Source organism: Paraburkholderia saeva, from assembly GCF_907164555.1.
GTDB classification, from domain to species: domain Bacteria; phylum Pseudomonadota; class Gammaproteobacteria; order Burkholderiales; family Burkholderiaceae; genus Paraburkholderia; species Paraburkholderia saeva.
This window is the reverse complement of the sequence record NZ_CAJQZC010000001.1, coordinates 169,097-226,767: the sequence shown is the minus strand read 5'-3', so window position 1 is coordinate 226,767 and position 57,671 is coordinate 169,097. Positions and strand designations below refer to the sequence as shown.

Annotated in this window: 48 protein-coding genes (2 of these 48 running past the window's edge); 28 read left to right on the top strand and 20 right to left on the bottom strand. The window is 64.0% G+C overall.

All coding sequences use genetic code 11. The annotated features are described in order from the left end of the window. Positions 1 to 8: the end of a DnaA regulatory inactivator Hda gene (gene hda / locus LPA36_RS01040; RefSeq protein ID WP_228874283.1), read on the top strand. It extends 745 nt beyond the left edge of the window; 8 of the gene's 753 nt are visible here — the last part of the coding sequence; its start codon lies beyond the left edge, outside the window; the stop codon is at positions 6 to 8. Next, positions 1 to 687 carry a histidinol-phosphatase gene (locus LPA36_RS01035; protein ID WP_228874282.1) on the top strand — a complete coding sequence of 229 codons (687 nt, stop codon included), beginning with the start codon at positions 1 to 3 and terminating at the stop codon, positions 685 to 687. Before hda ends, LPA36_RS01035 begins: the two co-directional genes overlap by 8 nt. Further along, a complete protein-coding gene (gene pcnB, locus LPA36_RS01030; protein WP_228874281.1) occupies positions 684 to 2,279 on the top strand; it encodes a polynucleotide adenylyltransferase PcnB in 1,596 nt (531 codons plus the stop codon). Before LPA36_RS01035 ends, pcnB begins: the two co-directional genes overlap by 4 nt. Before the next feature lie 47 nt (positions 2,280 to 2,326). Continuing rightward, positions 2,327 to 2,875: a 2-amino-4-hydroxy-6-hydroxymethyldihydropteridine diphosphokinase gene (gene folK / locus LPA36_RS01025; RefSeq protein ID WP_228874280.1), complete on the top strand. Its 549-nt coding sequence runs from the start codon at positions 2,327 to 2,329 to the stop codon at positions 2,873 to 2,875. Then, entirely contained in the window at positions 2,872 to 3,552 is a 681-nt protein-coding gene (locus tag LPA36_RS01020; RefSeq protein WP_228874278.1) for a deoxynucleoside kinase, read from the top strand. Before folK ends, LPA36_RS01020 begins: the two co-directional genes overlap by 4 nt. A 34-nt stretch (positions 3,553 to 3,586) precedes the next feature. Next, entirely contained in the window at positions 3,587 to 4,402 is an 816-nt protein-coding gene (gene panB / locus LPA36_RS01015; protein WP_228874277.1) for a 3-methyl-2-oxobutanoate hydroxymethyltransferase, read from the top strand. A 97-nt stretch (positions 4,403 to 4,499) separates the two neighbouring features. Beyond that, complete coding sequence (locus LPA36_RS29405; protein WP_267478889.1) at positions 4,500 to 4,634, top strand: hypothetical protein; 135 nt, start codon at positions 4,500 to 4,502, stop codon at positions 4,632 to 4,634. A 65-nt stretch (positions 4,635 to 4,699) separates the two neighbouring features. On the opposite strand, the gene LPA36_RS01010 is transcribed toward LPA36_RS29405, so the two are convergent. From LPA36_RS01010 to hrcA, 8 genes are all read right to left on the bottom strand, one after another. Further along, entirely contained in the window at positions 4,700 to 6,658 is a 1,959-nt protein-coding gene (locus tag LPA36_RS01010; RefSeq protein WP_228874276.1) for a chorismate-binding protein, read from the bottom strand. Between the two features lie 25 nt (positions 6,659 to 6,683). Continuing rightward, entirely contained in the window at positions 6,684 to 7,820 is a 1,137-nt protein-coding gene (gene dnaJ / locus LPA36_RS01005) for a molecular chaperone DnaJ (RefSeq protein WP_228874274.1), read from the bottom strand. Between the two features lie 267 nt (positions 7,821 to 8,087). Then, the gene (gene dnaK, locus LPA36_RS01000; RefSeq protein ID WP_228874273.1) at positions 8,088 to 10,043 is read right to left on the bottom strand and encodes a molecular chaperone DnaK; all 1,956 of its coding nucleotides are present in this window, start codon (positions 10,041 to 10,043) and stop codon (positions 8,088 to 8,090) included. A 153-nt stretch (positions 10,044 to 10,196) separates the two neighbouring features. Beyond that, positions 10,197 to 10,613, bottom strand: coding sequence for a thioredoxin family protein (locus LPA36_RS00995; RefSeq protein ID WP_228874272.1), 417 nt, complete (start codon positions 10,611 to 10,613; stop codon positions 10,197 to 10,199). Positions 10,614 to 10,650: 37 nt separating this feature from the next. Continuing rightward, positions 10,651 to 11,223: a nucleotide exchange factor GrpE gene (grpE, locus tag LPA36_RS00990; RefSeq protein ID WP_228874270.1), complete on the bottom strand. Its 573-nt coding sequence runs from the start codon at positions 11,221 to 11,223 to the stop codon at positions 10,651 to 10,653. Between the two features lie 527 nt (positions 11,224 to 11,750). Further along, positions 11,751 to 12,158 (bottom strand): RNA-binding S4 domain-containing protein, encoded by a 408-nt coding sequence (locus tag LPA36_RS00985; protein WP_228874269.1) that lies wholly within the window; start codon positions 12,156 to 12,158, stop codon positions 11,751 to 11,753. Between the two features lie 62 nt (positions 12,159 to 12,220). Beyond that, a complete protein-coding gene (hemH, locus tag LPA36_RS00980; RefSeq protein WP_228874267.1) occupies positions 12,221 to 13,300 on the bottom strand; it encodes a ferrochelatase in 1,080 nt (359 codons plus the stop codon). A gap of 164 nt (positions 13,301 to 13,464) precedes the next feature. After that, positions 13,465 to 14,484: a heat-inducible transcriptional repressor HrcA gene (gene hrcA / locus LPA36_RS00975; RefSeq protein WP_228874266.1), complete on the bottom strand. Its 1,020-nt coding sequence runs from the start codon at positions 14,482 to 14,484 to the stop codon at positions 13,465 to 13,467. Positions 14,485 to 14,788: 304 nt separating this feature from the next. Between hrcA and LPA36_RS00970 the strand changes: the two genes are divergently transcribed. Both LPA36_RS00970 and recN read left to right on the top strand, forming a co-directional pair. After that, complete coding sequence (locus tag LPA36_RS00970) at positions 14,789 to 15,691, top strand: NAD kinase (protein ID WP_228874264.1); 903 nt, start codon at positions 14,789 to 14,791, stop codon at positions 15,689 to 15,691. 185 nt (positions 15,692 to 15,876) lie between these two features. After that, complete coding sequence (gene recN / locus LPA36_RS00965; protein WP_228874262.1) at positions 15,877 to 17,550, top strand: DNA repair protein RecN; 1,674 nt, start codon at positions 15,877 to 15,879, stop codon at positions 17,548 to 17,550. 53 nt (positions 17,551 to 17,603) lie between these two features. Here recN and glnE read toward each other — a convergent pair whose 3' ends face one another. Further along, complete coding sequence (gene glnE / locus LPA36_RS00960) at positions 17,604 to 20,396, bottom strand: bifunctional [glutamate--ammonia ligase]-adenylyl-L-tyrosine phosphorylase/[glutamate--ammonia-ligase] adenylyltransferase (RefSeq protein WP_228874261.1); 2,793 nt, start codon at positions 20,394 to 20,396, stop codon at positions 17,604 to 17,606. Between the two features lie 244 nt (positions 20,397 to 20,640). Here glnE and LPA36_RS00955 point away from each other — a divergent pair, with 244 nt between their 5' ends. The 6 genes from LPA36_RS00955 (at position 20,641) to LPA36_RS00930 (ending at position 31,443) form a co-directional block, all read left to right on the top strand. Continuing rightward, positions 20,641 to 24,909 (top strand): YhdP family phospholipid transporter, encoded by a 4,269-nt coding sequence (locus LPA36_RS00955; protein ID WP_228874260.1) that lies wholly within the window; start codon positions 20,641 to 20,643, stop codon positions 24,907 to 24,909. A gap of 146 nt (positions 24,910 to 25,055) precedes the next feature. Continuing rightward, positions 25,056 to 25,931, top strand: coding sequence for a carbon-nitrogen hydrolase family protein (locus tag LPA36_RS00950; protein ID WP_228874258.1), 876 nt, complete (start codon positions 25,056 to 25,058; stop codon positions 25,929 to 25,931). Positions 25,932 to 26,072: 141 nt separating this feature from the next. Beyond that, positions 26,073 to 27,539: a metalloprotease TldD gene (gene tldD, locus LPA36_RS00945; protein WP_228874257.1), complete on the top strand. Its 1,467-nt coding sequence runs from the start codon at positions 26,073 to 26,075 to the stop codon at positions 27,537 to 27,539. Between the two features lie 380 nt (positions 27,540 to 27,919). After that, a complete protein-coding gene (aroG, locus tag LPA36_RS00940) occupies positions 27,920 to 28,993 on the top strand; it encodes a 3-deoxy-7-phosphoheptulonate synthase AroG (RefSeq protein WP_228874256.1) in 1,074 nt (357 codons plus the stop codon). Positions 28,994 to 29,369: 376 nt separating this feature from the next. Beyond that, the gene (locus LPA36_RS00935; RefSeq protein WP_228874255.1) at positions 29,370 to 30,125 is read left to right on the top strand and encodes an acetoacetate decarboxylase; all 756 of its coding nucleotides are present in this window, start codon (positions 29,370 to 29,372) and stop codon (positions 30,123 to 30,125) included. 79 nt (positions 30,126 to 30,204) lie between these two features. Continuing rightward, a complete protein-coding gene (locus LPA36_RS00930) occupies positions 30,205 to 31,443 on the top strand; it encodes a DUF3734 domain-containing protein (RefSeq protein WP_228874254.1) in 1,239 nt (412 codons plus the stop codon). Positions 31,444 to 31,447: 4 nt separating this feature from the next. On the opposite strand, the gene LPA36_RS00925 is transcribed toward LPA36_RS00930, so the two are convergent. After that, positions 31,448 to 31,993 (bottom strand): cob(I)yrinic acid a,c-diamide adenosyltransferase, encoded by a 546-nt coding sequence (locus LPA36_RS00925; RefSeq protein ID WP_228874253.1) that lies wholly within the window; start codon positions 31,991 to 31,993, stop codon positions 31,448 to 31,450. A 271-nt stretch (positions 31,994 to 32,264) separates the two neighbouring features. Between LPA36_RS00925 and LPA36_RS00920 the strand changes: the two genes are divergently transcribed. The 6 genes from LPA36_RS00920 to proC all read left to right on the top strand — a co-directional run bounded on the left by LPA36_RS00920 (position 32,265) and on the right by proC (position 39,338). Then, on the top strand, positions 32,265 to 33,680 hold the full coding sequence (locus tag LPA36_RS00920; protein WP_228874252.1) for an FAD-binding oxidoreductase: 1,416 nt from the start codon (positions 32,265 to 32,267) through the stop codon (positions 33,678 to 33,680). 52 nt (positions 33,681 to 33,732) lie between these two features. Next, positions 33,733 to 35,226 carry an FAD-linked oxidase C-terminal domain-containing protein gene (locus LPA36_RS00915; protein ID WP_228874251.1) on the top strand — a complete coding sequence of 498 codons (1,494 nt, stop codon included), beginning with the start codon at positions 33,733 to 33,735 and terminating at the stop codon, positions 35,224 to 35,226. Positions 35,227 to 35,387: 161 nt separating this feature from the next. Beyond that, complete coding sequence (gene glcE / locus LPA36_RS00910) at positions 35,388 to 36,476, top strand: glycolate oxidase subunit GlcE (protein WP_228874250.1); 1,089 nt, start codon at positions 35,388 to 35,390, stop codon at positions 36,474 to 36,476. Between the two features lie 7 nt (positions 36,477 to 36,483). Then, positions 36,484 to 37,710 (top strand): glycolate oxidase subunit GlcF, encoded by a 1,227-nt coding sequence (glcF, locus tag LPA36_RS00905; protein WP_228874249.1) that lies wholly within the window; start codon positions 36,484 to 36,486, stop codon positions 37,708 to 37,710. A 91-nt stretch (positions 37,711 to 37,801) separates the two neighbouring features. Beyond that, on the top strand, positions 37,802 to 38,500 hold the full coding sequence (locus tag LPA36_RS00900; RefSeq protein ID WP_228874248.1) for a YggS family pyridoxal phosphate-dependent enzyme: 699 nt from the start codon (positions 37,802 to 37,804) through the stop codon (positions 38,498 to 38,500). Between the two features lie 22 nt (positions 38,501 to 38,522). Then, positions 38,523 to 39,338, top strand: coding sequence for a pyrroline-5-carboxylate reductase (gene proC, locus LPA36_RS00895; protein ID WP_228874247.1), 816 nt, complete (start codon positions 38,523 to 38,525; stop codon positions 39,336 to 39,338). Positions 39,339 to 39,458: 120 nt separating this feature from the next. On the opposite strand, the gene ubiA is transcribed toward proC, so the two are convergent. The 6 genes from ubiA to recG all read right to left on the bottom strand — a co-directional run bounded on the left by ubiA (position 39,459) and on the right by recG (position 46,579). Continuing rightward, entirely contained in the window at positions 39,459 to 40,322 is an 864-nt protein-coding gene (gene ubiA / locus LPA36_RS00890) for a 4-hydroxybenzoate octaprenyltransferase (protein ID WP_228874246.1), read from the bottom strand. Between the two features lie 229 nt (positions 40,323 to 40,551). Continuing rightward, on the bottom strand, positions 40,552 to 41,040 hold the full coding sequence (locus LPA36_RS00885) for a Dps family protein (RefSeq protein ID WP_228874245.1): 489 nt from the start codon (positions 41,038 to 41,040) through the stop codon (positions 40,552 to 40,554). Positions 41,041 to 41,177: 137 nt separating this feature from the next. After that, positions 41,178 to 41,360: a hypothetical protein gene (locus LPA36_RS00880; protein ID WP_228874244.1), complete on the bottom strand. Its 183-nt coding sequence runs from the start codon at positions 41,358 to 41,360 to the stop codon at positions 41,178 to 41,180. A 63-nt stretch (positions 41,361 to 41,423) separates the two neighbouring features. After that, a complete protein-coding gene (locus LPA36_RS00875) occupies positions 41,424 to 42,884 on the bottom strand; it encodes a catalase (RefSeq protein WP_228874243.1) in 1,461 nt (486 codons plus the stop codon). A gap of 367 nt (positions 42,885 to 43,251) precedes the next feature. Further along, positions 43,252 to 44,211, bottom strand: a complete 960-nt coding sequence (locus tag LPA36_RS00870; RefSeq protein WP_228874242.1) for a hydrogen peroxide-inducible genes activator — start codon at positions 44,209 to 44,211, stop codon at positions 43,252 to 43,254. 157 nt (positions 44,212 to 44,368) lie between these two features. Next, positions 44,369 to 46,579 carry an ATP-dependent DNA helicase RecG gene (recG, locus tag LPA36_RS00865; RefSeq protein WP_228874241.1) on the bottom strand — a complete coding sequence of 737 codons (2,211 nt, stop codon included), beginning with the start codon at positions 46,577 to 46,579 and terminating at the stop codon, positions 44,369 to 44,371. A gap of 190 nt (positions 46,580 to 46,769) precedes the next feature. Here recG and queA point away from each other — a divergent pair, with 190 nt between their 5' ends. From queA to secF, 5 genes are all read left to right on the top strand, one after another. Then, positions 46,770 to 47,819, top strand: a complete 1,050-nt coding sequence (gene queA / locus LPA36_RS00860; RefSeq protein WP_228874240.1) for a tRNA preQ1(34) S-adenosylmethionine ribosyltransferase-isomerase QueA — start codon at positions 46,770 to 46,772, stop codon at positions 47,817 to 47,819. A 114-nt stretch (positions 47,820 to 47,933) separates the two neighbouring features. Then, positions 47,934 to 49,121 (top strand): tRNA guanosine(34) transglycosylase Tgt, encoded by a 1,188-nt coding sequence (tgt, locus tag LPA36_RS00855; RefSeq protein WP_228874239.1) that lies wholly within the window; start codon positions 47,934 to 47,936, stop codon positions 49,119 to 49,121. A 264-nt stretch (positions 49,122 to 49,385) separates the two neighbouring features. Beyond that, a complete protein-coding gene (gene yajC, locus LPA36_RS00850) occupies positions 49,386 to 49,709 on the top strand; it encodes a preprotein translocase subunit YajC (protein WP_228874238.1) in 324 nt (107 codons plus the stop codon). A 145-nt stretch (positions 49,710 to 49,854) separates the two neighbouring features. Continuing rightward, a complete protein-coding gene (gene secD, locus LPA36_RS00845) occupies positions 49,855 to 51,900 on the top strand; it encodes a protein translocase subunit SecD (RefSeq protein WP_228874237.1) in 2,046 nt (681 codons plus the stop codon). 18 nt (positions 51,901 to 51,918) lie between these two features. Further along, the gene (gene secF, locus LPA36_RS00840; RefSeq protein ID WP_228874236.1) at positions 51,919 to 52,869 is read left to right on the top strand and encodes a protein translocase subunit SecF; all 951 of its coding nucleotides are present in this window, start codon (positions 51,919 to 51,921) and stop codon (positions 52,867 to 52,869) included. 107 nt (positions 52,870 to 52,976) lie between these two features. Here the strand turns inward: secF and LPA36_RS00835 are convergent, their stop codons facing one another. The 4 genes from LPA36_RS00835 to LPA36_RS00820 all read right to left on the bottom strand — a co-directional run bounded on the left by LPA36_RS00835 (position 52,977) and on the right by LPA36_RS00820 (position 56,295). Beyond that, positions 52,977 to 54,254 (bottom strand): MFS transporter, encoded by a 1,278-nt coding sequence (locus LPA36_RS00835; RefSeq protein ID WP_228874235.1) that lies wholly within the window; start codon positions 54,252 to 54,254, stop codon positions 52,977 to 52,979. Positions 54,255 to 54,507: 253 nt separating this feature from the next. After that, complete coding sequence (locus LPA36_RS00830; RefSeq protein ID WP_228874863.1) at positions 54,508 to 55,068, bottom strand: YceI family protein; 561 nt, start codon at positions 55,066 to 55,068, stop codon at positions 54,508 to 54,510. Between the two features lie 86 nt (positions 55,069 to 55,154). After that, the gene (locus tag LPA36_RS00825) at positions 55,155 to 55,718 is read right to left on the bottom strand and encodes a YceI family protein (protein ID WP_228874234.1); all 564 of its coding nucleotides are present in this window, start codon (positions 55,716 to 55,718) and stop codon (positions 55,155 to 55,157) included. A 7-nt stretch (positions 55,719 to 55,725) separates the two neighbouring features. Next, positions 55,726 to 56,295, bottom strand: a complete 570-nt coding sequence (locus LPA36_RS00820) for a cytochrome b (RefSeq protein WP_228874233.1) — start codon at positions 56,293 to 56,295, stop codon at positions 55,726 to 55,728. A 436-nt stretch (positions 56,296 to 56,731) separates the two neighbouring features. On the opposite strand from LPA36_RS00820, the gene LPA36_RS00815 reads away from it, so the two are divergent. Beyond that, positions 56,732 to 57,412: a paraquat-inducible protein A gene (locus LPA36_RS00815; RefSeq protein WP_228874232.1), complete on the top strand. Its 681-nt coding sequence runs from the start codon at positions 56,732 to 56,734 to the stop codon at positions 57,410 to 57,412. Between the two features lie 7 nt (positions 57,413 to 57,419). Next, on the top strand, positions 57,420 to 57,671 hold the 5' portion of the coding sequence (locus LPA36_RS00810) for a paraquat-inducible protein A (protein WP_228874231.1). 399 nt of this gene lie beyond the right edge of the window; the window shows 252 of its 651 coding nt (coding positions 1–252); the start codon lies at positions 57,420 to 57,422; its stop codon lies off the right edge, out of view.

Below are 57,671 nucleotides of genomic sequence, written 5' to 3'. Positions count from 1 at the left end.
ATGACTAACCTCGCACTCTTTGATCTCGATCACACGCTCATTCCCACTGACAGCGACCACGAATGGGGGCGCTTCATGGTGAAGCACGGCATGGTCGATGCTGAAAACTTCGCGCGTGAAAACGACCGCTTTTTTGCCGACTACAAGACCGGCCGGCTCGACATCCACGCGTATCTGATCGCGATGCTCACGCCGCTGTCGAAATACTCGCGCGCGCAGCTGGCCGCGTTTCACCAGCAGTACATGCACGAAGTGATCAAGCCCGCGATCGTGCCGGCCGCGCTCGAACTCGTGCGCGTGCATCGCGACGCAGGCGACCTGTGCTGCATGGTCACTGCGACGAACGAATTCATCACCGCGCCGATCGCCGAAGTCTTTGGCGTGGACAAGCTGATCGCGTGCGAAGCGGAAACCGTCGACGGTCATCCGCATTCGGACTACACCGGACGGCCGACTGGCACGCCCAGCTACAAGGAAGGCAAGATTGTCCGTACCGAAGCGTGGCTGACTTCGCTCGGCAAGACATGGTCGGATTTTGAGCGCAGCTATTTCTACAGCGATTCGCACAACGATATCCCGCTGCTCGAAAAAGTCACCGACCCGATCGCGACCAATCCCGACGACACCTTGCGCGCCCATGCGCAGGCCAAAGGCTGGCGCATCCTCGAACTCTTTCAACCCACGTGATCAAAAAATTCATTCGCAAGCTGTTCGGACAGGATCCGGCACCCGCTGACGCTGCTACCGAGCCGCCAGAGGCAGACGAACCCGCTGGCACCCGCGCGGGCCGCGGCACGGCGGCCGGTCCGGCCACGAAAACCCGCCGCAAGCCGGCGCGGGCCGCGGGCGCAAAGGCGGTGTCCGACCCGGACGTGCCTGTCATCATCTCGTCCGACATTCACGGCATCGATCCGTCGTTGATCTCGAAGAACGCGATCCGCGTGACCGAAGGGTTGCAGCAGGCGGGCCACCGTGCGTTTATCGTCGGCGGCGCGGTACGTGACCTGCTGCTCGGCATTGCGCCGAAAGACTTCGACGTCGCGACCGATGCCACGCCCGATCAGGTGCAGAAGCTCTTTCGCCGTGCGCGCATCATCGGCCGGCGTTTCCAGATCGTGCACGTGCAGTTCGGCCAGGAAATCATCGAAACCTCGACGTTCCGCGCCCTGGTCGATCCGCCCGCGGCGGATGCCGCACCGCCGCGCCGCCTGAAGCGCGACGAGCTCGACCGCCGCACCCACGCGGTCGACGCGAGCGGGCGCGTGCTGCGCGACAACGTCTGGGGCGAGCAGCACGAAGACGCCACGCGCCGCGATTTCACGATCAACGCGATGTACTACGACCCGGCTACGCAGACGGTGCTCGATTATCACAACGGCATGGCCGACATGCGCGCGCGGTTGCTGCGCATGATCGGCGATCCGGCCACCCGGTACCGCGAAGATCCGGTGCGTATGCTGCGCGTGGTGCGTTTCGCCGCGAAGCTCGGCTTCGAGATCGAAGACAACACGCGTGCGCCGATCGCCGAAATGGCCGATCTGATCAACAACGTACCGGCGGCCCGCCTCTTCGACGAAATGCTGAAGCTGCTGCTGTCCGGTCACGCGCTCGCATGCCTGACGCGTCTGCGCAAGGAAGGCCTGCATCACGGGCTGCTGCCGCTGCTGGACGTCGTGCTCGAACAGCCGCAGGGCGAGAAATTCATCACGCTCGCGCTCACCAATACCGACGACCGCGTACGCGCCGGCAAGCCGGTTTCACCGGGCTTCCTGTTCGCCACGCTGCTGTGGCACGACATGCAGCAACGCTGGCAGCAATTCGAGGCAAAGGGCGAATATCCGGTGCCCGCGCTGCACCGCGCGATGGACGACGTGCTCGACATGCAGACCGAGAAACTCGCGATCCACAAGCGCTTCTCGTCGGATATGCGCGAGATCTGGGGTCTGCAGCTGCGCCTCGAAAAACGCTCGGGCCGCGGGGCGCTGAAGCTGCTGGAACACCAAAGATTTAGAGCAGGGTATGATTTCCTCCTGTTACGCTGCGAATCGGGCGAACTCGATGAGTCGGTCGGTCAGTGGTGGACGGAGTTCATCGATGGAGACATCGCCGCGCGTGAGGCATTGCTTTCGCAAGGCGGGAAGGACCGGGCACCCAGAAAACGACGGCGGCGCAGCAGTGGCGCCAGAAGCCGCAAACCGGGTGACGGAATGGAGGGCGGCACGACCGCAGGAACGCAAGAAGCCAGCGATGCGAGCCATCACGGCCCGCACGAAGACTGACCGCTTCCGGCACACGCCGTCGAACATAAGTCGCAGGAAGTTATGCCATGACGGTTGCCTATCTCGGCCTCGGCGCGAATCTCGGGGACGCGCGCCAGACCCTGAAAGACGCTGTTGTGTGTCTCGCACAACAGCACACCATTGCCGTGCTCGCCAAGTCGAGCATGTATCGCACCGCCCCGATCGACGCGGGTGGCGACGACTATTTCAACTGCGTCGTGAAGATCGATACGACGCTCCCCGTGCGCCATCTGCTCGCGCTGTGTCACACGATCGAGCATCACTTCGGCCGGGAGCGTCCCTTTCGTAACGCCCCGCGCACACTCGATCTCGACATCCTGCTTTTCGGCGACCACTGCATCGACGAGCCGGATCTGATCGTGCCGCATCCCCGTCTCACGGAGCGTGCGTTCGTGCTCGTCCCGCTCGTCGAAATCGACCCGACGCTGATCATTCCGCAGCATGGCCGCGCCGACGCATTTCTTGAAGCGGTCGCGTCACAGCGCATCGAAAAGATGAAGTCACCGTGTCAGTGCCCGGTGCTCGGTGCGCTGACGGGGAACAAGGCAGAATCGTCCAAAGGCGGTTGCCGATGAATTCCACGCCGCTCACCGTCGTCGCGCCGGATCTGAGATCGCCGTTCCGCTATCTTGCGATCGAAGGCCCGATTGGCGTCGGCAAGACGTCGCTCGTGAACCGGCTCGCGGAGCGCTGGTCGATGCACGCGATCTACGAACGGCCGCAGGAAAACCCGTTTCTCGAACGTTTTTATCGCGACACGTCGCGCTTTGCGCTGCAGACACAGCTTCATTTCGCGTTGCAGCGGGCGCAGCAGGTGCGCGACATCGCGGCGGCCTGGTCCGCCGGTACGCCGCTCATCGCCGATTTCATGACGCAGAAGAACGACGTGTTCGCGCGTCTCACGCTGCCGGACGACGAATGGCAACTGTACCGTTCGCTCGCGGCGCGCGTCGACGCATCGGGGCCTGCGCCGGATATGGTCGTGTATCTGCAGGCGAGCCCGGAGGTGCTGTTTTCGCGCATCCAGAAGCGCGCGGTACCGATGGAACTGCAGATTTCCGATGCCTATCTGCGCGCGCTGTGCGACGCATACAATGAATTTTTCTATCACTATGACGGCGCACCTGTGCTGACGGTGAACGCTGAACATCTGAATCCGCTCGAGTCGGACGCGGACCTTGCACTTCTGATCGAACGCATGGAATCGATGCGCGGTCGCAAGGAATTCTTTGTCAAAGGCACGTCGCTGTAAGCGGCGTCGCTCTCCTTTTTTTCCACGGACTGTCATGACTTATTTGCAGGAAACGAGCCGCAGTGCCGTTACCGTGCCGAAACTGCAGGCCATGCGCGAAGCCGGCGACCGAATCGCCATGCTCACCTGCTACGACGCGAGCTTCGCGTCACTGCTAGATCGCGCGGGCGTCGACGTGCTGCTGATCGGCGATTCGCTCGGCAACGTGCTGCAGGGTCACTCGACGACGCTGCCTGTCACGCTCGAAGACATCGCCTACCACACGGCCTGCGTTGCGCGGGCCAAGCCTTCCGCACTGATCGTCGCCGATCTGCCGTTTGGCACCTACGGCACACCGGCCGAAGCGTTCGAGAGTTCCGTCAAGCTGATGCGCGATGGCGCGCAGATGGTGAAGCTCGAAGGCGGCGAATGGCTGGCGGACACCATACGCTTTCTCGTCGATCGTTCGATTCCAGTGTGCGCGCACGTCGGGCTCACCCCGCAATCGGTGCACGCGTTCGGCGGCTTCAAGGTGCAGGGCAAGACGGACGCAGGCGCGAGCCAGTTGCTTCGCGATTCGCGTGCCGTTCAGGATGCCGGCGCGCAACTGATCGTGATCGAAGCGGTGCCAGCGCTGCTCGGATCGGAAGTCACCCAGCAGCTGAAAATCCCGACGATCGGTATCGGTGCGGGGCTCGACTGCTCGGGGCAGGTGCTGGTGCTGCATGACATGCTCGGCATTTTCCCCGGCAAGCGGCCGCGTTTCGTGAAAGACTTCATGCAGGGCCAGACGGGGATTTTTGCTGCGGTCGAGGCGTATGTGCGGGCCGTGAAAGACAGCTCGTTCCCGGGACCCGAGCATACGTTTTAAAGGCGGCGGCAGGCGTTTGCATCACGTGTTGCAAATGCCGGGTCGAGTCTTCGTCCTGTCCTTAACGCGACGCTGTCGCGGGATGACGGAGACCATCATGAGCCCCTTCTGCCTGATCGACATTGCCGGAATTCGCGAACATTCGACCGTGCCGCACGACGTGCCGGCGCCGGCGCCTCACTGGCGCTTCACCAGCTGGGTTCTGAGGCTCTTTCATCACGATCACGTCTGAGCCGGCTGCGCGCAGCGCGCCCGCAGCGTATTGCGCGAGGCCCCGCCAGTTGCCGGTTGGGTTGCTCAGACGACGAGCTTCGCCGCTACCGCTCCGCGCAACGCGTTGCAGAGCATCAACGCTTCGGCATTCTCGACGTCGGAGCGTACAAGAACGCGCTCGGCGGGCTGCATGACGGTGTCCTCGAGCAGCACGCCACGCATCACCCCCGGCAGCACACCCGACGACAGCGGCGGCGTCCACCACCGCCCGTCCAGCTTGACGAAGACCGTCGTGCGGCCACCTTCCGTCAGTTCGCCGCGCTCGTTGAAAAACAGCATGTCGAAGGCGCCCTTCGACTCCGCTTCGTGCCACGCACGGTCATATTCCGCGCGGCGCGTCGTCTTGTGGTGCAGCAGCGCGTCGCCCGACTCCATTGCGGTGTAACCGTAATCGAGCGCAAACAGCACCCCCACGACGTCGCCTTTCAGAGGCGCCAGCAACGCGGCGGTGAGTTGCGTCGCGCCCCGCTTGTCGACTGCCAGTCGCATGCGATGTGGCGTTTCTGCCGTTAGTTGCGAACTCTCCGCAGCTATCTGTTCACGCGCGGCTGCTTCATCGAAAGCGAAGCCGAGATACCGCGCGCTTGCACCGATGCGCGCCAGATGGCGATCGAGATGTCGCACGCCGCTCTCGCGTGTCGCATACATCGTTTCGAATAACTGGACGCCCGGGTCGGACTCCGTCAAAAACCGTGCTTTCAACCGGCACTCCACGTATTCGTCGGCGGCGACACTGTCGAGCACGATGCCCGCGCCAATGCCCAGTTTGCCGTGGCGCTCGCCGGCTTGTGCGGACGCGTCGAGCGTCAACGTGCGGATCGCGACCGAAAGGCAAAAGTTGCCGCAGATGTCTTCTGCGTCTGGAGCTGGCGCAGCGGCTTCGCCCGTCACCGGCGCGGCGACATTCGCTGGATCTGTCACGCCAGCCGCCTGCGAAGACGAAGAAGCACGCGCATCGAGCCAGCCGATCGCGCCGGTGTAAAGACCGCGTGGCGTGCTTTCGAGTGCGTCGATCAACTGCATGGTCTGATGCTTCGGCGCGCCGGTAATCGAGCCGCACGGAAAGAGCGCGCGGATGATATCGGCAAACGACGTATGCGCACGCAAACGCGCCTCGACGGTCGACGTCATCTGCCACACCGACGCATAAGGCTCGACGGTGAAGAGTGCCGGCACCTTCACCGAGCCGGTCTCGGCGACCCGCGACAGATCGTTTCGCAGCAGGTCGACGATCATCACGTTTTCGGCACGGTTCTTGGGGTCGTTCGCGAGGAATTCGGCGAGATGCCGATCGGCCAGCGGATCGGGCGAGCGCGGCGCCGTGCCTTTCATCGGCCGCGCGTGCAGCGTGCGCCCTTCCTTTTCGACGAAGAGCTCCGGCGAGCACGACAGCACCCACCGGTCGCCCGGCAACGCGATCAGCGCGCCATAGCGCACCGGTTGCCGCGCCCGCAACCGTCGATACAGCGCGAATGGCGAACCGAACACGTCAAAATCGAGCCGGTACGTGTAGTTGACCTGATACGAATCGCCGGCACGCAACGCTTCGTGGATGCTGGCTATGGCCTGGTCGAATTCGACTTCGTCGACGCTTTCACGCATGCCGCCAACGCCCGCCATCGATGGCTCCTTCGCGCCGCCGTCTCGCGCGACAAGCCACGCATCGACTTCGTCGTGCGAATGCTTTTCGCATCGTTCGAACAATAAAAAACGCAGCGTGGCATCGCCACACTGCGTTTTTTTCAACCGGACGGAATCCTGAAGCACCAGATTCCGGCCGAATTCGTAGTCGCCGAGTACCACAGCGTGCAAACCGTCGCGCAGATCCGCCGCGACGGCGTCGCACACTGTATCGAGCGCGCCGGCATCCGTGCACGCGCGCTCGCGCACAAAACCCGTATACAGACGACTCGCGCGATGTCCTGCCGTCGAGTCGCAGTCGTCGAGCAACGCGAACACGGCGTCGCGTTCGTCAGTCACCATGGGTACCGCCAACCTCAGCCTTCCGTTAATCGAAGAAGCTCTTCACCCGGTCAAACCAGCTCTTGCTTTGCGGACTGTGCCGCGCGCCGCCCTCGACGAGCGACTTCTCGAACTGCTGCAGGATCTCGCGCTGACCTTCAGTGAGCTTGACCGGTGTTTCAACCTGCACGTGCACGTAAAGATCACCCGCGATGCTCGAACGCAAACCCTTGATGCCCTTGCTACGCAGACGGAACGTCTTGCCCGACTGCGTGCCTTCCGGCACCGTGAAGCTCGCACGGCCCGCCAGCGTCGGCACTTCGATTTCGCCGCCGAGCGCCGCCGTCGTGAACGGAATCGGCATCTGGCAATGCAGGTCGTCGCCGTCGCGCTCGAACACCGTGTGCTGCTTGATGTGAATCTCGACGTACAGATCGCCCGACGGGCCGCCGTTGATACCCGGTTCGCCGTTGCCGGCCGAACGAATGCGCATGCCGTCGTCGATACCGGCCGGAATCTTCACTTCCAGCGTCTTGGTTTCCTTGGTCTTGCCTGCGCCATGGCAGTGCGTGCAAGGCTCAGGAATATAGGTGCCGGTGCCGTGGCACTTCGGACAGGTCTGCTGGATGCTGAAGAAACCCTGCGACATCCGCACCGCGCCCGAACCGTTACAGGTCGGGCAGGTTTCCGGCTTGGTGCCCGGTTTCGCGCCTGAGCCATGACAGATTTCACACGAGACCCAGCTCGGCACGCGAATCTGCGTGTCGTAGCCGTGCGCGGCCTGCTCGAGCGTGATCTCCATGCTGTAGCGCAGATCGGCGCCACGATAGACCTGCGGGCCCGCCCGGCCGCCGCCGCGTGCCGCACCGCCGGCCGCCTGCCCGAAGATGTCGCCGAAGATGTCGCCGAAAGCATCGGCGAAGCCACCGAAACCCTGTTGCCCTCCGCCCATGTTCGGATCGACGCCCGCGTGGCCGTACTGGTCGTACGCCGCACGCTTTTGCGAGTCCGAGAGCATTTCGTAGGCTTCCTTCACCTCCTTGAAATGCTCTTCCGCATCCTTGTTGCCCGGATTGCGGTCGGGGTGGTGCTTCATCGCGAGCTTGCGATAAGCCTTCTTGATTTCGTCGTCGCTCGCGTTCTTTGCGACGCCCAGAACCTCGTAGTAATCCCGTTTCGCCATTTCGGTTCAACGCCAGCCGCGCAATCCGGCGCGGCGGCTCCTTATGAATGCTGGAGTCTTCCGACTCGTCCGGCCGCGATTTTCATCCGTGATAACGGACAAACGCCGCGCCCTCCATAAAACAAATGTGCCCGGAGAGCCCAAAGGGCTCGCCAGGCGCGCTCATCCTCGACTCGCGGTGACGCGCCCAACCAGGCACGTACCGTTTTGCAGCCGGGCGGCGCATCGCTTCCGATACGCCGCCTTTCGGTTGATGGTCAACCTGGCTTAGTCCTTCTTCACTTCCTTGAACTCGGCGTCGACGACGTCGTCTTCCGGCTGGCTCGCGCCGCCTTGCGACTGACCTGCACCGCCGGCCGCGCCCGCTGCACCTGCCGCGCCCTGCTGGGCAGCCTGCATGTCGGCGTACATCTTTTCGCCCAGCTTCTGCGACGACGTTGCCACCGCTTCGATCTTCGCTTCGATCGCAGCCTTGTCGCTCGAACCGCTCTTCAGCGTCTCTTCGAGGTCCTTCAGCGCGGCTTCGATCTTTTCCTTTTCGTCGGCTTCGATCTTGTCGCCGTACTCGGTCAGCGCCTTCTTCGTGCTGTGGACGAGCGCGTCACCCTGGTTGCGGGCATCGGCCAGCTCACGCAGCTTGTGATCCTCTTCCGCGTTCGCTTCCGCGTCCTTCACCATCTTCTCGATTTCAGCTTCGGACAGACCCGAGTTCGCCTTGATCGTGATGCGGTTTTCCTTGCCGGTCGCCTTGTCCTTCGCGCCGACGTGCAGAATGCCGTTCGCGTCGATGTCGAAGCTCACTTCGATCTGGGGCACGCCACGCGGTGCCGGCGGAATGCCTTCGAGGTTGAACTCGCCCAGCAGCTTGTTGCCCGCAGCCATTTCGCGTTCGCCCTGGAACACCTTGATCGTCACGGCGCCCTGATTGTCGTCAGCCGTCGAGTAGACCTGAGCGTGCTTGGTCGGGATCGTCGTGTTCTTGTTGATCATCTTCGTCATCACGCCGCCGAGCGTTTCGATGCCGAGCGACAGCGGAGTCACATCGAGCAGCAGCACGTCCGTACGGTCGCCCGACAGCACCTGGCCCTGAATCGCGGCGCCCACGGCGACGGCTTCGTCCGGGTTCACGTCACGGCGCGGGTCCTTGCCGAAGAACTCCTTCACCTTTTCCTGCACCTTCGGCATACGCGTCATACCGCCGACGAGAATCACGTCGTCGATTTCGCCGACCTTCACGCCCGCATCCTTGATCGCCGTGCGGCACGGTTCGATCGTGCGTTCGATCAGTTCCTCAACCAGCGCTTCGAGCTTCGCACGCGTAATTTTCAGGTTCAAGTGCTTCGGACCCGACGCGTCGGCCGTGATGTACGGCAGGTTGATTTCGGTCTGCGCGCTCGACGACAGCTCGATCTTCGCCTTTTCAGCCGATTCCTTCAGGCGCTGCAGCGCGAGCACGTCCTTCGACAGGTCGACGCCCTGCTCTTTCTTGAATTCGCCAATGATGTAATCGATGATGCGCTGGTCGAAGTCTTCACCGCCGAGGAACGTATCGCCGTTCGTCGAGAGCACTTCGAACTGCATTTCGCCGTCAACGTCGGCGATTTCGATGATCGACACGTCGAACGTACCGCCGCCGAGGTCATACACGGCGATCTTGCGGTCGCCCTTTTCGGCCTTGTCCAGACCGAACGCGAGCGCCGCTGCGGTCGGTTCGTTGATGATCCGCTTCACTTCCAGACCGGCAATGCGGCCGGCATCTTTCGTGGCCTGACGCTGGCTGTCGTTGAAGTACGCGGGAACCGTGATCACAGCTTCGGTGACCGGCTCGCCGAGATAGTCTTCAGCGGTCTTCTTCATCTTGCGCAGCGTTTCCGCGGAGATTTGCGGCGGTGCGAGCTTCTGGTCGCGCACTTCGACCCATGCGTCGCCGTTGTCGGCTTTCATGATCTTGTACGGCATCAGAGCGATGTCTTTCTGCACTTCCTTTTCTTCGAAGCGGCGGCCGATCAGGCGCTTGACTGCGTACAGCGTGTTCTTGGGGTTCGTGACCGACTGACGCTTGGCCGGTGCGCCGACGAGAATCTCGCCGTCTTCCATGTAAGCGATGATCGACGGCGTGGTGCGCGCGCCTTCCGAGTTTTCGATCACCTTGACCGAATTGCCTTCCATGATCGCCACGCACGAGTTCGTGGTGCCGAGGTCAATACCGATGATTTTGCCCATTTTTCCTGATCTCCTGAACTTTGATCGCTGCGAAAAACCCGCCGTAGCCTGAGGACTGGCAGCGCTTTTCGCGTTCAATTCATACCTGCACTCAAAATAAGTGCATCCGCATCGTTTTCAAGACCCTGAATGCAATGCGGTCATTAATATTTTTCAATCGGCCGGCCCGGCACTGCTTTCGCCCGGCGCAGCGGCGCGGATTTTCGCACGCGCTGCCGCCACTGCCGCTTCGAACTGACCGATGCCATGCCAGCCGGTTGCCCGTCCGAGGCGCTTGCCGCGGTAAAAGAAGAACCACGTCGGCACGCCGTGCAGCGTGAAACGCCGGCCCAGTTCGCGGTGCTCATAGACGTTGCTGTGAAACCATTTGAGCCCGAGCGCGCGAATCACGTCCGGCTGGGCCAGCATTGCCTTCTTCGCGATTTCGCAGTTGAAGCACTCGAAACCCCAGAAGAACACGACCGCCAGTTCGTCGCCGGCCGATGCCAGTCCGGCGTCGAACGTTTCGGCGCTCAACGCCTGCATGTCGAATACGAAGAACGCGGTGGCGTCGACGGGAACGGTGCTCATGACGACGAGACGGCGGAACCGGACAACTGGCGGCCGCTTACTTCGGCGCTGCGACGGTCACGAGTGCCGGACGCAGCACGCGGTCGGCGATCACGTAACCCTTTTGCAGCACGGCAACGACGGTGTTCGCTTCCTGCTCGGCCGGCACCATCGAAATGGCCTGGTGGCGATGCGGGTCGAACTTCTCGCCGACCGGATTCAGAGCAACGACGCGCCCCTTTTCCAGCGCGCCCGTCAGCTGGCGCAGCGTGAGTTCGACGCCCTCGCGGACCTTTGCGAGGTCGCCCGAGTTGTCCGCGAGCGCGGCCTCGAGGCTGTCGAGCACCGGCAGCAGATGCTCAGCGAAGCTTTCGATTGCGAACTTGTGCGCCTTCGCAACGTCGTCCTGACCGCGGCGGCGCACGTTCTCCGTTTCAGCCTTCGCGCGCAGAAAGCTTTCCTGCAGCTCGGCAATCTTCGCCTGCGCTTCAGCGAGAGCGGTATCTGCGGATTCAGCCTGCGCCACACCTTCAGGCTGGGCTGCGACAGCAGCGTCATCAGCGGCCGCGCGACCGGTTTCGTCAGCGGGCGTGGGATTCTGGCTGGTCGGATTCTCTTGCGTGTTTTCCATGTCGCTGAAAGTCGTTAAAAAATAAAAGGCACTGCGGCGTCTTCATTCCATGCACGCCCGAATGGGCGTTGCGCAGGCACAACAAGCCGCCGCTTGTCGACGGTGCAGATGGGGGCCGCATTGGTGTTTTCAAGCCCGTCCGCACGTGGTTCGCACGCCGGTTTGCACCCGGATCGTGCGGTGAAACTCGCTGTAACAACAATCACGCGACCGTCATCAGATTGAGATTGAGCCCGATGCGCGACTGTCCTAAACTCCAGACAGACGTCCGAAAAGACACGTTTACCCTAACAGATGTAATCTTCTTTTCAGATCGCTGCCTTTACTACGGCTGTCATTGCCTTACCACCCGGTTCGAGCGCCGTTTCCATCCCGCATCTTTCAGGGGAGTACCGTGAAACTGACCTTTGCAATTTCGGTGGTCGCCCTGGTACTCATTGCAGGTACCACGACCATATGTATGTCCGGCGCCGTCAACGAAAGTACGACGGAATACGGTGGCGTGCATCAAACGATGGAAAACCTGTTCAATCCCCACCTGAAAGTTTGTCGATAACGCGCCGGTCGCGTTTGGTCGGCCGTCCGTGCATGCTGGCGGCCGGCTCACGATATGTCCTGCGCCGGTCCTGCTCCGCCAGCCGCTTTTCCCTGCCTTCAGATGTTTCCGCGTAAAGCGTCTGTGCGACGCTCGCCGGGCCGCGCACATCGCAGATACCCAGCACTTCCAGTTGCCACACAATCTGCTCGATCTGGATTTCGACCGAGTCGCCCACCCGCACATCCTTCGATGGCTTGACCGTCGCGCCGCCGATCCGCACGCGCCCTTTCTCGACCGCGTCTGCCGCGAGCGAGCGCGTCTTGAAGAAGCGCGCGGCCCACAGCCACTTGTCGATGCGCAGTCGCGCACCGGGTTCGGTATCAATCCTGCAGTTCATTGAAGCACTTCCGTTCTGACAGGTTGTTCAACCCGTTCCCGATCCATGGTCCGTTGTCAGCATCAGGCCTGAGCCACTGCCGCGCCCTGCACCGGCGCGGGCTGGATGACCGGCCAGCCTTGCAGATGTTGCGCGACGATTTCACCCAGCGCCGCGATCCACGGCGACGAAGCATTGACGCACGGGATCCGGTGAAACTCCTTGCCGCCCGCGTGCAGAAACTCGTCGCGCACCTCGAGCCCGATCTCTTCGATCGTCTCCAGACAATCCGCCGTGAAACCGGGGCAAAACACGTCCGCCCGGCGCACGCCTGCGAGCCCGAGCTCTTTCAATGTGGGCGCCGTATAGGGCTGCAGCCACTCGGCGCGCCCAAAACGCGACTGGAACGTGATCCTGCATTCCACCGGCGACAGATGCAGTGCGTTCATCAGGAGCGCACCCGTCTGCTGGCATTGCTCGTGATACGGATCGCCGAGGTCGAGCGTGCGTTTCGGCACGCCGTGAAAACTCAGCACCAGCTTGTCGCCGTTCGCGAAGTCCGGCTGGCCGTGCGTCTGCCAGTAGTGACGTACCTGCGCGGCCAGCGCCGCGATATACGCCGGATGGTCGCAATAGTGACGCACCGTGCGGATTTCCGGCTGGTTGCGCATGCGCCGCAGCGCCACGAACGCATCGTCGAACGCCGTGGCCGTGGTGGACGACGAGTACTGCGGATACATCGGCATCAGCAGCACACGGTCGGCGCCCGACAGTTTCAGCTGATTCAGCATCGCGGGAATGCCCGGTGTGCCGTAGCGCATCGCGTAATCGACGATCACCTGATAGTCGTTCAGATGCAGCAGGTGACGCAGCGCTTCCACCTGTTTTTCCGTATGGACACGCAGCGGCGAACCCTCCGGCATCCACACAGCCGCGTATTTCTTTGCCGATGCGCGCCCGCGGAACGGCAGGATCAACAGACGCAGAATCACCTGCCAGATCACGGCCGGAATCTCGACCACGCGCGGATCGGACAGAAACTGCGCGAGGTAACGGCGCACGGCACGCGGCGTCGGAGCATCCGGCGTGCCGAGGTTGATCAGCAACACCGCGACACGATGTGACGTGGCGGACTGCGAAGGCCGCTCGAGATCGAAACGCATATTCAGTTGGCCCGGTGGCGTGCTGCGGGGAAACGGTTCAGGTGGAGCCCATTATAGCGGCCCGGTTTTCCACCGATACCTGGCCATCCGGCCAGTTGGCGCGGTGCGCGCCGTCGCGCATCATGTGTCTCATGCGATGCGCGAAGTGCAGTGCACGCGGAGTGTTACTGCTGGCTGAGGCTCATCGAAAGCAGCCGCGCGGTGATGTCGACGATCGGAATGACACGGTTGTAGGCCATGCGCGTCGGCCCGATCACGCCGAGCGTGCCGACAATCTTTCCGTTCACTTCGTAGGGCGCGGTCACAACGCTCATTTCTTCGATCGGCACGAGATTCGATTCGCCGCCGATGAAAATCTGCACGCCCTGCGCGTGACTCGATACGTCGAGCAATTGAAGGAGGCTGGTCTTCTGGTCAAATACATCGAAAAGCTTGCGCAGCCGTGCCATGTCAGACGAAAGGTCGGCGACTTCGAGCAGATTGCGCTCACCCGAAATCAGCACGGTCTCGCCCGTGTCGGTGTCGTCGGTGCTGGCGGTCACGGCCGCGTGCATCAGCGTGGTCATGTCGCCGCGCAGTTCGTCGATCTCGTCGCGCAGGCGCCGGCGCACCTCGTCGAAAGAGAGACCCGCGAAGTGCGCGTTGATGTAATTGGAGGCCTCGACGAGCTGCGACGGCGAGAAGTCGCGCTGCGTGGCCATGATGCGGTTCTGCACATCGCCTTCCGGCGTCACGATGATGAGCAGGATGCGCTTGTCGGACAGGCGCATGAATTCGATCTGCTTGAAGACGTGGCTGCGCCGCGGCGTCAGCACGACGCCCGCGAACTGCGACAGGCTGGACAGCACGCTCGCCGCCGCGGCGACGATTTTCTGCGGCTCGCCGCCCTGGAGCGTGGTCTTGACCGTGCGCATGACCGCTTCTTCGTCAGCGGCGGATTCGACGGTCAGCATCGTATCGACGAAGAGACGATAGCCGCGCGGGGTCGGAATGCGTCCGGCCGACGTATGCGGGCTGATCACAAGGCCGAGGTCCTCGAGGTCCGACATCACGTTGCGGATCGTCGCCGGGCTAAGCTCGAGGCCCGAATAGCGGGAAAGCGTGCGCGAGCCGACCGGCTGACCTTCGGCGATATAGCGCTCGATCAGCGTTTTGAGGAGGGTTTGTGCGCGAGGATCTAGCATGACGGAAAATTTTAGCTCAACGGCGGTACTTCAGGGAGCAATCAGAAAACCTTTCGCAGCGCTCGCCGGTGCGCGGCGACCTGCGTGCGGCGGTACGGCATCGAGCGGCGAGGCATGCTGGGCATCAGGGATTCACCATTCTAGCGACAAACCCGCGCCGGCCGTGCGGCTGCGCCCGCCGGCGGCCAGGGGTGCCGCCAGGCGCCCGTGCCAGTGCCGCGCCGCCCGGTATGCCGGCCAGCGCGCCGTTCGGGTGGCAAGGTGAAAGGTTCTTTTCGACGCACAGCTATGGTGTAATGCCGGCATGCAAGTAACCAGCCAGTTCAAGACCGTTGCGCTAGTTGGGCGCAGCAATACGCCAGGCATCGGCGAGCCGCTGACGGCGCTCGCGTCGTGCATCGCGCGCCGCGGCTTCGACGTCGTGTTCGAAACGGAGACCGCCCATGAAATCGGCGCGACCGGTTATCCGGCGCTGCGTCCCGACGAGATTGGCACGCGCGCGGACGTCGCGGTCGTGCTGGGCGGCGATGGCACGATGCTTGGCATCGGGCGCCAGCTCGCGCCCTACCAAACGCCGCTGATCGGCATCAACCATGGCCGGCTGGGTTTCATCACGGATATTCCGATTTCGGACATGCAGGAAATCGTCCCGCAGATGCTGGCGGGCAGTTTCGAGCGCGAAGAGCGCACACTGCTCGAAGCCCGCATCATGCGCGACGGCGAGCCGATCTATCACGCGCTGGCGTTCAACGACGTGGTGGTCAACCGGAGCGGTTTCTCGGGCATGGCGGAACTGCGCGTCTATGTTGACGGGCGCTTCATGTACAACCAGCGCTCGGACGGCCTGATCGTCGCCACGCCGACCGGCTCGACGGCGTACGCGCTTTCGTCGGCGGGGCCAATCCTGCATCCGCAGCTGCAAGGCCTCGTGCTCGTGCCGATTGCGCCGCACGCCCTGTCGAACCGTCCGATCGTGATTCCGGACGACTCCGCCGTCAGCATCCAGATCATTTCGGGCCGCGACGTCAACGTGAACTTCGACATGCAGTCGTTCACGGCGCTGGAGCTGAACGATACGATCGACGTCCGGCGCTCGCGCCATACCGTGCCGTTCCTGCATCCGGTCGGCTACAGCTATTACGCGACGCTGCGCAAGAAGCTGCACTGGAACGAGCACCCGTCGCTCGCCGACGATCCGCCGACGTAAATCACCCGCGTCAACGTTTCGCCGGGCGTTTGCGTGGGCGGCCCGCCGACGGGTCGACGCGAACGACCGTGCAAACGGCCCACGACGCAAAAATGCAGCACGCGAAAACGTAACGCCGCGCAGGGACACTTTGCCTTATCCGCGCATCGAATTTGCCGCCAAAACAGCTAACCAGACCAGACTCCATGCTTCGCCATCTCTCGATACGCGACTTCGTGATCGTCGCGGCGCTCGATCTTGAATTCGACAGCGGCTTTACGGTTTTCTCCGGTGAAACGGGTGCGGGCAAGTCGATCCTGATCGACGCGCTCGCGCTGGCGCTCGGCGCCCGCGCCGACGCGAGCGTCGTGCGCACCGGCGAATCGCGCGCCGACATTACCGCCGAGTTCGCAACGCACGCACAGGTCGAACACTGGCTTGAGGAGCAGGCGCTCGGCACGGCAACCGACCCCGACGACGACCACGGCAGCACGGTCATGCTGCGTCGGGTGATCGACTCGAACGGCCGCTCGCGCGCTTTCATCAACGGCACGGCGGCCACGCTCGCACAGCTGCGCGAAGTCGGTGAAATGCTCGTCGATATTCACGGGCAGCACGCACACCAGTTACTGATGCGCCCCGACGCGCAGCGCGAACTGTTCGACACGCATGCCGGCCTGCTCGATACGGCGTCGAGCGTCACACGCGCCTGGCGCAACTGGCGCGAAGCGGCGCAGGCGGTCGAAATCGCGCAGACACGCGATCGCGAACTGCAACTCGAGCGCGAACGTCTCGCCTGGCAGCTCACCGAACTCGACAAGCTCGCGCCGCAGCCGGGCGAATGGGAAGAGGTCAACGCCGAACATCACCGTCTGTCGCACTCGGCGAGTCTGATCGAAGGCGTGCAGGGCGCGCTCGGCGCGCTGTCGGAATCCGACGAGGCGATGATCACGCATCTCGGCGCGATCATCTCGAAGGTGCGCAGTCTCGCGGAGATCGATCCCGCGCTCAACGACACGCTCGCCGCGCTCGAACCCGCCGAAATCCAGCTGCAGGAAGCGGCCTACTCGCTTTCGCATTACGCGCAGCGGCTCGAGCTCGATCCCGACCGGCTCGCCCAGGTCGAGAAACGCCTTGAAGCGCTGCATTCGATGGCGCGCAAATTCCGTCTGCAACCGGAAACGCTGCCCGAGGAACACGACACCCGTCGCGCGCAACTCGCCGCGCTCGATGCCGCCGCGGATCTCGACAGCCTGCGCGCCGCCGAATCAAAAGCGAAAGACGCGTACCACGCCGAAGCAAAGATACTGTCGAAAGCGCGCGCGAAGGCCGCCAAAGCGCTCGGTTCAGCGGTAACGACAGGTATGCAGGAACTGTCGATGACGGGCGGCAGCTTCGAAGTCGCGCTCGTGCCGCTTCAGGAAGGCGGCGCACACGGCATGGAGCAGATCGAGTTTCGCGTCGCGGGTCACGCGGGCGTTCCGCTGCGGCCGCTCGCGAAAGTCGCGTCGGGCGGTGAGCTCGCGCGGATCAGTCTTGCGCTCGCCGTGATCGCAAGCGCGGCGAGCCTCACGCCGACGCTCATTTTCGACGAAGTGGACACGGGAATTGGCGGCAGCGTCGCGGAAGTCGTCGGACGGCTGCTGCATCAGCTGGGACGCGACCGTCAGGTGCTGTGCGTCACGCATTTGCCGCAGGTTGCGGCGCGCGGCGATCATCACTTCCAGGTGGCGAAGAGCGGCAATGGCAAGGGCGGCACAACCAGCAGCGTCACGTCGCTCGACCGGTCGAGCCGTATCGAGGAAGTCGCGCGAATGCTCGGCGGCATCGAGATCACGGCGACCACCCGCAAGCACGCAAAGGAAATGTTGACGGCGTAAATAGTACGAACAGCGTCACGCGGCGCGAATAACATCACGCGCCGCACCCTCCATTAGCCAAACACGCGTTTCCACAACGCCAGCACCGCGTCCCGCTCCGCCTGAACCCGCTCCGGCTCGACCCGCGCCTTTTCCATACCGTCGAGCCGCAGCTGGTGTTGCAGCTTGCGATACGTCCGGTACGCCGCCCCGACCGTCTCCGCCTCTTCTTCGCTCATCAGCCCGAATCGCGACACCTCGCGCAGGAGCGCGATGTTGCCCGTGTTGCGGATCAGTTCCGGGTCACGCGCCGCGTGCAGCAACACCCAGTACTGGACGGTGAACTCGATATCGACCATTCCGCCACGATCGTGCTTCAGATCGAAGAGGTCGGTGCGATTCGGGTGTCCGGCTTCGACGCGCGAGCGCATGTCGACGATCTCCGCGGCGAGCGGCGCGGCATCGCGCGGCGTCGTCAGCACCTGGACGCGGATCGCTTCGAAGCGCGCGCCGATCTCCGCGTCGCCGGCGCAATAACGTGCGCGGGAGAGCGCCTGGTGCTCCCACACCCACGCGGTGTTCGCCGCGTCGCCTTCTCGCAGCTGGTAGCGGCGAAACGCATCGAGATCCGTGACGAGCAGCCCCGATTCGCCATTCGGCCGCAGGCGCAGATCGACGTCGAAGAGCGTGCCCGCGCCCGTCGCCATCGTGAGCCAGGTGATGAGGCGTCGCGTGAACGTGGCGTAAACGTCGGCGGCGGCATCGTCGGGGTCGTCGTACAGGAAGATCACGTCGAGGTCCGACGCGTAGCCGAGTTCCTTGCCACCCAGCTTGCCGTACGCGATCACCGCGAAGCGCGGCACCTCGCGATGGCGCTTCGCCACGGTCTTCCAGACTGCTTCGAGTGTCACGTCGAGCACGGCATCGGCGAGTTCGGAAAGCCGGTCGCTCACGTGCTCGACGCTCAGATGGCCGGCCAGATCGATCAGCAGGATGCGGAACACTTCGGCCTGGTGCGCGTGACGCAGCAGGTCCATCTGCTGCTCGACACCGTCCGCCGCGGCGATCCGCCCGCGCAACGTCCGCTTGAACTCAGGCCAGTCGAACGGGCTCGCGATCGCTTCGTCGTCGAGCAGTTCGTCGAGCAGCTGGGGATGCCGGATCAGGTAGCCCGCCGCCCAGCGCGAAGCGCCCAGCACCGACAGCACGCGATGCAGCGCCACGGGGTATTCCGTCAAGAGCGCGAGGTACACGCCGCGCCGGCTCACCGTTTCGAGCAGATCGAAGAACCGTGCGAGCGTATCGCCGCGCCGCGCGGCCGGCTCTAGCGTGCGGGCGGCTTCGAGCGCGCGCTGCGCCACGATGTCGAAGCGCTGCCGGCTGCGCTCGGCGAGCCCCGTATATCGCGACGAACGCCACACGGCACGCAGCCGCTCCAGCAGCTCGCCCGGCTCTTCGACGCCCAGCTCGACGATGCGGGTCCGCAGTGCTTCATCGGCGCTTTCGTCGTCGAGCGCGCTGCTCCAGACCCATGCCGCCGCGCCGTCCTCGGGCGCACCGCAGCCGTTCTGGCCGCTCACCTTGTCGGCGAAAATCTGGTCGAACTGCCGCTCGACGCGCTCGCGATGTCCGGCGAGCACCGCCATCAACGCGTCGTAACCGTCAAAGCCCATCGTCCTTGCAAGCTGCGCGCGTTCTTCGGGGTCGACGGGCATCGCGTGGGTCTGCGCGTCGTTGCGGTACTGCAGACGGTGTTCGAGATCGCGCAGAAACCGGTAGGCCTGCGTGAGTTCGACGCATACCTCCGGCGCAATCAGGCCGTGCGCCGCCGCATGACGCAGCACCTTCAGCGTCGGCCGCACGCGAAAACCCGCGTCCTGGCCGCCGCGAATCAGCTGGAACACCTGCGCGCTGAACTCGATCTCGCGAATGCCGCCACGTCCGAGCTTGATGTCGTCGGCCTTGTCGGGGCGCATCGACGCACGGCGCTGCGCTTCCTGGCGAATCTGCAGATGCAGCGAGCGGATCGCGGCGATCACGCCAAAGTCCAGATACCGGCGGTAGATGAACGGCGTGACGATCGCGTCAAGCTGCTTCGTCAGACGCTGCGCCGCGTCGCTCCCGCCTTCCGAGACGAGCCGGCCCTTGATCCACGCGTAGCGCTCCCATTCGCGGCCCTGCACGTAAAAATACTCTTCGAGCATGCCGACGCTGCACACGAGCGGGCCCGAATCGCCGTTCGGCCGCAGCCGCATGTCGACGCGAAAGACGTAGCCATCGGCGGTCACTTCGGCGAGCGCGGCGATCAGGCGTTTGCCGAGACGCGTGAAGAAATCCTGCGTCGCGATTCCCGAGCGCTGCCCGCCGGCCGTCTCGCCATCCTCTTCGTAGAGAAAGATCAGGTCGATGTCCGACGATACGTTCAGTTCGCGCCCGCCCAGCTTGCCCATGCCGACCACACCGAGCGTGAGCCGTTCGCCGTCCGGGCCACGCGGCTCGCCATAGAGCGCTTCGAGATCGGCGGACAGCACGGCGAGGGCGCGCTGGATCGTCGCTTCGGCGAGATCGGTCATCGTGCCCGTGACTTCGGCGACATCCGCGCGCCCCGACAGGTCGCGTTCCATCACGGCGCAGAACACCTCGGTGCGCAACTGGCGCAGCGCCTTTTTCAGTGCATCTTCAGTGAGCGGCGCGGCGGACGCGGCGCCGGTCGTGCCAGTCAGCTCGGCAAGCCGCGCATCGATCTGCGCGCGGGTGACGGGCGCAGCGGCGAGCGCCGTGACGCGCGCCGCGAGTTCGGGTCGGGCCGCCACGGCACGTGCCGCATAGTGCGACCAGGCGGAACTCATCAAGGTAGGATCAGTCATCTAAAGTCTGGCTCGCTCGTTGCTTCATTCTGCTTCATCGATCGCGACGCAAGGAGCACCGGCAGCCTCGCCGGAACAATCCGGCGAAGTCGGCAGCCAGGCTTTCGCAATGACTTCCGCGTGTTGTCGTTTTGCGTCGCAAGGCTTGCTGGCCGGACGTTTCACCGAGTGCCCGTGGCCGTTGGCCCGTGTGTTACATTTCATCGTCAGACCGCAAAACTACCATACGCCCACCCGCCGCAGCATGTCCGAGCGAAACGAATCCGCCGACCCGCACGAAGCCGGACGCGCCAGGCCCAGCAGCGGGCACGACCATGTAGTGCTGCGCCACACGCTGCGCGTCGTTCTTGCGATCGCGCTGGTGGTGTACTTCATCGTGGTGGGCCTCTTCCTCGGTCTGCGTTACGCCGTCCTGCCGCACATCGACGCGTTCCGTCCGCGCATCGAAGCCGCCGTCTCGTCGAAGTTGCACGCGCAACTGGATATCGGCCAGTTGAAGCCGCACTGGATCGGCTTTCAGCCCGGCATCGAGATCACCAACGTCACGATCCGCGATCGCGACGGCAACACCGCACTCACCATTCCGCACGCCACCGCGACGCTGTCGTGGCGATCGCTGGTGCAGTTCTCGCCCGTACTGTCGACCCTGATCGTCGACAAGCCGGACGTCCTGATCTCGCGCGGCACCGACGGCATGCTCTCGGTGGCCGGCGTGCCGCTGCCGAGCCGCCATACCGGCAACGATACCTTCACCACCTGGCTGCTTCGCCAGCAGGCGATCGTGCTGCGCGGCGGTACGCTACGCTGGCGCGACGCGCGCCACGACGCGCCCGAAATCAGGCTGAGCGACATCCGTCTCGCCATCCTCAACGACGGCTTCGTGCATCATTTCGCGCTGCAGGCGCCCGCCGACGGCAACGTGCTGCACGGCCCGCTCGACTTCCGCGCGAACTTTCGCCACACGCCGCTCACTGCGGTCGGCAAGCCGATCAACTGGAAAGGCCACGCGTATCTGTCGACCGGCCCGGTCGATCTGCCGGCGCTCGCGCGTTATATCGATTTCCCGGTCGAGACCTACGCGGGCCGCATCGACAACGCCATCTGGATCGACTTCGCCGAAGGGCGGATGACGTCGGCCGGCGGCCAGCTCGCCGGCGCCAACGTGTCGATGCGCGTCCATCCGACGCAACCAAAGCTCAACGTACCGGTCGCCAGTTTTACGTGGCACGTCGATCTGGCGAGCCGCGACTTCAATTTGCAGCTGAACGATCTGCACGCCGAACTCGGCCAGCCGGCGCTCGATGACGGCACGCCGGTCACGCGCCTGCTCGCGCTCACGACGCTGAACGCCCGCTTCCGGATGGCGAGCGTCCAGTACGGCCAGCTGCTCAGCGTCAGTGGCGATCGCGTGGACCTCGGCATCCTCGCGGAATTCAGCCGCGCACTGCCGTTGCCGCGCAGGCTGCTGAACAACCTCGTTCGCTTCAACCCGCGCGGACTCGTTGCGAACTACGTGATCGAAATCGAGCGCGAAAAACCCGACGCTGGCGAAGCCGCCGCCGAGCAGCGTTCGGGCGGCGCCGAGCCGATCGTCCGCTACCACTTCAAGGGTGACCTTCAGGGCATCAGCGTGGCCGCGCAGGAACCGCCGCCCGGCCTCACGAAACTGAACCACCCGCGCGCGGGTATTCCAGGCGTCGAGAATCTGTGGGGCCACGTCGATGCCGACGAGAACCACGGCTCCATCACGCTCGATACCGCGAAGGTCGCGATCACGATGCCTGGCGTGTTCGACGATCCACGCCTGATGTTCGACCGGATGACCGGCCACGGCCACTGGGAAATCAAGGCGGCCGCGCCGGGCGAGCAGCATAAGGCGTTTGCATTCACGCTGTCCGATTTCGCGGTCGCGAACGCGGATGCTGCCGCGAAGGTCACGGCGAACTATACGAACGTGGGTCACGGGCGCGGCTCACTCGATCTGACCGCGGTGTTTGATCGCGCCGCCGTGCCGGCGATTCCGCGCTATCTGCCTACCGGCATCAGCGAAAAGCTGCGCCTCTATCTCGGGCACGGTCTTCAGGACGGCATGTCGCACGGCGCAACGATCGACGTGCACGGCAACCTCGACAAATTCCCCTACTCGCGCGATCCGACCGCAGGTGTCTTTCACATCGTCGCGCCGTTTCGCGGCGGGCGCTTCGAGCCGTCGCCGTTTCCGCCGCGTACGCTGAAGGACGGCACGCCGAGCGTCTGGCCGGCGTTCGACGGCATCGACGGCACGTTCGAACTGAAGGAAAATGTGTTGCGCTTCGACATCGACCGCGCGCATTACAAGCACGTCGCGCTCGGCAAGGTGTCGGGGAAGATCGACGATCTCGGCACGAAGGCGTCGAGCCTCGTTATCACGGGCGACGCACACGGTCCGCTTGCCGACATGCTCGACTACGTGAACAACAGCGCGCTCGGCGGCGTCTCGAAGCACGCCGGCGAAAAACTGCATGCCGGGGGCCCGGCGACGCTCGCGCTCAAACTGACGCTGCCGCGCACGCCGAAGCCGCACCTCGCCGTCGAAGGCACGATCGGCTTCCTGAACAACGACCTCGCCATCGAGAAAGTGCCGCCGCTCTCGCAACTCAACGGCAAGCTGCATTTCACGGAGCACACCGCGCAGACCGACCGGCTGTCCGCGCGCGTTCTCGGCGGCGACGTCCATGCGAGCGGCGGCTACCGGCAGGACGGCACCTACGCGTTCGACATCGGCGGGCGCATTGGCGTCGAGGCGGCGCGCGGGTTGAACCTGCGCGGCCCGGTCACGCAGGTGCTCGAGCACATGAGCGGCAGCGCGCCGTACCAGATGAGCATTCACGGCGCGAAAGGCCGCCAGCCGGACATCACCGCGAATTCCGACCTGACCGGCCTCGGGCTGGATTTCCCGCCGCCTTTCAACAAACCGGCGGGCGAGCCCATGCCGCTGCGTTTCACGCTCCGGCCGCCGACCGCCGCGTCCCTCGCGGGTAATTCGAAAGCGCCGGGCAAGACGGGGGCTTCCGCGTCGCCAGCAGGATCGACAGACACGACGGGCGCAGGCGCAGCGGGCGAAGCCGGCCTGCAACGCGCCGACCTCACCTTCGGCCCGATCGCCGCGACCTATCTGCTGCGTCGCGAGCCGCAACAGCCGCTGACGGTCGTACGCGGCGCGATCGGCGTCAACAAGCCAGCCGACCTGCCGACTGAAGGCGTCACCGCCGCGGTCGACGTCGAACGATTCGACGCCGACGCGTGGCGCGCGCTCATCGCGCAGATGCGCAGCGGCAGCAAGGACGCCGTACAGCCGGGTGTGCCGAACACGACGGCGCAGCAATTCCTGCCGACCCGCTTCGCAATCCACATCGGCACGCTCAAGCTGCTGAAACGGAGCTGGGACGACCTTGTGGTCGGCGCCTCGCGTGACGCCGGCAAGTGGCAGGCGAACATCGGTTCGAGCCAGGTGTCCGGCCACGTGTCGTGGCTGCCGGGCGCGACGAAAGATTCGCCGGGCACCTTGCAGGCGCGCCTCGCGAAACTCGTGATTCCGTCGACGACCGAAAAGGATCTGCTCGGCCGCGCCATGTCAGTGCCGGCGCAGAACATGCCGTCGGTCGATCTGGTCGTGAACGAGCTGATCGTGCGCGAGCGCAACTTCGGCCGGCTGGAAGTCGATGCGCACAATTTCGACGAAGGCGGCGTGCCGGTCTGGCAACTGGACAAGCTCGACATCAGCAACCCGGACGCGACGCTGACCGCGACCGCGAACTGGCGCACCGACGAGACGCTCGCCGGTAACATCGAAGCAGCGCAGCCACGCCGCACGGCGCTCCAGTTCAAGCTCGACATCAAGGACACGGGGGCACTCCTCGAACGCGTCGGTGTCGCGCACGCGATCAAATACGGTTCGGGCACGCTGTCGGGCCAGCTCGCGTGGGTCGGCGGCCCGACCACCATCAATTTCCCGACGCTCGACGGCTCGCTCGCCCTCGACCTGCATCACGGAGAGATCCTGAAGGTCGATCCGGGCGTCGCCAAACTGCTCGGCGTAGTGAGCCTGCAAAGCCTCGCGCGCTTCACTACGCTCAATTTCCGCGACGTGATCGGCGAAGGCCTGCCGTTCGAGCGCATCACAGGCACCGCAAAGATCGACGACGGCCTCGGCCGCACCGACAACTTCGAGGTGGTCACCGCGCCGGCGCGCGCCGACATGAAAGGCACGGTCGACCTCGCCCACGAAACGCAGGACCTGCGCGTACACGTTACCCCGACAGTCAGCGCGGGCGCCGGCGTGATCGCTGCGGCGATCATCAATCCGCTGATCGGTGTCGCCGCGCTGGTCGGGGATATCGCGCTGTCACAGTCGATCAGCTACGCGTTCGCGATGGACTACGCGATTACCGGACCCTGGTCCAAACCGCATGTCGAGCGGGTCCACGACGATCGCGGTAAGATGGCCGAGCCGGTTCCGACTGCCGTCCACTGAACGCCGATCCGGCCCCGGGCGCTGCCGCTGCGCCAAGGCGGCCAGGGTTGGTTGTGGTGCCATGAATTGTCCCGGCGCGAGTCCCGTCCGCAACGAATGCGGAGCCGGAACGCGCGCCGCCCAGCCGCGAGTCTCCCGAAACGCCCATGAGCGATCAACACGCTGCTTCAAAGCCCGCCTCAAAGCCCGCTTCGCAGTCCGCCCTACCGCCCTCCCGCGCGTCGTTCCGGGTCGCCGCGCTGCAGATGGTGAGCACGCCGGACCGCGACCGTAACCTCGCCGAAGCCGGGCGCCTCATCGCCGAAGCAGCCGCCGACGGCGCAGAACTCGTGCTGCTGCCCGAATACTTCTGCTTCATGGGCTTCAAGGACACCGACAAGCTCACAGTGCGCGAAGCCTGGGGCGACGGCCCGATCCAGCGCTTTCTCGCCGACGCGGCGCGCCGCCACAAGGTGTGGATCATCGGCGGCACGCTGCCGCTCATCGCACCCGAAGCCACCCGTGTGCTGAACACGACGCTCGTCTTCGACCCGGAAGGCCGCGAGGCGGCCCGCTACGACAAGATTCACCTCTTCAACTTCGAAAAGGGCGAGGAATCGTTCGACGAGGCGCGCACGATCCGCCCCGGCGACGAAGTCCGCACCTTCGAAGCGCCGTTCGGCCGGATCGGCCTGTCCGTCTGCTACGATCTTCGTTTCCCGGAGCTGTATCGCCGGATGGGCGATTGCGCGATGATCGTCGTGCCCTCGGCGTTCACGTACACCACCGGTCGCGCGCACTGGGAAACGCTGCTAAAGGCACGCGCGGTGGAAAACCAGTGTTACGTGCTGGCCGCGGCGCAGGGCGGCAAACACGAGAACGGCCGCCGCACGTGGGGCCACAGCATGCTGATCGACCCGTGGGGTGAAATCGTCGCCGTGCGGGACGAAGGCGCGGGCGTCGTGGCCGGCAATGTCGAACGCACGCGTATCGACGAAGTTCGACAGAGCCTGCCCGCCTGGCGGCATCGCGTGCTGACATGATCTGTAACGAGCTGACATTGGCCGACAATCACTTCACCGGATCAGACTGACCTTGAAAGCGCCGCGCCGAAGATCCATCTGACACCTGACATCGACGCACGCTCCGACCGAATCCTTTGCATTGAAAAGACCAGACCTCGCATGAATATCATCGAACCCGGCATCCGTAACCTCGCGACCGCCAAGGACGTGCTCCTTACGCCCTATGGCCTCGACGAAGGCGTCCTGACCCGCACCCTCGCGGAAATCTTCACGCACCGCATCGATTACGCCGATCTCTACTTCCAGGCGACGCGCAGCGAAGCGTGGAGCCTCGAGGAAGGCATCGTCAAATCGGGCAGCTTCAGCATCGACCAGGGCGTCGGCGTGCGCGCCGTGTCCGGCGACCGAACGGCGTTCGCGTATTCGGACGACCTGTCGCCCGAAGCGATCCGTCAGGCGGCGCTCGCCACCCGCTCGATCGCAAAGGCCGGCGGCGGCAAGCAGAAGATCAAGGTGGCGTCGTCGCTGACGGGCGTTGCGGGCCGCGACCTCTATCTGCCGTCCGACCCGCTGCATTCGCTCGACGCGACCGCCAAGGTCAAGCTGCTGGAGCGCGTCGAACAGATGGCGCGCGGCCGCGATCCGCGCATCAAGCAGGTGATGGCGGGCCTCGCCGGCGAATACGATGTCGTGCTCGTTGCCCGTAGCGACGGCGCACTCGCCGCGGACATCCGTCCGCTCGTGCGCGTGTCAGTCACCGTGATCGCCGAACAGAACGGCCGTCGCGAGATCGGCAGCGGCGGCGGCGGCGGACGCTTCGACTACGGCTATTTCACCGACGAAGTCCTGTCGCGCTACGTCGACGACGCCGTGCACGCGGCGCTCGTGAACCTCGACGCGCGTCCTGCGCCGGCCGGCGCGATGACTGTCGTGCTCGGACCGGGCTGGCCCGGCGTGCTGCTGCACGAAGCGATCGGCCACGGCCTCGAAGGCGACTTCAACCGCAAGGGTTCGTCGGCCTTTGCCGGACGGATCGGCGAACAGGTGGCGGCGAAGGGCGTCACGGTCGTCGACGACGGCACGCTGCCGAACCGTCGAGGCTCGCTCAACATCGACGACGAAGGCAACCCGACGCAGTGCACGACGCTGATCGAGGACGGCATCCTGAAGGGCTATATCCAGGACACGCTGAACGCGCGTCTGATGAAGATGCCCGTCACCGGCAACGCGCGCCGCGAATCGTACGCCGCGCTCCCAATGCCGCGCATGACCAACACGTACATGCTGAACGGCGACAAGGATCCGCAGGAAATCATCGAATCCGTGAAGAACGGGCTGTACGCCGTGAATTTCGGCGGCGGCCAGGTCGACATTACGAACGGCAAGTTCGTGTTCTCGGCGTCCGAGGCGTACATGATCGAGAACGGCAAGATCAGCTATCCGGTCAAAGGGGCGACGCTGATCGGCAGCGGCCCGGAATCGCTCAAGTTCGTCAGCATGATCGGCAACGACATGAAGCTGGATACGGGCGTCGGCGTGTGCGGCAAGGAAGGCCAGAGCGTGCCCGTCGGCGTCGGTCAGCCGACGTTGCGCATCGACCGCATGACCGTCGGCGGCACGGTCTGATTGGGCGGCAACGCACGTTTCATGCATCAAATACATGAAACGTGCGGAATATCCGCATTTTTAGCACCTGATGCTTGTCAGGCGTGCTTCGTCAGGTTATAAAGCCACTCAACCTTTTTCGACGAGCAACGCTTTTTGCCATGTCTTTCGCCAGCTTTTATTTTTACTTTTTCTGGTATCTCAGACCGCTGGCGGATCGAGAGGGGTGTTAGCAAGCGAAACACCGAGAATTCCCGAAAAACCGCCAGCGAGTCTGGCGGTTTTTTTTCGCCCGTCCGCTGCTGCCCATTTTGATGTTGAACACCTTTGAGTTTCGTTTGTCGCGGCCTTGAGATCATTCCCGCGCGAACACGCTACGAACTGAATCCTGGAGAACAAGCATGCCCCCGCACAATACCGACGATGTCCGCATCCGGGAACTGAAGGAACTGACGCCGCCGGCGCACCTGATCCGCGAATTCGCGCTCGATGAAAACGTGTCGAACACGATTTACAACGCGCGCCAGTCGATGCATCGCATCCTGCACGGCATGGAAGACCGCCTGATCGTCATCATCGGGCCGTGCTCGATTCACGACACGAAGGCCGCGCTCGAATACGCCGGCCGTCTGATCGAGCAGCGCAAGCGCTTTGCGGGCGAACTCGAAATCGTGATGCGCGTGTACTTCGAAAAGCCACGCACGACCGTCGGCTGGAAGGGGCTCATCAACGACCCGTACATGGACAACAGCTTCAAGATCAACGACGGCCTGCGCACCGCGCGCGAACTGCTGCTGAAGATCAACGAACTCGGCCTGCCGGCCGGCACCGAATACCTCGACATGATCAGCCCGCAATACATCGCCGATCTGATCTCGTGGGGTGCGATTGGCGCGCGCACGACCGAATCGCAGGTTCATCGCGAACTGGCCTCGGGCCTGTCGTGCCCGGTCGGCTTCAAGAACGGCACGGACGGCAACGTGAAGATCGCCGTCGACGCGATCAAGGCCGCTTCGCAACCGCACCATTTCCTCTCGGTGACGAAGGGCGGCCATTCGGCGATCGTGTCGACCGCCGGCAATGAGGACTGCCACATCATCCTGCGCGGCGGCAAGGCGCCGAACTATGACGCGGAAAGCGTGAACGCCGCATGCGTCGATATCGGCAAGGCGGGACTCGCGGCACGTCTGATGATCGACGCGAGCCACGCGAACAGCTCGAAGAAGCACGAGAACCAGATTCCCGTGTGCGCGGACATCGGCCGCCAGATCGCTTCGGGCGACGAACGGATTGTCGGCGTCATGGTGGAATCGCATCTGGTGGCGGGCCGCCAGGATCTGCTGGAAGGCTGCGAACTGACGTACGGCCAGAGCGTGACCGACGCCTGCATTGGCTGGGACGAAAGCGTCGCTGTTCTCGAAGGACTGGCCGAATCGGTCAAGCAGCGACGCATCAAGCGCGGCAGCGGCAATTAAGCGTCGCCTGCGTGTTTTGTCATGCCTGAGCGGGCTTCGCTGAAGCCCGTTTCTGGCGATCCATGCCGCCCGGTCGGAAAGACCCGGCGGCATTTCCTTTTGTGCGCGCGGCGTAGGGCGCCTACATCAGCTTTGTGACGCTTTCCGGCTTCCATTCCTTTCATTTTCACCGTCGCGTCTGTGTTCTGGCCGGAATTTGTCCTCTGCCCAAAAGCCTGTTGCGACGCACCAGAAATTGATCGAGTATCTGGGTGTTATCCGGCTGTCCCGGCGCTGTCCGGCGCGGCAGCGCTTGCTGTTTGCCTGATCGATTCCCGCCCGGCGCGTCCCGCACCGCTTGCGCGATGCGCTCCCGAAGCCTGTTGTCGGAGATCCCATGAAAATCGAAGCAGTCCGCGAAGCCGCATTCTCGATGCCGCTCACGAGCCCCGCCTATCCGATTGGACCGTACCGGTTCGTCAATCGCGAATTCATGATCATCACGTACCGCACGGATATCGAAAAGCTGCGCGCGCTCGTACCCGAACCGCTCGAGGTCTACACGGATCTCGTGCACTACGAATTCATCCGCATGCCGGATTCAACCGGCTTCGGCGATTACACCGAGAGCGGGCAGGTTATTCCGGTCAAGTTCAACGGCAAGGCCGGCGCCTATACGCACGCGATGTATCTGGACGATCATCCGCCCATTGCGGGCGGACGTGAGTTGTGGGGCTTTCCGAAAAAGCTGGCGTCGCCGAAACTGGAAACGCATATCGACGCGCTGGTCGGCACGCTGGATTTCGGCCCGGTACGCGTCGCAACGGGCACGATGGGCTACAAGCACACGACGCTCGACGCCGAAGCCGAACGCGTGAAGATGAGCGGCGACAACTATCTGCTGAAGATCATTCCGCACGTAGACGGCACACCGCGCATCTGCGAGATCGTTCGCTATCATTTGAAGGACATTACCGTCAAAGGCGCGTGGGGCGGCCCGGCTTCACTCTCGCTTTCTTCGCATGCGCTTGCGCCTGTGGGCGATCTGCCGGTGCTGGAAGTCGTCGAGGCGCGGCATATCATCGCCGACCTCACGCTGGCGCTCGGCGAAGTAGCGTTCGATTACCTGTCGGCTGACGCGCAGAATCGCTAGAACCGCCCGAACCGGAAAAACGACGACGCCTGAATCCACCCGCCGGACATGACCGGCGCACGTCACAACGAGGCTAGAAATGGCGACTCCGTCCGATCAGAATCTGCCCCCGCCGCTTAGCGAAATCGTCTCGCAGCACTACGAAACCGTGGCGCTCGTGCTGCAGGGCGGCGGCGCGCTCGGCTCATATCAGGCGGGCGTCTACGAAGGGCTCGCCGAGGTTGGCATCCATCCGAACTGGGTCGCGGGCATCTCGATCGGTGCGTTGAACACCGCGATCATCGCGGGCAACGCGCCAGAGAAACGCGTCGATGCGCTGAAGCAGTTCTGGGCCCTGATCTGCCAGCCCGCTTCCCCGCTGAACTTCTGGCCCGCCGCACTGGAAACGCAGTTGTTCGGCATTTCGGACTCGTTTCGTCAGGCGTTTTCGTCGTGGTATGCGACCCGTGCGCTGGTGGATGGCCAGAAGGGGTTTTTCACGCCGCGCTTTCCACCGCCGGTCGGGCCGCGCACGCTCGACGTAGCCTCAGCCAGCTACTACGACACGCGTGCGCTCAAGGGCACGCTCGAGCGGTTCGCCGATTTCGACCGTATCAATCACGGCGGCATGCGTGTGTGCGTCGGTGCGGCGAACGTTGCAACGGGCAACCTCACGTTCTTCGACAACGCACACCTCGCGTTGCGGCCGGAACACTTCATGGCATCCGGCGCGCTGCCACCCGGCTTTCCAGCCGTTGAGGTGGACGGCCAGTTTTACTGGGACGGCGGGCTCATTTCCAACACGCCGCTCTCGGAAGTGCTGGGGCAGACACCCCGGCGCGACACGCTCGCGTTCCAGGTCGACTTGTGGAGCGCACAGGGCGCGCTGCCCTCGAACATGGGACAGGTCGACGACCGCGCAAAGGATATCCAGTATTCCAGCCGGACGCGGGCCGTCACGGACAACGTGCGGCGCACGCAACTGCTCCGACGCACGCTTCGTGAGGTGCTACGTCATGTGAGCCCGGAGGCACTCGAGAACGATACGTGGTGCAAGATCGCCGCGCGCATGTCCACGGACAAGCGCTACAACGTCGTGCAGTTGATCTACAAGGACAAGCCGTACGAAAACCAGTTCAAGGATTTTCAGTTCGGCTACAACACGATGCTGGATCACTGGGCGACAGGTCTTGCCGATATCCGCGAAACGCTTGCGCATCCCGAATGGCTCGACCTGCCGGAGAACGAAGCGGGCTTTGCGTCACGCGACGTGCACGCGCCGAGCAGCAGCGACCGGCTCGGGCCGAAGTCGAGCGCAGAGCGCGAGGCCGGCATCTAGCCAGCTAGCGGTCGTGCTGCCACAACACATCTGTGCCGCCGTCGGCGCGATTCAGCACGCGCGCGAGTACGAACAGCAGATCCGACAATCGGTTCACGTACTGACGTGGCGCGGCATGGATAGTCTCGGTCTGGCCTAGCGCGACGATCGACCGCTCGGCCCGCCGACACGCTGTCCGGCACACGTGCGCGACGGCGGCAGCCCGTGAACCACCGGGCAGGATGAACTCCTTCAGCGGCGGCAACGTTGCGTTGTAGTGCGCGAGCCAGGCATCGAGTTGCGCAAGCTGCGCATCGGCGATCATGGTGTGACCGGGAATGCACAGCTCGCCGCCCAGATCAAACAGATCGTGCTGGATCGCAAAGAGCGCCTGGCGTACATCGTCGGGCAACGCTTCGCACAGCAGCACACCTAGATTCGAATTCAGTTCGTCGACGTCGCCGATCGCAGCAATCCGCGCATCGTCCTTGCGCACACGGCGGCCGTCGCCGAGGCCGGTGGTGCCGTCGTCGCCGGTTCGGGTGGCGATCTTGCTCAGGCGATTGCCCATGATGAGTTCCTCGAAGTGGTGACGGTTGCCGCGGCACAGGGCTCATGCCCTGCCGATGCCGTAGCCATTACGTATTGCCTGGGCATTGCCCGTGCGCTGGCAAGCGCCCTGCAATTGCGGGCAAGGTGCAGCAATGGCCAGGAGCGCCCGCGGTCAGGCCATCGCGCCATTATAGGTTTGTCAGGGGCGGCCCGCGCCAGCGGGCGATCGGCGTAAAATGGACAGCAACAATCAGATCAATCGAACACCCGTCCGCTTCCAGGAGACACGCGTGAATCATCCTGTGCCCCCGGCACCGCTACGCCGTCCGTTCCCCGCAGAACTGCTGGTCGCGCTGAAATCCGCCTTCGCCGAGCGCGTTTCGACATCCGACGCCGTGCGCGCCCATCATGGCCGCGACGAATCGCCGTTCGATCCGCAACTGCCGGACGCCGTCGTCTACGCCCGCACGACCGAAGAAGTGCAGACGATCATCAGGCTCTGCGCGCAGCACGACGTACCCGTCATTCCTTACGGCAACGGCTCGTCGCTCGAAGGACATCTGCTTGCAGTCCAGGGCGGCGTGTCGATCGACCTGTCGGAAATGAACCGTGTGCTGGCGATCAACGCGGAAGACCTCACCGTCACCGTGGAGCCCGGTATCTCGCGCAAGCAGTTGAACGAAGCGTTGCGCGACACCGGCCTCTTCTTCCCGATCGACCCGGGCGCCGATGCGAGCATCGGCGGCATGTCGGCGACGCGTGCGTCGGGCACCAACGCCGTGCGTTACGGCACGATGCGTGAGAACGTGCTCGGCCTGACCATCGTGCTCGCCGATGGCCGCATCATCAAGACCGGCACGCGCGCGCGCAAATCGTCCGCGGGTTACGACCTCACGCGCCTCTTCGTTGGCTCGGAAGGCACGCTCGGCGTCATCACCGAAATCACCGTGCGGCTCTACCCGCAGCCTGAAGCGGTGTCGGCGGCGGTGTGCACGTTTCCGTCGATGGGCGACGCGGTGCGCGCCGTCATCGAAACGATCCAGATCGGCGTGCCGATCGCGCGCGTCGAGTTTGTCGATTCGCTCGCGATCCGCTCGATCAACCGGCATTCGAACCTGACGCTGCGCGAAGCGCCCACGCTGTTCTTCGAATTCCACGGCACGGAAGCCGGCGTGAAGGAACAGGCCGAACTCGTTCAGGACATCGCTTCGCAGAACCATGGCGAAGGTTTCGAGTGGGCCACGCGGCCGGAAGATCGCAGCCGTCTCTGGAACGCGCGACACAGCGCCTATTTCGCGATGCTGCAACTGAAGCCGGGCTGCCGCGCTGTGACAACGGACGTGTGTGTGCCGATTTCGCGTCTTGCCGAGTGCGTCGTCGAGACCGAACAGGATCTGAAGGAATCGCCGCTGCCCTGCCCGATCGTCGGCCACGTGGGCGATGGCAATTTCCACGTCGCGATCCTGATCGACCCGAACAAGCCGGAAGAGCTCGTTGAAGCCGAACGGCTCAATCACCGGATCGTCGAGCGCGCATTGCGCATGGACGGCACGTGCACCGGCGAGCATGGCGTCGGGCTGCACAAGATGGGGTTCCTCGTCGAAGAGCACGGCGAAGACACGGTCGACACGATGCGTGCGATCAAACACGCGCTCGACCCGCGCAACCTGATGAACCCGGGCAAGATTTTTTCCTGGGCGGCATGACCCGACGGGCAAACCGGCACTCCACGACCGCGCGCCCGAAGAAGGAGGAGACATGAACGCACCCGGCGAACTTTCGCCTGAAGTTCTCGCCCAGCGCCAACGCGAAGTCGTGCAGGCGCTGATGGCCGTGCTGCCCACGCACTGCCTGCTATATCGCGAAGAAGATACGGTCGCCTACGACTGCGACGGCCTCGCTGCCTATCGCCGGCTGCCGCTCGCGGTCGTGTTGCCGGAAACGGAATCGCAGGTGCAGCGGATCGTGCAGATCTGCCACCGGCTCGATGTGCCGATCGTGCCACGCGGCGCGGGCACCGGCCTCTCCGGCGGCGCGTTGCCGATCCGTCATGGCGTCGTCGTTTCGCTCGCACGCTTCCGGAAGATTGTCGAAGTGGATTCGTATGCGCGCACCGCAACCGTTCAGCCAGGCGTGCGCAACCTTGCCATTTCCGAAGCCGCGGCGCCGTACGGGCTTTACTACGCGCCCGATCCTTCTTCGCAGATCGCCTGCACGATTGGCGGCAACGTGTCGGAAAATTCCGGCGGCGTGCATTGCCTGAAGTATGGCCTCACCGTGCATAACGTGCTGCGCGTGCGGGCCATCACGATGGAAGGCGAGATCGTCGAGTTCGGCTCGCTCGGGCCCGACGCGCCGGGTCTCGACCTGCTCGCGGTGCTGATCGGCAGCGAAGGCATGTTCGCGATCGTCACCGAAGTCACCGTCAAGCTGATCCCGAAACCGCAAACCGCGCAGGTCATCATGGCGAGCTTCGACGACGTCGTGAAAGGCGGCGACGCGGTTGCCGGCATCATCGCGGCGGGCATCATTCCGGCCGGCCTCGAAATGATGGACAAGCCCGCGACGCGGGCCGTCGAGGAATTCGTCAACGCCGGTTACGACCTCGACGCGGCTGCCATCCTGCTATGCGAGTCGGATGGCACGCCGGAAGAAGTCTCCGAAGAAATCGTCCGCATGACGGCGGTGCTACGTGAATGCGGTGCGACGCGCATCCAGATTTCGCGTACGGAAAGCGAGCGGCTCAAGTTCTGGTCGGGCCGCAAGAACGCGTTTCCGGCTGCCGGCCGCATCTCGCCCGATTATTACTGCATGGACGGCACCGTGCCGCGCCGCAGTATCGGACCGCTGCTGTCGCGCATCAGCGAGATGGAAAAAAAATACGCGCTGCGCTGTATCAACGTGTTCCACGCGGGCGACGGCAACATGCATCCGCTCATCCTCTTCAACGGCAACGACCTCGACGAATGGCACCGGGCCGAAGCGTTCGGCTCAGATATTCTGGAATGCTGCGTCGAACTGGGCGGGACGGTGACCGGTGAACACGGCGTGGGCATCGAGAAGATCAATTCGATGTGCGTGCAGTTTTCGCCAGAAGAGCGCGACGCATTCCATGCGGTCAAACGCGCCTTCGATCCGCCTGGCCTCCTGAACCCCGACAAGGGCATTCCAACGCGCGCCCGCTGCGCGGAATATGGGCGGATGCACGTGCGCGGCGGCCTGCTGCCGCATCCCGAGTTGCCGAGGTTTTAACCGCAAGTCTGCCCGGTCGTACGCCGGGCTCGCCGCCAGCCGTCGGGATGGATGGGCGTGGCGCGTGCGCCGCGTGTGCCGTGCCCCGTACGGGTCGCCTCCGGGTTGCCAGCGCCGCGCCGCCCGGTACAATCGGACGAAACACAACTAAGCAGGACGCCATGGAAGAGGACGACATCGTCGCCGTTTGGTCCGAACGTATCCGTTCGGCCAGCGCTGAAGGACGCGCATTGCGCATTCGCGGCGGCGGCACGAAAGACTGGTACGGCCAGAGCCTGCAAGGCGAGATCCTCGACACGCGCGCGCATCGCGGCATCATTGCTTACGATCCGGCGGAACTCGTGGTTACAGCGCGCGCCGGCACGCCGCTTCTCGAAATCGAAGCCGCGCTCGCCGAACACCGTCAGATGCTGGCATTCGAACCTCCGCACTTCGGCCCGCAGGCAACCTTTGGCGGCTGTATCGCTGCCGGCATTGCCGGTCCGCGACGACCTTCGGCCGGCGCCGCGCGCGACTTCGTGCTCGGCGCGGTCATCATGAACGGCCACGGCGAGAAGCTGCATTTCGGTGGTCAGGTCGTGAAGAACGTTGCGGGCTACGACGTCTCGCGCCTCATGGCCGGCTCGCTGGGCACGCTCGGGCTGATACTCGAACTGTCGGTGAAGGTGCTGCCGCGCCCGGTCGCCGAAGCGACGCTCAAGTTCGACATGAACGGCACCGACGCCGTACGCAAGCTCAACGAATGGGGTGGCCGCCCACTGCCCATCACCGCGAGCGCATGGCGCAACGGCACGCTCGTCATGCGCCTTGCGGGCGCCGAGGCCGCGGTCAAGTCGGCGCGCACGTCGCTGGGCGGCGAAGTGGTCGATGCGGTTGAAGCCGAACGCTTCTGGGAAGGGCTGCGCGAACAGACCGACCCGTTCTTCTCCGCAATCGCGCCGGGCGCCGCCTTGTGGCGCCTCGCGCTACCGTCGATTACCGAGCCCCTGCAGCTGCCGGGCGCGCAGCTGATGGAATGGGGCGGCGCGCAGCGCTGGTGGATCACCGACGCCGACGCGCAAACCGTTCGCATCAGCGCGAAGCAGGCGGGCGGCCACGCGACGATCTTCCGCGCCGGGCACGGCTTCGACCGTAGCGCAGGCGTGTTCACCCCGCTGCCCGCTCCACTGATGAAAATCCATCGCGGCCTGAAGGCCGCGTTCGACCCTGCCCGCGTTTTCAATCGCGGCCGGCTCTACTCCGACTTCTGAGCGCGCGATGCAAACCAACCTCGCGGACTTCATTCGCAATACGCCCGACGGTGACGAAGCCGATTCCATCCTGCGCAAATGCGTGCATTGCGGCTTCTGCACGGCGACCTGCCCCACCTACCAGCTCCTCGGCGACGAACTCGACGGACCGCGCGGCCGCATCTACCTGATCAAGCAGATGGTGGAAGGCGCGCCCGTGACGCGCAGCACGCAGACGCACCTCGACCGCTGCCTCACCTGCCGCAACTGCGAATCGACCTGCCCTTCCGGTGTGCAGTACGGCCGCCTCGTCGAAATCGGCCGCAAGGTGGTCGAAGAACATGTCGCGCGGCCTCCCGGCCAGCGCCTCCTGCGCCGGCTGCTTGCGAGCTTCCTGCCAAACAGCGCGCTCTTCACGCCAGCGATGCGGCTCGGCCAGCACGTGCGCCCGCTCCTGCCGAAGAAGCTGCGCGACAAGGTGCCTGCCCGGCAACCGCTGCTCGAATGGCCGACGGCCCATCACCCGCGCAGGATGCTGATGCTCGCCGGTTGCGTGCAGCCTTCGATGATGCCGAACGTCAACACCGCAACCGCGCGCGTACTCGACGCGCTCGGCGTGGAGACCATTGTCGCGCCGGAGGCCGGCTGCTGCGGCGCGATCCGCCTGCACCTTGGCTATAACGACGAAGCCCTCGACGACATCCGCGCGAACATCGACGCCTGGTGGCCGCACGTCGAAGCCGGCGTGGAAGCGATCGTGATGAACGCGTCCGGCTGCGGCGCGACGGTACGCGAATACGCACACCTGCTGCGCGGCGACCCGGCGTATGCGGACAAGGCACGCCGTATCGTCGAACTCACGCGCGACATCTGCGAAATCCTGCCCGAATTCGAAGAATCGCTCGTGGCACTCACGCGCCGCCGCGCCGTGCATACGGTCGCGTTCCACCCGCCCTGCACGCTGCAGCATGGCCAGCAGGTGCGCGGACACGTGGAGCAACTGCTGACCGCCCTCGGCATCGAAGTGCGCCTGCCCGCCGACAGCCACCTGTGCTGCGGTTCGGCCGGCACCTATTCGCTCCTGCAACCCACACTCTCCTACACGCTACGCAACCAGAAGCTCGAACGGCTGCGCGCGGTGGAACCGCAACTGATTGTCTCGGCCAATGTGGGATGTATCGCGCACCTGCAGAGCGGCACGTCGATTCCGGTCACGCACTGGATCGAGCTGGTTGAGCATATGCTGTCGGCCTGACGTTTTCTACCTGGCCGTTCGGATGAATCGGCAGCGCTGGATGGCGTCCGTATAATTCATTCCATCGCGTTGCCGTGTGCCCCACTGTCTCATGCCAGATCTCATCCATAACCTCGACGCGGTGCGCCAGCGCATCGCGCTTGCGGCTCACGTCGCCGGCCGCGACCCGCGCTCGGTCGAACTGCTCGCGGTGTCGAAAACGTTTCCCGCTGAAGACGTGCGCGTGGCGCACGCTGCCGGGCAACGTGCGTTCGGCGAAAACTACGTGCAGGAAGCGCTCACGAAAATCGAAGCGCTCGCCGACCTGCGCGCCGATCTCGAATGGCATTTCATCGGCCCGCTGCAATCGAACAAGTCGAAACCCGTCGCGGAGAATTTCGACTGGGTTCACTCGGTCGATCGCCTGAAGATCGCCGAACGCCTGTCCGCCCAACGGCCGGACAATCTGCTGCCGCTCAACGTGTGCGTGCAGGTCAATGCAAGCGGCGAGGCGTCGAAGAGCGGCATTGAACCTGGCGAAGCACTGGAACTGGCCCGCGCGGTCGCCGCCCTGCCCCGGCTTCGGCTGCGCGGCCTGATGTCGATTCCGGAGCCCGCGGGTGACATCGAAGCGCAGCGCGCGCCGCATCGTCTGCTGCATGCGCTCTTCGAACAATTGTGTACCGAAGGGCTTGCGCTCGATACGTTGTCCATGGGCATGTCGGGCGATCTCGAAGCGGCCGTCATCGAAGGCGCGACGCTCGTGCGAGTCGGCACGGCAATCTTTGGCGCGCGTGACTATTCAAACTGAACTGAACACTTCACGGAACATCATGAAAATTGCTTTCATTGGCGGCGGCAACATGGCCGCGGCGCTTATCGGCGGTCTCATCAAACGCGGCGTCGCGCCGGCTGACCTGTACGCGATCGATCCCAACGAAGAAGCCCGCACGCGTAATGCACAGCAATTCGGCGTTCGCACGGGCGCTGCGGCGGACGCCGAACTCGCTTCGTATGACGCCATCCTGCTCGCGGTGAAGCCGCAAATCCTGAAGAGCGTCGCTGAGAGCCTCGCGCCGTTTCTCAAGGCGGAGCAGCTCGTCATCAGCATTGCCGCGGGCATTCGTGCCGACGATCTGTCGCGCTGGCTGGACGGCCATGCACGGGTCGTGCGCACGATGCCGAATACGCCGGCGTTGATCGGCATGGGGGCGACAGGCCTGTTCGCAACGGCAGGCGTCGACGAAGCGGGTCGCACGCTGGCCACTCAGGTCCTCGGGGCTGTGAGCAGCACCGTATGGTTCGACGACGAAGCGAAGATCGACGCCGTCACCGCCATTTCAGGAAGCGGCCCGGCGTACGTGTTCTATTTCATCGAAGCGCTGGAAGAAGCCGCGCGCCAGCTCGGCATGGACGCTGCACAGGGGCGCGCACTGGCCGTTGCGACGTTCACGGGCGCCGCGCAACTGGCGGCGCAGTCCGACGAGCCGCCTGGCGTGCTGCGCGAGCGTGTGACGTCCAAAGGCGGCACGACAGCGGCGGCGCTTGCATCGTTCGATGCATCGGGTGTGAAGGATGCGATCGTGCGCGGCGCGCTGGCCGCGGACGCACGCGCCAAAGCGATGGGCGAGGAATTCGGGAAGCAGTAACGGGCGGTTGTGTCCCGGGCGACGGTTGGCGGGCACCCGGTTCCGGTCATCGCGTGATGTGGCGGCCGTGCTGGCGGCAACCGTGATCAGCGCCGCTGGCTACCCGCTACAGATGCGGCTTCAGAACGCGCCAGCGGCGTAGTGCGCGGCGATACCCGCGAAGAGTGCGCCGCCCAGCCAGTTGTTATGGCGAAACGCCGCAAAGCACGCCATCCGCTCGCGGTTACGGATGAGCGTGTAGTGATAGATCGCGCATCCTGCCGCCGCTGCCCAGCCGAGCCAGTACGACGCGCCGAATCCCAGCACGATGCCAATGCCGACGTAGATGCCAAGCGTCATCGCGTAGCAGAGCATGATCGCGAGCACGTCGAAGCGGCCAAAGGTGAGCGCAGAAGTACGGATGCCGATCTTGATGTCGTCGTCGCGATCGACCATTGCGTATTCGGTGTCGTACGCGACCGACCAGAACACGTTGGCAAGCAGCATGACCCACGCGAGCACCGGCACCTGGTTCTGGATTGCAGCGAAGGCCATCGGAATGCCAAAACCGAACGCGATCCCGAGGTAGGCCTGCGGAATGGCGAAGAACCGCTTTGTGAACGGATACGAACCCGCGACAAAAAGCGCCGCCACCGAGAGTTCCTTCGTCAGCGTGTTGAGCGGCAGGATCAGCAGAAACGCGATCAGCGAAAGCCCGGCGGCGAGCGCCACGGCCTCCCACGCCTGGATCCTGCCTGACGTGATCGGCCGGTTTTCGGTGCGCTTCACGTAGCGGTCGAAATCGCGGTCGGCGTAATCGTTGATCGCGCAGCCCGCCGAGCGCATCAGGATCGTGCCGACCACAAAAATGACGAGCAGCGAAAACGACGGATGACCGTCCGACGCGATCCACAGGGCGTTGAGCGTCGGCCACAGCAGCAGCAGACTGCCGATGGGCTTGTCCATGCGGACAAGGCGGAGATAGAGCGGAAGTCGGGCAAACATGGGAAGGCGGATGAGAGCAATTCCGACATTCTAGAGCAGCCCGGCAAACGTCGGCCGCAACGCTGCACGCACGTGTTTCGCCAATCCCCGCAGCAGGGCAGCCGTTTGTACCCAGTCAGAAAAATTGGCCGGGTCGCGGACACACGTAAAAACGGCCTGCCAGGCGCCAACCGGGCAGGCCGTTCGGTTCTGCTTTCCCGGCGTAGCGCCGGATACTACTGCGGCACGATCAGGCCAGCATCGAACGCAGCATCCACGCGGTCTTTTCGTGCGTCTGCATACGCTGCGTCAGCAGATCGGCGGTCGGTTCGTCGTGCGCTGCTTCCGTCGACGGGAAGATTTCGCGCGCCGTGCGCACAACAGCTTCCTGACCTTCAACGAGCTGGCGAATCATGTCTTCGGCAGCCGGCACACCGTCGGCTTCCGGAATCGACGAGAGCTTCGCGAATTCCTTGTAGCTGCCCGGCGCATGCACGCCCAGCGCGCGAATACGTTCTGCGATGAGGTCGACTGCCATCGCGAGTTCGGTGTATTGCGTCTCGAACATCAGGTGCAGCGTGTTGAACATCGGACCCGTCACGTTCCAGTGGAAGTTGTGGGTCTTCAGGTACAGCGTGTACGTATCCGCGAGCAGACGCGAGAGCCCTTCCGCGATCTTTTTGCGGTCCTTGTCGCTGATACCGATATTGACGTGCTGAACTGCTTCTTTCCTGGCCATGATGACTCCTTTTAAGAGTGATACGAACCGGTCGGCGGGTTCGGGATTGAATGAGCGAACCCGAACGCGGGATGCCCGACAGTGTAGCCTGGACCACCCCGCACGCGCGCGCTGGCGAACTGTCGCGCCCTCGCCTGTCAGCGGCCGAAAGCGTGCTGCAGCGCCTGCGCGGCGATCACCGCGAGGCCGCTCGTGACGATCGCGAATCCCACCATTTTTCGCGCGACCGTCGCACCATGCGCCTGCGCGACATGGCGCGCGCCGCCCGTTGCGCGGACTCCGCTCGTACGGTTCATTGCATGCTGCCCTGTCCGGTTCATGATCCTTCTCCTTCGATTCAAAACCAGACGGTGCGCCGATGCGCGCCGCCATACCACCTGACTTCAACTACCGCCGTGCGTCCCGCTTCGCAAGCTGTGCAACGCCGCGCTGACACCTTCGGCATACGCCGGATCGATGCGCCGGAAATGCTCGATCTGACGCGCGACGATTTCGGGCGGCACACCGTCGATGTGCCGCGCGATGTTGCCGAACAGCCGCTCGCGCTGCGCCGCATCGAAAATCCGGAACAGCGCGGCCGGCTGGCTGTAGTAGTCCTCGTCGTCGCGATGGTCGTAACGATCGACGTTACCGGCGGCGAGTGGCGGTTCCGCAGCGTTGCTGTCTTCCGCGAAGTCGCCGAAGCGGTTCGGCTCGTAGTTCACCGCGCTGCCCAGGTTGCTGTCGGTGCGCATGCCGCCGTCGCGATGGAACGAATGCGGCGACGCGACGCGCGATGCATTCACCGGAATCTGGTGGTGGTTCACACCCAGCCGGTAACGTTGCGTGTCGCCGTATGAAAAGAGACGTCCCTGCAACAGACGGTCTGGCGAAAACCCGATGCCCGGCACGACGTTTGCCGGCGAAAATGCGGCCTGTTCGACGTCCACAAAGTAGTTGGCGGCGTTACGGTTCAATTCAAGGATGCCGACGTCGATCAACGGATAGTCGTTGTGCGGCCACACTTTCGTGATGTCGAACGGGTTGTAGCGATACGTCGTCGCATCGGCTTCCGGCATCACCTGGATGCTGAATCGCCACTTCGGAAAATTCCCGCTATCGAGGTTCGCGACGAGATCGCGCTGTGCGCTTTCACGATCGACGGCGATCACCTGCGCAGCTTCGGCGTCGGTGTAGTTTTCGATGCCCTGCATCGACTTGAAGTGGAACTTCACCCAGAAGCGCTCGCTGTTCCCGTTGATGAACGAGTACGTGTGCGAGCCGAAGCCGTGCATCGTCCGGTAGTTCTGCGGAATGCCGCGATCGCTCATCAGGATCGTCACCTGATGCAGCGATTCCGGATGCCGCGACCAGAAGTCCCACGCCGCGACGTTGCTGCGCGTGTTCGTGTACGGATCGCGCTTTTGCGTGTGGATGAAATCGGAAAACTTCAGCGGATCGCGAATGAAGAACACCGGCGTGTTGTTGCCGACCACGTCCCAGTTGCCCTCTTCCGTGTAGAACTTGATGGCGAAACCGCGCACGTCGCGCTCGGCGTCGGCGGCGCCGCGCTCACCGGCGACGGTCGAAAAACGCATGAAGAGCGGTGTTTCCTTGCCGACCTGCGCAAACACTTTTGCTTTCGTGAAGCGTGAGATGTCGTGCGTGATCTTCAACGTGCCGAACGCGCCGGACCCTTTTGCATGGACGCGTCGCTCCGGAATCACCTCGCGGTCAAAGTGCGCGAGCTTCTCGATCAGCCAGACGTCCTGCAGGGCGACCGGGCCGCGCGAGCCTGCGGTCATCGAATTCTGGTTGTCGGCGACGGGCGCACCGGCGGCGGTGGTGAGTTTGCGTTCAGACATCCTTTTACTCCTGGCTTTTATTGGGAATTGAGCGTGATGCGATATGGCGATCCCGGCGGCGCGAGCGTCAGGCCGAAATCGCGCGATCAACAAGGAGTGCGAACGCCACGGTGCGCAGCGTCGTGACCAGGCTCTGGACCGGGCGCGTCGTGGTCTGCTGGGCGAGCGGGGAATGGGCTTGATTCATCGGTTCCTCCTTGTGTCGGATCGGACGATCCATGGAGGAAACTATAACGAATGCTATCGAATTAACGAATTTGATTAAATTTATCTATTCTATAGCCAGAGCCCTGGATCCGAAAAGGGCTTCTTGTGGCCGCGCGGCGCGATGCCGGCGGCCAGGTACAACGGTTGGGGCTAACGCGTGTTAATTGACGGCCGCAGGCAGATCGAGCTTGCTCACGCCGGCCAGATCGCAGGCGTTGATGGCGTCGCAGATGGCTTCGATGGCGGGCATCCGCGTGAAGCTCTTGCGCCACGCCAGCACGACGCGGCGATCGGGCACCGGCTCGTCGAAATGCACGTAGCTGAGCAAGCCGGAGTCTGCGCCGCCCGCGTGCGGTTTCACCTCGGTCACCGACATGCGCGGCAGCACGGTGATGCCGACACCGCTTGCGACCATATGGCGGATCGTCTCGAGCGAGGAACCCTCAAACGTCTTCTGGATGCCGTCGGCGTTCTGCGAAAAGCGCATCAGTTCCGGACACACGCCAAGCACGTGATCGCGAAAGCAGTGGCCGCTGCCGAGCAGCAACATCGTTTCCTGCTTCAGGTCGTCCGGATCGATTTTCGCGCGCGTTTCCCACGCGTGGCCCGACGGCAGCGCGACGACGAACGGTTCGTCGTACAGCGGACGCAGCATCAGGCCGGTTTCCGGGAACGGCAGCGCCATGATCGCGACATCGATCTCGCCCTGCTTGAGCAGTTCGATCAGCTTGAGCGTGTAGTTCTCCTGCAGCATCAGCGGCATCTGCGGGACGCGCCGGATCATCTGCTTGACGAGCGTTGGCAGCAGATACGGCCCGATCGTGTAGATCACGCCCAGACGCAGCGGCCCGACGAGTGGATCCTTGCCCTGCTTGGCGATTTCCTTGATGGCGAGCGTCTGCTCCAGCACGCGCTGCGCCTGCGAGACGATCTGCTCGCCGACGGGCGTCACGCTGACTTCGCTCGTCCCGCGCTCGAAAATCTGCACGTTCAACTCGTCTTCGAGCTTCTTGATCGCCACCGACAGCGTCGGCTGGCTGACGAAACACGCTTCGGCCGCCCGGCCGAAGTGCCGTTCGCGAGCAACCGCGACGATGTATTTCAGTTCGGTGAGCGTCATTGGGGACCAATCAGGGCGAAGGATTCGATAGGTTTCTGTTATACACCTATGGGGCCAATTCGCCAACCCGGATTGACTTTGATACCAGCAACTCCCGCAACGCCCCGCCCGGCCCGGGTTACGGGCCAGGCGGGGGCGAAGCGCAGGCCTGCCGGCGTCAGGCCTTCAGATAATGCTCGCGCCCGCCGAGCCAGCGCGCGAGGTGCTGCGTGACGACATCCGGGTATGCGTCGAGCAGACGCGTGGCCGCTTCGCGCGCCGGTTCGATCAGCCAGCCGTCCTGCTGGAGATCGGCGAATCGCAGCATCGCCGCGCCCGACTGCCGCGCGCCCAGAAACTCGCCAGGACCACGGATTTCGAGATCGCGCCGGGCGATTTCGAAGCCATCGGTCGTTTCGCGCATCGTCTGCAGGCGGGCGCGGGCGGTTTGCGACAGCGGCCCGGTATAGAGCAGCACGCACACCGACGCCGCACTGCCGCGCCCCACCCGTCCGCGCAACTGGTGAAGCTGCGCGAGGCCGAAGCGCTCGGCGTGCTCGATCACCATCAGCGACGCGTTCGGCACGTCGACGCCCACTTCGATCACCGTCGTCGCCACCAGCAGTTGCACTTCGTTGCGCGTGAAAGCCTCCATGACCGTGGCCTTTTCGGCAGGCGCGAGCCGACCGTGCACGAGGCCGACGTTCAACTCTGGCAACGCCGCGATCAGCGTTTCGTATGTTTCGACGGCGGTTTGCAGCTGCAGCGTCTCGCTTTCCTCGATCAGCGGGCAGACCCAGTAGACCTGACGCCCCGTCAGCGCCGCCTCGCGCACGCGGCCGATCACTTCTTCACGGCGCGCGTCGGAAACGAGCTTGGTCAGGATCGGCGTGCGACCGGGCGGCAGTTCGTCGATCGTGGAAACGTCGAGGTCGGCGTAGTAGGTCATCGCGAGCGTGCGCGGAATCGGCGTGGCCGACATCATCAGTTGATGCGGCTGGAAGTCGCGCGCGCCGTCGGCGGCGTTATGCGCCTTCGCACGCAGCGCGAGCCGCTGTTCGACGCCGAAGCGATGCTGTTCGTCGACGATCACGAGACCAAGCCGCGCGAATTCGACCGCATCCTGGATGATCGCGTGCGTGCCGATCACGAGTTGCGCGGTACCGAGCGCGGCTGCTTCGAGCGCGGCGCGCTTGTCTTTCGCTTTCAGGCTGCCGGCGAGCCACGCGACGCGCACGCCGAGCGGTTCGAGCCAGCCGCGCAGCTTGCGCGCGTGCTGCTCGGCGAGAATTTCAGTCGGCGCCATCAGCGCGGCCTGATAGCCCGCGTCGATCGCCTGCGCGGCGCTAAGCGCCGCAACGACTGTCTTGCCGCTGCCCACATCGCCCTGCAGCAGCCGCTGCATCGGATGCGGCTGCGTCAGGTCCTGCGCGATCCCGGCCGTGACGCGCTGCTGCGCGCCCGTCAACGCAAACGGCAACGCTTCGAGCAGGCGCGTGACGAGCGAAGCCTGATCAGCCGGCCCGCGACGCGGCATCGCCGGCGCCGCGCGGGTGCGCCGCTCTTCATGTGCGCGCTTGAGCGACATCTGCTGCGCGAGCAGTTCCTCGAACTTGATGCGCGTCCACGCCGGATGCGTGCCGTCGATCAGCGCGTGCTCGTCGGAATCCGCGTTCGGGTGATGCAGCGTGCGCACCGCGTCGATCAACGACGGTACACCCAGCGGCTGGAGATACGCCTGTGCGACCGGCGCGGGCAGCAGTTCCGGCAGCGCGGTGCGCGACAGCGCGTTATCGATCGACTTGCGCAGATACGCCTGGGTCACGCCCGCTGTACTCGGATAGACGGGTGTCAGCGCCTGCGGCAGCGGCGTTTCTTCTTCGACGACTTTCACCGCCGGATGCACCATCTCCATGCCGAAGAAGCCGCCGCGCACGTCGCCGCGCACGCGCAGCCGCTGGCCGATGGCCATCTGCTTCACCTGCGAGCCGTAGAAGTTGAGAAAGCGCAGCACCAGCTCGTCGCCGGCATCGTCACGCAGTTTGACCAGCAACTGGCGACGCGGACGGTACGCGATCTCGTTGTCGAACACGACGCCTTCGGTCTGCGAGACGCCGCCTGGCAGCAGTTCGCCCACCGGCGTGAGCGACGTTTCGTCTTCGTAGCGCATCGGCAGATGCAGCACGAGATCGATGTCGCGCGTGAGGCCCAGTTTGGCGAGCTTGTCGGCGGTTCGGGGCAGTGCAGCAGCGGATTTTTTCGCGCTGGCCTGATCGCTCACCGGAGCAGGCGATGCCGCATCGGCCGCCTTGCCGCGTGCGGCGCGGCGTTTCGGCGCGGCGCTCACTTCTTCGGTATCGGCGGGCATACGGCGTTCGGGCAAGGGCATGTGTCGCTTCGCAAGTACAATATCGGCTTTCCAGGCTTTCGAGGGTGGTGCAGCGCTACCGCGCGCCACCGTGCCGGCAGACCCGAAGGGTCGCTCACTCAGGCTGGCGCAGCAATGTTTCGCAATCATAGCCGCTCGTCGCCCGGCGCCGGTTCAATTCAGCATCGATTCACATCCAGTCCGTCTTCGTATGTTCACGCTTTCTGATTTCGATTTTGTCCTGCCGCCCGAGCTGATCGCGCAGACCGCCTTGCCCGAGCGCAGCGCGAGCCGTCTGCTCGAAGTGGACGGCTCGACCACGCCAGCCGGCTTCAACGACCGTCGCTTCGCCGAACTGCCCGACTGCATCGCACCGGGCGACCTGCTCGTCTTCAACGATACCAAAGTCCTGAAGGCGCGCTTCCTCGGCCAGAAGGCCAGCGGCGGCAAGATCGAGGTGCTGGTCGAACGGCTGACTGGTGAAACGACCGCCCTCGCGCAGATTCGCGCGAGCAAAAGCCCGGCCCCCGGGACGACGCTGCGTCTCGCGGATGCCTTCGATGTCACGGTCGGCGAGCGTGTCGAGCCGTTCTACACGCTGCACTTCCCCGCCGACTGCCTGACGCTCATCGAACGGCACGGCCGCCTGCCGCTGCCGCCCTACATCGAGCACGACCCCGACGCGACCGATGAGACGCGCTATCAGACGGTGTTCGCGCAGAACCCCGGCGCGGTCGCCGCACCCACCGCGGGCCTGCACTTCGACACGTCGCTGCTGGCGCGTCTGGACGAGAAAGGCGTCGAGCGCGCGACGTTGACGCTGCACGTCGGCGCGGGCACGTTCCAGCCGGTGCGCGTCGAGAACCTCGACGAGCACAAGATGCACAGCGAGTGGTATCAGTTGCCGCAGACACTGGTGGACCGCATCGCCGCGACCAAAGCGCGCGGGAACCGCGTGATCGCGGTCGGCACGACCTCGATGCGCGCGCTCGAAGCCGCTGCACGCAGCGCCGAGGAAGCTGGCCATCCGCTCGCCGCGACCAGCGCCGAAACCGACATTTTCATCACGCCGGGCTACCGGTTCCGGATCGTCGACCGGCTCGTGACAAACTTCCATTTGCCGAAGTCGACGCTTTTGATGCTGGTGTCGGCATTCGCCGGTATCGACACGATCCGCGCCGCCTACGCGCACGCGATCGAAGAGCGATACCGCTTTTTCAGCTACGGCGACGCAATGCTGCTCACGCGTCGCGATTCGTGATTCATCGCGACCTGTCGTTCACGTAACAGGCCGTTTCAACCCGCCGCCGCGCCACGCGAGAGCGGCGTTCTTCATCTGCGCCGGACTGTTTTCCGGTGGCACAGGAGTCTTTTCATGACCGACGGTCATCAGCACGCAACGCAAACCGGTCGCCCGGACAACGGCCTCAAGTTCGAACTGCTCACCACCGACGGCCAGGCGCGCCGCGGCCGCGTGACGCTCAATCACGGCGTGGTCGAAACGCCGATCTTCATGCCGGTCGGCACATACGGGACGGTGAAGGCCGTCCAGCCGCGTGAACTCGAGGAGATGCACGCGCAGATCATCCTCGGCAACACATTTCACCTGTGGCTGCGCCCCGGGCTCGAGACGATCGGCGCGCACGGCGGCCTGCATGCGTTCATGGGCTGGAAGAAGCCGATCCTGACGGATTCGGGTGGTTTTCAGGTGTTTTCGCTCGGCGATCTGCGCAAGATCACCGAAGATGGCGTCACGTTCGCGTCGCCGATCAATGGCGACAAGCTCTTCCTGTCGCCGGAAGTGTCGATGCAGATCCAGAAGGTGCTGAACTCGGACATCGTGATGCAGTTCGACGAGTGCACGCCGTACGCGACCAACAACGTCCCGACATCACACCAGGAAGCCGCCGATTCAATGCGCATGTCGATGCGCTGGGCGAAACGCTCGATCGACGAATTCAACCGGCTCGGCAACCCCAATGCGCTCTTCGGCATCGTTCAGGGCGGCATGTTCGAGGATCTTCGCGACGAATCGCTCGCGGGCCTGGCGGAGATCGACTTCCACGGTTTCGCGATCGGCGGTCTTTCGGTCGGCGAGCCGAAGGAAGACATGATGCGCGTGCTCAACCACATCGGGCCGAAGCTGCCGGCAAACAAGCCGCACTACCTGATGGGCGTCGGCACGCCGGAAGATCTGGTCGCGGGCGTGGCAGCCGGCGTCGATATGTTCGACTGCGTGATGCCGACCCGCAACGCGCGTAATGGCTGGCTCTTCACCCGTTTCGGCGACGTGAAGATCCGCAACGCGGTTCACAAGAACTCCCTGCGCCCGCTTGACGAGCAGTGCGGCTGCTACACCTGCCGTAACTTTACGCGCGGCTACCTGCACCATCTGCACCGTGTGGGCGAAATCCTCGGCGCGCAGCTGAACACGATCCACAACCTGCATTACTACCTTGAACTGATGCAGGAAATGCGCGACGCAATCGAAGCGCACATGTTCGATGCGTTCCGCAAGCAGTTCCACGAGAACCGGGCGCGCGGCGTCGAAGGGCCCGCCTGACGACGTTCCCACCTTGTGGGTAGCGTGCAGAAAGGCCGCACTGCCTGCAAACGCCCGTCCAGCAACGCGCGGGACAAAATCCGCAGAAGAATGCGCCCGTGCGCCGGTACAAACCTTACAATTATCTTTCGCGATGTGCGATCGAGCTACGCTTATCGCAAATAACAGCTTGATCGGAAAGCGCATTTCATCTGCAGTCGCGGCTTATGGCCGGTGGTAGAATAACCGGCTGCATTTTTTGATCGTTATAACGGAGAGACCAACGTGTCGTTCATTTCCAATGCCTTCGCGCAAGGCACCGGTGGCGCAGAATCCAGCCTGATGAGCTTTCTGCCCCTGATCCTGATGTTCGCTGTGCTGTATTTCATCATGATCCGTCCGCAAATGAAGCGCCAGAAGGAACACCGCAACATGCTCTCCGCCATGGCGAAGGGCGACGAAGTCGTCACGAACGGCGGCATCGTCGGCAAGGTCACCAAGGTGAGCGATGCTTACGTTGGCGTCGAAATTTCTGAAGGCACTGAAATCACCGTGCAGAAAGCATCGGTGACGCAGATTCTCCCGAAAGGCACGATCAAGTCGCTGTAAGGCCTGCTCTGTCGCGTCCGGCGCGGCCTCGCGGGAACCACACGCGGCTTGCGCCACGGTTTCCGCGCTCATCGCCGGACGCATCGCCTGAAAGCCTGGAGTTTGGACCGGGCTTTCTCGCCAACCTTCCCGTTGGGCCAACCCCATGAATCGTTATCCCCTCTGGAAATATGTCGTGATGCTGGTGGCGCTCGTCATCGGCCTCGTGTACACACTGCCCAACTTCTTCGGTGAAGCGCCGGCAGTCCAGGTATCGAGTGGCAAAGCGACGGTCAAGCTCGACTCGACCACGCTCGCGCAGGTGGAATCCGCGCTCGCCTCCAGCCAGATCAAACCGACCGCCGTCACGTTCGACAATGCGTCGGCCAACGCGAACATCCGCGTGCGTCTGACGGACACCGACACGCAGCTGCGCGTGAAGGACCTGCTGCAGAAGTCGCTGAACGCCGATCCCACGGATCCGCAGTTCATCGTCGCGCTGAACCTGCAAAGTGCGTCGCCAGCCTGGCTGACCGCGCTGCACGCGCTGCCGATGTACCTCGGTCTCGATCTGCGCGGCGGTGTCCACTTCCTGCTGCAGGTCGACATGGCCGGCGCGCTGAACAAGAAGCTCGACTCCGACGCGTCCGACGCCCGCACGCTGCTGCGCGACAAGAACATCCGCGATGGCGGCGTGAACCGTGTGAACCAGACAGTCGTCGTCAATTTCGCCGACGCAGACGTCGCCGAGGCCGCGCGCAAACAGCTTGCCGTCAGCATCAACGAACTCCAGTGGGCGACCCAGCCGAATCCGGCAGGCGGCGTCCAGGTGGTCGGCACCTTCACGCCCGCCGTGCAGAAGACGGTCGAAGACGCGGCGCTCAAGCAGAACATCACGACGCTGCATAACCGCGTGAACGAACTGGGCGTGGCCGAACCGGTGATCCAGCAGCAGGGCTCCGACCGCATCGTGGTCGAACTGCCGGGCGTGCAGGACACGGCAAAGGCGAAGGACATCATCGGCCGTACGGCGACGCTTGAAGCGCGCCTCGCCGACCCGGTGAACACGCATCCGAACCCGAACGACCCGGTGCCGCCGGGCGACGAACTCTTCACGCAGGGCGCGCAGACACCGGTGCTGCTGCGCAAGCAGATCATCTTCACGGGCGACCGGATTATCGATGCGTCGTCGGGTTTCGACGAACATCAGCGCCCGTCGGTGAACATCCGCCTCGACAGTCGCGGCGGTCGTGCCGTGGCAGCCGTGTCGCGCGACAACATCGGCAAGCCGATGGCGATGGTGCTGTTCGAGAAAGGCAAAGGCGAAGTGCTGACGGTCGCGACGATCCAGTCGGAACTCGGCGACCGCTTCCAGATCACCGGCCAGCCGACGCCGCAGGCCGCGACCGATCTGGCGCTGCTGCTGCGCGCCGGTTCGCTGGCCGCGCCGATGGACATCATCGAAGAACGCACGATCGGCCCGAGCCTCGGCGCCGACAACATCAAGAAGGGCTTCCACTCGGTTGTGTGGGGCTTCGCGGCGATCGCCGTCTTCATGATCGCGTACTACATGCTGTTCGGCCTGATCTCGATGATCGGGCTGTCGGTGAACCTGCTGCTGCTGATCGCGATTCTGTCGATGCTGCAGGCCACGCTGACCTTGCCGGGTATCGCCGCTATCGCGCTCGCGCTCGGTATGGCGATCGACGCAAACGTGCTGATCAACGAACGTGTGCGTGAAGAACTGCGTCACGGCGCACCGCCGCAACTGGCCATCCAGAACGGCTACGCGCACGCATGGGCGACGATTCTCGACTCGAACGTGACCACGCTGATCGCGGGTCTTGCGCTGCTGGCGTTTGGTTCGGGTCCGGTGCGCGGCTTCGCGGTCGTGCACTGTATCGGCATCATGACGTCGATGTTCTCGGCGGTGTTCTTCTCGCGCGGTCTCGTGAACGTCTGGTACGGGGGCAAGAAGAAGCTGAAGTCGCTGGCGATCGGTCAGGTGTGGCGTCCGACGCCCATCGAGGGCGACGCTGCGTTCCTCGGTCACGACGACGCAGGAACCGATACGGCAAAAGCGGTCGCTGCCGCCGGCGCACGCGCGTCGGCAAAAGCGAATGCAGGCGCTGCGGCGCGCACTGGCAAACCAGTGGTCCGCCGTCGCAACGATCCGGGCACTGCGCCCCGGAAACCGGGTTCATCCCGCTGAACCCCGGAGAAAGAGACCATGGAATTTTTCCGCATTCGCAAAGACCTTCCGCTCATGCAGCGCGCGTTGATTTTCAACGCGATCTCGCTCCTGACGTTTATCGCGGCTGTGTTTTTCCTCGTGCATCGCGGCCTGCACCTGTCGGTGGAATTCACCGGCGGCACGGTCATCGAAGTGCAGTATCCGCAGGCCGTGCCACTGGAACCGGTGCGCGACACGCTCGGCAAGCTCGGCTACGCCGACGCCCAGGTGCAGAATTTCGGCACCTCGCGCGATGTGCTGATCCGTCTGCCGCTGAAGTCGGGTTTCACGTCCGCGCAGCAGAGCGATCAGGTGATGGGCGCGCTGAAGGCCGATAACGGCCAGGCGCAGCTGCAGCGCGTCGAGTTCGTCGGCCCGCAGGTCGGCAAGGAACTCGCGACCGATGGCCTGCTCGCGCTCGCGTGCGTGGTCGCGGGCATCGTGATCTATCTGTCGTTCCGCTTCGAATGGAAGTACGCCGTTGCTGGCGTGATTGCCAACCTGCACGACGTGGTGATCATTCTCGGCTTCTTCGCATTCTTCCAGTGGGAGTTCTCGCTGTCGGTGCTGGCGGCTGTGCTTGCGGTGCTCGGTTACTCGGTGAATGAATCGGTCGTTATTTTCGACCGGATTCGCGAAACGTTCCGTCGCGAACGCAAGATGACGGTGATCGAGGTCATCAACCACGCAATCACGAGCACGATGTCGCGCACGATCATCACGCACGGCTGTACGCAGATGATGGTGCTGTCGATGTTCCTGTTCGGCGGCCCGACGCTGCACTACTTCGCGCTCGCGCTGACGGTCGGTATCCTGTTCGGTATCTACTCGTCGGTCTTCGTGGCTGCGGCAATTGCGATGTGGCTCGGCGTGAAGCGCGAAGATCTGATCAAGGACAAGAAGGGCGTACACGACCCGGACGATCCAAACGCTGGCGCACAGGTTTAAGCGCTGCGCCTCGCGGCAACGCTGATACGCAATGAAAAGGCCGGTTCATTTTGAACCGGCCTTTTACGTTTACCCGCGGCGCCACGACTTTCAGCGTGGCAACGGCATCATCTGAAACCGAGCTTGCGACGCGCTGCGATCAACGCGATCAGGCTGATCACCGCCGCCAACATCATGTAGAAGCTCGGCGCCGTTTTCGTTCCGGTCGCACTGATCAGCCACGCGATGATGAACGGGCCGAAACCACCGAAAATCGTCACCGCGATGTTGTACGCGAGTGACATGCCGGTCGTGCGCGTCGCCACCGGAAAAATCTCCGAGAGCAACCCCGGCAGTGCACCGAAGTAACCGGTCATCAGAAACGCGAAAACGATCTGGATCGCGATCAACGTCTCGAACGTGGGATTCGCAACGAGATATGCGAACGCCGGATAGATCAGCACCAGCAGCAGCACGGCCGAAACCAGCATGATGCCGGTGCCTCCGTGACGGTCGGACACGTGCCCCACTACAGGCGCGAACACGAGCTGGATCACGCCGACGAGCAGGATGGCCGCAAACGACACCGAAGGCGACAGGCCCAGCTGCTTCACACCGTATGTCGGCATGAAGAGCACCAGATACGTCGACACCGTGCCGAGCACCACGAGACCGATCGCAATGGCAAGGCGCAGCTTGTGGCTCGCGAAGGTGTCGCGCAGCGGCGTCGTGGTGGTTTCGGCGGCGAGAAATTCGGGCGTCTCGTCGAGACGCGTGCGTATGTACCACGCGACCGGCCCGATCAGCAGCCCGAAGACGAACGGCACGCGCCATCCCCACGACATCATCTGTTCCGGCGTGAGCTTGCCCGTCAGCACGACGCCGAAGAGCGCCGCGAGCAGCGTCGTCAGTCCCTGGCTCGCAATCTGCCAGCTCGCGAAGAAGCCGCGCCGGCCCGGCACGTGCTCGGCGAGAAACGCCGTCGCGCTGCCGAACTCGCCGCCGGCGGAAAAACCCTGCATCAGGCGCGCGAGCACGAGGATCAGCGGCGCGGCGAGACCAATCGACTCGTACACCGGAAGGACCGCGATGATCAGCGTGCCCGCCATCATCAGCAGGATCGAGAGCGTGAGCGCCGCCTTGCGCCCTGCCCGGTCCGCGTAGGCGCCGAGCACGATTGCGCCGAGCGGGCGCATGAAGAACGAGACGCCGAACGTGCCCAGCGTGACCAGCAGTGAAATCGTCTCGTTGCCCGCGGGGAAAAACAGCTTCGAGATGGTGACCGCGAAAAACCCGTAGACGACGAGGTCAAACCACTCCAGCGCGTTGCCGATCGATGCGGCGACTACGATGCGCCACGAACTGTGGCGTGCCGCCGCGCAGCTTGCGGCCGTCGTTGCACTCATTCAGATCTCCCGTGCGCGCGAATCGTGTCCTCCCCCGCCTGGATGCGCGCACAACCAGTGGGGCGGTAGCGCACTATGTACCTGAAAAATTAACTTCGCGCGAGCGCCACATATACCGCCTCGACATCGCCCCACAAGCCGGGACCAGAAGCAAAACACCCCACCGGCGTCATCCGCCGGTGGGGTGTCGGGTCCTGCCAGCCGGTCCAGCGCGTTCCCCGCAAGGAAAAGACGCCGATGCCCGGGCAAGCCTTTACTGCTTGATGCCTTCAGACTGGATATGCAGTTTGGTCTGCATGCTGAAGCCGTACTTCTTGCCGAAGTCCATGCCGAAATCGGCGCGATCGAACGTCGTGCTGGCTTCCACGCCGCACACTTCGCGCTTGAGCACCGGGTGCTGCATGCACTTGAACGATTCGATCTTCAGGTTCACCGGCTTCGTCACGCCATGCATCGTCAGCGTACCGACCACTTCAACAGGCTTGTCGCCGTCAAACCTGATCTCGGTGCCTTTGTACGTCGCGGCTGGGAACTTCGCGACATCGAAGAACGCGTCCGACTTCAGGTGGTCGTCGAGCTTCGCGTTACCGGTATCCACCGACGACGGATCGACCGTGACGTCGACCGTGCCGGTCTTCGCCGCGCGGTCGAGCGTGACCGTGCCCGTGCTCTTCGTGAACTTGCCGCGCCACACCGACAGGCCGCCGAAGTGGTCAGCCTCGAAGCTCGGGTACGTGTGCGTCGGGTCGAGTTGATAGGTATCGGCGGCGAACGCGCCAATCGAGAGGGTCGACGCCAGAGCGGCGATCAGCAGATGTTTCTTCAATTCATGCTCCTTCAGGTGTCCAGATGCGCCGCCCGGGAAGCCGGCGCGATAACAGCGAAAACGGCAAACACTGCTTACTTGCGTGCTGCAACGATATGAAACTTGATGACCACGTCGTCGGCCACGACCGACGTATCTTTCCATTCACCGGTGCCGATATCGAACTGCAGGCGCTTGATGGGCAACGACCCGTCGAAGGTCTGCGTCGCGCCCTGCTGGGCGACGGTGACGGGCACCGTGACCGTCTGCGACTTGCCCTTGATCGTGAGCTTGCCGGTCACCTTGAACTGGTTGCCGCCGGCCGGCGCGATCGCGCTCGAAACAAACGTGGCCGCCGGATAAGTCTTCGAATCGAACCATTCCTTGCCGCGGACCTGGTCGTTATAGCTTTCGTCGCCGAGGTCGTAGCTGCCGGTATCGATGGAAAGCTGGGCCGTGCCCGCCGCCGGCTTTGCCGGATCGAACGCGATCTGCGCGGTGAACTTGCCGAACTTGCCTTCGACGGGCACGTTCATCTGTTTCGACGTTGCCGTGACGGTGCTCTTCGCGACGTCGACCTGGGCGAGCGCGCTGCCCGCGACACCGAGCGCCGCGGCCGTGAACGCCGTCAACAGGGTGCGATGCAATGAAACCTTCATATATGTCCTATTTGAGGAAAGGGATCATGCGCGACAGCAGGCCGTCGCGATCCACCAGTTGGTGCTTGAGCGCCCCGGCGACGTGCAGGACGACGAGCGTGAGCAGGCCGTAATTGAGCGTCACGTGAACGATCTTGAGGATAGTTTTCAGATGCGGGTCCGGCGCGATCAGCATCGGCAGGCGCACGAGACCGAGATATACGACCGGGATGTTCGACGCCGAGCTGTACAGATAACCCGACGCCGGAATCGCAATCATCAGCACATACAGCAGCACGTGCACGAGCTGCGCGACGACCCGCTGCCAGGCGACCATGCCGCCCGGCAACGCAGGCGCCACGTGCGTCGCGCGCCACAGGATGCGCACGACGGCGAGCGCGAACACGGTGACGCCGATCCACTTGTGCCATGAGAAATAGCGCAGCTTGGTCGGCGTGAAGCCCGGGATATCGGTCATCACCCAGCCCAGCGCGAATCCACAGACGATCAGGAGCGCGATCAGCCAGTGAAACGCGATCGCGGTCCGGGTGTAATGGTCGGGCGTGCTGGTCGAAGCAAGGGAAGGATGAAGTGCCATGACGAATCGCTGACGCAAACAGGGTTAACGGGTCACGGAAGCACTTATTCCAGCCGCCGCGGATGCGGCCCGACGCGGCCCGGAGAGGCAATGCGTTCGCCGCAAAGCGTATGTCAACGCCAAGGCCGCCATGCTACCGCAAGCCGGTAAAGCTGGCTCACGGCGCCCGTGCAACAGTGCGTCGCGCCGATGGAACGATTTGGGGCCGGAAAGTGTCGGAAGCGTGTGCGGGTCGCCGCTCAAGGGCGCACACGGTCGCATGGGCGCAACAATTTTGAAATCTTGCGGCAAGGGTGTTTGGTAACATGGGTGCAGCCTGTGGGCGAAGGCGCCCGGCGGTGCCGCTGTCCGTCTCGCCATTTGCGTGAACACCGGCGAAACGTTGTGCCGGTTTGTACTTCGGGTTCCTGTCCACGTCGTCCGTCACCACTCATACATGGAACATGACCATCTGATCGCCTGCCACGAGTGCGACGCGCTGTTCCGCAAGCCGCGACTCGACCGCCGCTCGCTCGCGCGCTGCCCGCGCTGCAAGGCGACGCTCTACCGCAGCGCATCGACGCGCATCGACAACATTGTCGCGATGACGCTGGCCGCGCTCGTCACGTTCCTCATCGCGCAGGCGTTCCCGATCGTCGAACTCGAAACCAGCGGGATCACGTCGCAGACCACGCTGTTCGGCGCCATCGTCGCGTTGTGGAACGAGAACATGCAGATCGTCGCGGTGATGGTCTTCTGCTCGACGACGCTCTTCCCGCTCACCGAGCTCCTCGCCCTCCTCTATGTGCTCGTGCCGGTGCGCGCGGGCTACGTGCCGCCGCTCTTTAACCGCGTGCTGCGCGCCATCCAGTTCGTGCGGCCGTGGGGCATGATCGAAGTGTTCATGCTCGGCGTGCTGATCACCATCGTGAAGATGATCAGCCTCGCGCGCGTGATTCCGGAAGCCGCGCTCTTCGCGTTCGGCGCGCTCACGCTGATGTTCGCGGTCGTCGTCACGTTCGATCCGCGCACGCTGTGGGATATCGCCGACACGTTGCCCCGCGAGCGTCTGCGGCGCATCCGGCGCCTCAAGGCGGCGCGGGCCGCCAGCCAGCCACCCGCCCCCCATCAGGGATGAAAGCCGGATGAAATACATCACAGCAAAGCGCGCAGGCTTCGTCAGTTGTCATGCGTGTGGTCGCGTCGAACCGTGGCAACGGTCGGCGCTCGACCAGCAGTGCGGGCGTTGCGGCGCGACCCTGCACCGGCGTAACCCCGACAGCCTGATGCGGGTCTGGGCGCTCCTCATCTCGGCCGCGCTGCTCTATATCCCGGCGAACCTGCTGCCCGTGATGCACACGGCATCGCTCGTAGGCGCCGAGGACGACACGATCATG

What these genes read in the sequence shown, in the direction of transcription:
- LPA36_RS00955 (WP_228874260.1), top strand. Translation starts at nt 20,641, where the DNA reads ATGTCCGAGCGAAACGAATCCGCCGACCCGCACGAAGCCGGACGCGCC.
- LPA36_RS00900 (WP_228874248.1), top strand. Translation starts at nt 37,802, where the DNA reads ATGCCAGATCTCATCCATAACCTCGACGCGGTGCGCCAGCGCATCGCG.
- dnaJ (WP_228874274.1), bottom strand. Translation starts at nt 7,820, where the DNA reads ATGGCGAAACGGGATTACTACGAGGTTCTGGGCGTCGCAAAGAACGCG.
- secD (WP_228874237.1), top strand. Translation starts at nt 49,855, where the DNA reads ATGAATCGTTATCCCCTCTGGAAATATGTCGTGATGCTGGTGGCGCTC.
- LPA36_RS00835 (WP_228874235.1), bottom strand. Translation starts at nt 54,254, where the DNA reads ATGAGTGCAACGACGGCCGCAAGCTGCGCGGCGGCACGCCACAGTTCG.
- dnaK (WP_228874273.1), bottom strand. Translation starts at nt 10,043, where the DNA reads ATGGGCAAAATCATCGGTATTGACCTCGGCACCACGAACTCGTGCGTG.
- ubiA (WP_228874246.1), bottom strand. Translation starts at nt 40,322, where the DNA reads ATGTTTGCCCGACTTCCGCTCTATCTCCGCCTTGTCCGCATGGACAAG.
- LPA36_RS00825 (WP_228874234.1), bottom strand. Translation starts at nt 55,718, where the DNA reads ATGAAGGTTTCATTGCATCGCACCCTGTTGACGGCGTTCACGGCCGCG.
- aroG (WP_228874256.1), top strand. Translation starts at nt 27,920, where the DNA reads ATGCCCCCGCACAATACCGACGATGTCCGCATCCGGGAACTGAAGGAA.
- LPA36_RS00915 (WP_228874251.1), top strand. Translation starts at nt 33,733, where the DNA reads ATGAACGCACCCGGCGAACTTTCGCCTGAAGTTCTCGCCCAGCGCCAA.
- LPA36_RS00875 (WP_228874243.1), bottom strand. Translation starts at nt 42,884, where the DNA reads ATGTCTGAACGCAAACTCACCACCGCCGCCGGTGCGCCCGTCGCCGAC.
- glcF (WP_228874249.1), top strand. Translation starts at nt 36,484, where the DNA reads ATGCAAACCAACCTCGCGGACTTCATTCGCAATACGCCCGACGGTGAC.
- glnE (WP_228874261.1), bottom strand. Translation starts at nt 20,396, where the DNA reads ATGACTGATCCTACCTTGATGAGTTCCGCCTGGTCGCACTATGCGGCA.
- LPA36_RS00870 (WP_228874242.1), bottom strand. Translation starts at nt 44,211, where the DNA reads ATGACGCTCACCGAACTGAAATACATCGTCGCGGTTGCTCGCGAACGG.
- LPA36_RS00995 (WP_228874272.1), bottom strand. Translation starts at nt 10,613, where the DNA reads ATGAGCACCGTTCCCGTCGACGCCACCGCGTTCTTCGTATTCGACATG.
- LPA36_RS01010 (WP_228874276.1), bottom strand. Translation starts at nt 6,658, where the DNA reads ATGGTGACTGACGAACGCGACGCCGTGTTCGCGTTGCTCGACGACTGC.
- LPA36_RS00820 (WP_228874233.1), bottom strand. Translation starts at nt 56,295, where the DNA reads ATGGCACTTCATCCTTCCCTTGCTTCGACCAGCACGCCCGACCATTAC.
- LPA36_RS00885 (WP_228874245.1), bottom strand. Translation starts at nt 41,040, where the DNA reads ATGGCCAGGAAAGAAGCAGTTCAGCACGTCAATATCGGTATCAGCGAC.
- LPA36_RS00880 (WP_228874244.1), bottom strand. Translation starts at nt 41,360, where the DNA reads ATGAACCGGACAGGGCAGCATGCAATGAACCGTACGAGCGGAGTCCGC.
- LPA36_RS00935 (WP_228874255.1), top strand. Translation starts at nt 29,370, where the DNA reads ATGAAAATCGAAGCAGTCCGCGAAGCCGCATTCTCGATGCCGCTCACG.
- tgt (WP_228874239.1), top strand. Translation starts at nt 47,934, where the DNA reads ATGACCGACGGTCATCAGCACGCAACGCAAACCGGTCGCCCGGACAAC.
- LPA36_RS01020 (WP_228874278.1), top strand. Translation starts at nt 2,872, where the DNA reads ATGAATTCCACGCCGCTCACCGTCGTCGCGCCGGATCTGAGATCGCCG.
- LPA36_RS01035 (WP_228874282.1), top strand. Translation starts at nt 1, where the DNA reads ATGACTAACCTCGCACTCTTTGATCTCGATCACACGCTCATTCCCACT.
- glcE (WP_228874250.1), top strand. Translation starts at nt 35,388, where the DNA reads ATGGAAGAGGACGACATCGTCGCCGTTTGGTCCGAACGTATCCGTTCG.
- tldD (WP_228874257.1), top strand. Translation starts at nt 26,073, where the DNA reads ATGAATATCATCGAACCCGGCATCCGTAACCTCGCGACCGCCAAGGAC.
- LPA36_RS29405 (WP_267478889.1), top strand. Translation starts at nt 4,500, where the DNA reads ATGAGCCCCTTCTGCCTGATCGACATTGCCGGAATTCGCGAACATTCG.
- folK (WP_228874280.1), top strand. Translation starts at nt 2,327, where the DNA reads ATGACGGTTGCCTATCTCGGCCTCGGCGCGAATCTCGGGGACGCGCGC.
- LPA36_RS00950 (WP_228874258.1), top strand. Translation starts at nt 25,056, where the DNA reads ATGAGCGATCAACACGCTGCTTCAAAGCCCGCCTCAAAGCCCGCTTCG.
- LPA36_RS00970 (WP_228874264.1), top strand. Translation starts at nt 14,789, where the DNA reads ATGCAAGTAACCAGCCAGTTCAAGACCGTTGCGCTAGTTGGGCGCAGC.
- recN (WP_228874262.1), top strand. Translation starts at nt 15,877, where the DNA reads ATGCTTCGCCATCTCTCGATACGCGACTTCGTGATCGTCGCGGCGCTC.
- LPA36_RS00925 (WP_228874253.1), bottom strand. Translation starts at nt 31,993, where the DNA reads ATGGGCAATCGCCTGAGCAAGATCGCCACCCGAACCGGCGACGACGGC.
- grpE (WP_228874270.1), bottom strand. Translation starts at nt 11,223, where the DNA reads ATGGAAAACACGCAAGAGAATCCGACCAGCCAGAATCCCACGCCCGCT.
- panB (WP_228874277.1), top strand. Translation starts at nt 3,587, where the DNA reads ATGACTTATTTGCAGGAAACGAGCCGCAGTGCCGTTACCGTGCCGAAA.
- LPA36_RS00815 (WP_228874232.1), top strand. Translation starts at nt 56,732, where the DNA reads ATGGAACATGACCATCTGATCGCCTGCCACGAGTGCGACGCGCTGTTC.
- LPA36_RS00930 (WP_228874254.1), top strand. Translation starts at nt 30,205, where the DNA reads ATGGCGACTCCGTCCGATCAGAATCTGCCCCCGCCGCTTAGCGAAATC.
- proC (WP_228874247.1), top strand. Translation starts at nt 38,523, where the DNA reads ATGAAAATTGCTTTCATTGGCGGCGGCAACATGGCCGCGGCGCTTATC.
- hemH (WP_228874267.1), bottom strand. Translation starts at nt 13,300, where the DNA reads ATGCGTTTCGATCTCGAGCGGCCTTCGCAGTCCGCCACGTCACATCGT.
- queA (WP_228874240.1), top strand. Translation starts at nt 46,770, where the DNA reads ATGTTCACGCTTTCTGATTTCGATTTTGTCCTGCCGCCCGAGCTGATC.
- recG (WP_228874241.1), bottom strand. Translation starts at nt 46,579, where the DNA reads ATGCCCTTGCCCGAACGCCGTATGCCCGCCGATACCGAAGAAGTGAGC.
- hrcA (WP_228874266.1), bottom strand. Translation starts at nt 14,484, where the DNA reads ATGCTAGATCCTCGCGCACAAACCCTCCTCAAAACGCTGATCGAGCGC.
- secF (WP_228874236.1), top strand. Translation starts at nt 51,919, where the DNA reads ATGGAATTTTTCCGCATTCGCAAAGACCTTCCGCTCATGCAGCGCGCG.
- LPA36_RS00985 (WP_228874269.1), bottom strand. Translation starts at nt 12,158, where the DNA reads ATGAACTGCAGGATTGATACCGAACCCGGTGCGCGACTGCGCATCGAC.